Below are 57671 nucleotides of genomic sequence, written 5' to 3' on the forward strand. Positions count from 1 at the left end.
CGTAGAGCTGGCAGACTGTCATTTTACCGCCGACTGTGTCGATACCGTCGTTAAGGTCTTTTTTTATCTGTGCTTCTTTTTCCCTCAATGAAATATCATCACGCTTTCCAGCAGGTGTCTTGTCTGTCGGTACAAGTTTCCAAGAATAGATAAATTGTGGCTTTCCGTATATATCGGTATATTTATAAACGTATCTTCCGTCTTTTCGCTGGCTCTCTCCATTACGCAAATTGCGATTTTTACTGTCTTTTCGTTTTACATTAGACATAGTGTAAAGCTCCTTTCCGTCATGGAACGAGCCGTGATACGCTATATTTATTATACCATATCTACGGCTCAATGACATTAGATTTCGTCCAATGTATCTATGATTTTTTCAAATTGTTTTCGCTTAATCTGAATACGATTACCGTTCACGATAACCCAGCCAGCGTCAATATTTTCTTCGGCTAATTTACGCAATTTCTTTTCGCCAATGCGGAAGTATTTAGACGCTTCTTCAATCGTCAGAGTATATTTTTCCCAGATAGGCACATCAGTATTGTTCATAATCTATGCACCCCCTTTACTGTGTGTCATTTTTTACAAGCAGGCAGACGGCTTTGGAAAGCTCCGTTGGTATCTCAACCATTCCCATTCCTGTGGGCAGAACCGCACCATGCGGACGTATCATTATTCTGTGAGGATAGGTCGTGGCAAAGCGACTTTTCCAACGGTCGCTCTCGGATCACTGCATGGGTCGCTCGCTTTCTTTTGGAAAGGTCATGGCGTACAGTCCCCGTGGCTTGCTATCTCACAAACGTATCTGTCTGCTTTATTCAGTTGTCAAAGACCAGACGGGCATAATCAATCCCGATATGAATTAGAAGCGTTTAATATCAAAGTTTAAGATTTTACGAATAATCGCTTCTTTGATAAAACCTTTCATTTCCAAATCTACCGCAAGACGCAAGTTGTTGTTATCATCGTAAAACGGACGCATACAGCACTGATTGATAAATGGGTCGTAAAACTCCAAGATTTTTGAAATAGCTGTTTCGTCGCCGTCGCATGCTTTGGAAATAACCGTGAAAGTCGGTGTCAGCTCTTTTGGCATTTCTCTTTTTCCTCCTCAATCAGTTGCTTTAGCTTGTCGAGTGCTTGTATTCTGCATTTTGTTACATTAGCTCTGGAACAGTCAAGCATTTTTCCAATATAAGTGTCCGTGTCCCCAATGAAAAAATACTGTAAAACGATATTACGCTTTCGTTCTTCAATAGCTTTCAATGCACGAGCCAGTTGTTCATCTTCGATTGACACTTTTTCGCCACAGACTTCAAATACTGCAACATAATCCGTAGAATATGTATCTTCTGTGCCTATGGAATTTAAGAGGTCGTCCATAATTTCGGCGAATGGCATTTCTTTTTTCTCTGAACGACGTATCGCTCGATAGAAGTCAATCGCTCTATGACGTATAACTGTTTTAATAGCACAATCGAATTGATGACAGGTTTTTTCTTGTAGTTCTGACGGTTTTATTTTCCTCACCTCCTTTCGCTAGTCGAAAAGAGGTGTCTGCCCCTTTTCATATATACCGCGTTGAAAGTGGGGTACAGCGTAACCAAAATCAAAAAAAACTTAAAAAATTTTTTTCTGGCATGAAAAAAGCCCGCACAAAACATATAGTCTGTACGAGCCTTTGAAACTGTATTGTATTTAGTTCTTATAACAATGCCGTTAGGGTCAAATTGATTGTGTCGAGGTATATCTAAAATATTCCATAATGACAGCTCCTTTACGGCACTATTCTTGTTTATTCAGACAGAAAAGAAATTGCACCGTTTTTAATTTCTAAGATTTCGTCGGCTTCTTCTGCCAAATGCTTACTGTGTGTAACCACAACAACACATTTTCCTAATTCATGTGCAGTCTTTTTCAGCAAAGCAATGATTTCATCAGCGGTAGTTTCATCAAGATTTCCCGTCGGTTCATCTGCCAAAAGTACATGAGCGTCGCTGGCTAATGCTCTTGCAATCGCTACACGCTGTTGCTGTCCGCCAGATAGTTGCAATACATTTCTCTGCCAGTATTCTTTTCCAATACCGACTTCTTCCAATAATTTTTCAGCATTTCCACTACCACCTAATTTGACATTTTCAACCGTTGTCAAATAATCAATCAGATTATAATTTTGAAATACCAATGAGATATTATGCTTTCTGTGGTAATTCAGCCCTTTTTTTGTAATATCCTCGCCATTGCAAAGGACAGTCCCTTTTACTGCTGTATCTAAGCCTGCTAACAACGATAAGAGTGTTGTTTTTCCTGCACCACTCGGACCGATAATGGTATAAAAGATACCCTCCTCGAAAGTAGCAGATACATTATTCAAAATGGTTTTATCTTTTTTTGTTTTGTAAGCATAGCTTACATTCTTTACTTCTAACATTTTCGTCGTCCTCCTAACTCATTTCCGATAAAATATCTTTCGGGTTTCTCTTTAGTATTACAATTCCAGATACCAGAACAGAAGCCGTTATCAACACAAGAACACTTACACCGTCCAACAGATACATTTCTGGTGTAACCTCTACGCTGATACTCTGCACGTCCTGCTTTGGTGCAACGTATTCTGTGGATACTTTTCCCTCATTATTCTTTTCTTCCTCTTGCATTTGCTGAACCTGCTGTGATACCAGATAATTTGCCGTTACTTTGGAAACAGCAGGAGCGACAGCAAAGGATAACATAAGGGAAAGAACAGTAATCATAATCGCTTCGCTCCAAATTTGTCCGATAATTCTAAATTTCGGAACACCGAGAGATAAGAAAATACCGACTTCCTGCACTCGATTTTTCAGCCAGAACAGAAATACTAAAACAAGGATAACAAAACTTGCAACAGAGATTACCAATATCATCATTTCGCTTACTTTTGCTAAATCATTGAAGTTTGAGGACATGGTTTCGGAATTTCCGTTATTGTCAATCAAATCATATTGCTCCCAATTGATGTCTACTTTTTGCAGATTTTCTTTTACTTCGTCGTAAGCTTCCACATCTTCCACTTTGAAATAGGCTCTTTCATATAATGGACTTGTTTCACCCTCTGCCTTTTCTGGAAATCTCAAATCTGTAAATATTACATTTTCCGAACGGTAAGTATCTCCCTGCATAAGTGGGGACATCTTTTGATCCACTTGATAAATTCCAACAATCTCAGCTTCTGATACCTTTGAATTTTCAGTATCGTGGTAATCATTAAAAGAAATCTTATCGCCGATTTTCAGATTATTTTGCTTTGCCAGTTCCTCTGAAATGACACACATATCTTTATCCTCTGGGGTTATCATTCGTCCCTCTTTGATATGCAGGTTTCCAGATAAAACATTTCTGTCTAGTTTCATATCTTTGTTTCCAATTAAACTTACACCGCCAACATCTGCATTCTGGTCTACATCTTTATCTTCAATCCTTTTGAAATTTACAGGGTTTACGGGAGTTGTTACTGTTGTAATATTGTAATCAGCAATTCCTTTTGCTTTTGCCAATTTCTCAATGTCTTTTATATCTAAGCTTTCAAATTCATTTGTTGTCCAGCCTGTCCAAGTCTCCACACCATTGATAATCTCTTTTTCCTGATGGTAGCCACCAAAACTACCTTCCTTATCATTACCAATCTTTTCTGAGTATTCACGAACTCGCTTTGTTCGGTACTCTGCATTTCTTTCTAAAAGAAAGCCTGCACCTATGGCTTGTCTGGTTTTGTCCTGCACCTCAATACTGGCATTTTTGCTCGCCACACCTGCAAGAAGCAAGGTACTGATTGCAAAAACAATCAACAATAAGAGAATACTTTTTACGGGCTTTCTGAACACAGAACGCCTTGCCAATCCAAAAAAATTCATGTACTATCCCTCCATTTTTGCTAATATATCTTTTGGGTTTGCTCGTAATATCGGAAGAATGGAACAGCACAATGCCACCAAAATAACTGCACCGCCTAAAAGGAACAACATTCCAATATCTTGTATCTGCAAAACCACTTTCAGATTTTCTGTTACTGTTTCTGAACCGGTAATGACGTTTTGCAAAACGCCCGAGAACAATTTACCAATGGCTGTTGCTCCTAAAACCGAAAGTGTAAATACACTGCCTGCTTCTAATAAAGTTTGCAGGAAAATTTCACTTTTTGTCTTGCCGAGGCTCATAAAGATTGCCACCTCTTTTTGCCTTGTCCGCATCCACATACATAACAGCAGGGAAACAACAACAGTACCAGTTACCAATGTAAGTACCAGCATAAGATTTGCCACCTTACTGATTTGCTCTAATGGAGCAGACATCTGTTGATAAAGGGTATCAGACGTGCTAAGTGCTACATCATTTCCGAATATTTTTTGCAGGCTGGTTTCCAGCACATCTAATTTTTCTGGTCTTTTTGAGTAAATGCAGATTTTTTCAAATTCAGCTTCTTTGAACAATTCTTTATAAGTACTGTTGTCAATAAAGATTTGATTTTCTATTCGATTGACTGCGGTAGTTTCTGACGGCTGGTCTTTTTCCGCATTTCCTGCGGACATGAAAATTCCAATAATCTGAACAGATACTTTTGTTCCGTTTTCTGTACTTAATTCAATCGTATCTCCAACTTTTAGCTCATTTTGATTTGCAAGGTTCGCATTGATAACAGCACCCTTTTTCTCACGCTTGATATAATCGCCAGAAGCTAAGCGGTACTGCATTTCTGAAAAAGGGCTGTCCTTTTCCAAATCATCATAGGAAAGCAGTGCTATTTTCAAATTTTCCTCATTCGTAGAAGTATTGAGCGTAACGGGAGCAAAATTATTCGGAAATACCTCTTGTCTACCAATGCGGTTGATAGACGAAACATCTTCTAGCGTTTCAATCTTGTTTACTTCATTCTCTGTTATCTTGCTGTCCTTACTTGTAATTTCAACCACAATCTTAGAGTTTGTCTTTTCCTGCATGGCTTGTTTGGACTCATTTGTAGTCCTTAAAATCATGCTTGTACCTAAAATCATACTGTTTACAAGTATCAAAACAATCAACAGAAGAATGGTTTTCCCTTTTTTTCGCTGTAAATAGCGAAAACCAAGTTGATAAAACTTCATACTTCACACCTCTATTCCCAATGGGCTATGACAACCTTTGTTGCATTGAAATGATTTGTGTCTGCAAACTCTCCATAGAGATATACATTTGATTGTTTCTTTACATCGGAGATAGAACCCGTCGTTACATTCGTAACACCAGAGTTGGCACTTACTGTGGCAATGACAAATTCACAATCTGGGTTATAGGTTACAGAAACAGCATTGTCTTTATTTTCCAGTCCCGGTGCTTCTGATTTTATCCCTGCTCCCCCCTCAATTTCTTTTGCTTGACTTACGGAACAACCATTGTCTGTAAATTCCAAAACACTTCCTATCAAATTAGCAGACTCTAATATGTCGTTTTCTTTATTTTCTGAAGAGCCATTTGCATTTTCTTCATTCGTATTAGAATTGACAATAGGATTAGACATATCTGGCTTCTCATCTGGACTTGCACCACACCCCGTCAATGCACAGATACATAATCCAACTGCTACAAATTTACTGATGTTTGTTTTTTTCATTTTGTATTCCACCTTTCTTATTCGATATGCCACTATTGTAAAAGCAAACCATTCTAAAAATCCTGTAAAAAAGCAAGAAAATCATCATCATTTTTTAGAGGATTTTTACAGACTTTTCTGTTATACTGTCTATAATTAAAGCTTCTTGGACTGCTAATGTCCAAGATGATATATAGAAAAGGATTGATACATTATGAAAATACTTCTTCTGGAAGATGATTTAGAGTTATGTAAAAATATAAAAATTTCGCTGGAAAAAGAAAACTATATGGTTGATTGTTGCAATGACGGGGAAACTGCTATGCTGTATGCCTTAAATACAGACTATGCTTATGACCTTGCCATTGTAGACCGTATGTTACCGATTATTGACGGTTTAACAATCATAAAATCTATGCGTAAAAAAGGAATATCTATCCCTATCCTTATCATTACTGCCATGAGTACCCTTGATAATCGGGTTGAGGGTTTAGACGGTGGTGCTGATGATTACTTAGTAAAACCATTTCATATCAAAGAATTGCTTGCAAGGGTTCGGGCGTTGACAAGGCGACCTGCCAATATCCAATTATCTCCCAAATTACAATATGGAGATTTAACTTTCGATAAAGACAGCAGAACCTTATCCACACCAAATAACTCTCTTTTATTAACTTCAAAAGAAACCGAGTTGACTTTTGTATTTATGCAGAACCCAGAAACACTATTTTCCCGTGAACAGCTAATCCTTAAAATCTGGGGTAGTTCTTCCGAAGTAGAAACTGGCAATGTAGACAGCTACATTTCTTTTCTGCGAAAACGTCTAAAGGAGTTAAAAAGTTCCTGTAAAATAACAACGGTCTACGGTGCAGGGTACAAACTGGAGAAAGAAACATGTTAAATAACTTATACCGAAAACTTCATATTCTGTTTGCAAGTTCTGTTATGCTGATTATTACCCTTGTGATTTTCTTTGTTGTTGCGAATACGGTTTATACGGAGAAAATCAACGAAAGTACCTTGTTTCAAAGATTAACAACCTTGCTGATTTATCAAGTGGAAAGTGCTTCTTCGGATATGGATAAAGCACTCAAAGCCTACGAAGAAAGTTATCATATTTTTTCCTTGATTAGCGATACAAAAGGGAATACCATTTATCAAAGTGATTTTCCATTTCCAACTTCTGCGGACAAGCTGTTGCATGATGTAGAAAAACAGATTTCTACACAGCTATTATCACAAACAGAAAGCACCACAACTTCACAAGGCGGTTTTCTGGAAATAAAAGGAAAACATCACGATACTTATTTTGTTATTCCTGCTACAATTATGACAGCAAATGATACCGTATATCATGGGACTTTTTTTTATCAGACAGCCAACTTAACGGATATTTTACAAAAGACATTACCGATATATCTTCTTATCTGGCTTTTGGCTTGTATCGTTGTTATCATACTAACCCGTTATCTGCTGAAAAAGTCTTTTGCCCCAACAGAACGAATATTGCAAAGCCAAAAAGATTTTGTTGCAACAGCTTCCCATGAATTAAAATCTCCACTAGCTGTTATGATTTCCAACACGGATATGCTTCTTGATGATGTTTCCTTAAACGAGCAGGCAAAGCAAGCCTTACAGACCATAGATTTTGAATGTATGCGGTTATCCCGTTTAGTCAAAGATATGTTGCTTCTGGCTTCTTCCGACGCTAAAACATGGACATTGCATAAAAGTACAATCAATGTAGATACCTTGCTCATTACGTTATATGAAACATACGAACCCGTCTGCATGAAGCAGAATTTAGAACTAAAACTGCATTTATCCGAGGAAAGTTATCCTGCCATGCTTACCGACAAAGACCGATTATTTCAAATCTTGTGTATCTTTATGGATAATGCCATTCAACATTCCAAGAATAATTCTTTGATAGAGATAGAAGTAATCGCCACCGAAAAGAATATTGCTTTTTCTGTGGTAGACCACGGGCAAGGCATTTCTGATGAAGATAAGCAGTATATCTTTGACCGATTTTATAGTGGCGACAAGTCCCATGCTAACAAAGCGAATTTTGGACTGGGACTAAGTATCGCCAAAGAATTAACCCAAATGCTGAACGGTACTATCACTATTAATGATACTGTTGGTGGCGGTGCTACCTTTACTGTTAAATTTCCTCTGAAATAGATTAAGGCTTGCAGATCATACAAAATGTATGGAGCAAGCCTTTTTTCAAATCTTTGTCTTTTTGGTAATCTTGTAAATATATTCTTCTGGGGTAGGGCGTTTATTACCAAAATATTTTTTGAAATTTGCCTGCACCTCTGGGTCTGGGCTGTTCATGGCTTCATCAATCGTTGCTTCAATATTTGCCCGAACATCAGCCAATGACATACCACCCGCCCTTGCACCAGCTTTCAATGCTTTTTTTATATCTCGTTTTTTAAGTCCTATCATAATAACCTTTCTGTATTTTTTTCATAGCTGTTATTCTGATTATTCCACGAAAGCCAAAGACGAAAATTCAAATATAATGAAATACATAGTGTTAATATTTCGGCAATGGGAACAGCCAACCATACACCTGTTATTCCAATAAACTGTGGCATTATTAACAAGCCTATCATTATAAAGCCAAATGTTCTTAAAAAAGAAATCAAAGCAGATAGCTTACCATTAGATAATGCAGTAAAAATTGCTGATGAAAATATATTGAAACCCGAAAAAAGAAAACTAAATACAAATATCATAAACCCGTTTATTGCAATTTTATATACCGCTTCATTTGTCCCAGTAAATAAACGTACCAAAGTATTTCCATTTATAAAGGATAACGCAAAAATAAATAATGAACCTACAAAAATGAAAGAAATACAGATTTTATATATTTTCTTTAATCCATAATAATTGTTTGCTCCAAAATTATAGCTAATGACTGGGGCAACCCCCATTGAAAAACCAATAAATAATGTTGTAAGCAAAAATTGTGTATATATAATTATAGTAATAGAAGCCACACCATTTACACCTAATAAATTCATCATTGTGCGATTGAAAAAGAATGTAGTAATTGCCGTTGAAAGCTGACTAACCATTTCTGATGAACCATTTATACAACTTTCTCCAAGTACTTTAATGTCTATAATAGGTTTTACAAAAGACAATGTTCCCGATTTTTTACAAAAGACAATTAGCCCCGTAATTGCGGGTATCAAATAACCAATTCCAGTTCCAAATCCTGCACCAGCAATCCCCATGTCAAATATAACCATAAAAAGATAATCAAATACGATATTCATTACACCAGCACTTACAGAAAGAACAAGTCCTAAAGTTGGTTTTCCTGCTGTTACAAATAAATTTTGAAATAGTACCTGCAACATACTTGCAGGTGTAAACAGTAAAATAATAGTTAAATAGTCTTTACAATATGGAAATAAAACCTTATCAGCTCCAAGAGCATATATAATTTCATCAATAAAGATAATTCCTAGAATGAAAATTACTACTCCCAAAATAAAACCAAATAAAATAAGTAGTGTAAAATCTTGTTTTGCTCGTTTGGGTTCTCCTGCCCCCATTTTTCTTGCAACTATGGCACTACCACCCGTAGCTATCATTGTTCCCAATCCTACTATTAAATTGATAACAGGACAAACAATATTGATTGCTGATAAAGCATTTGTATTGACAAATCGTGATACAAATATGGTATCTACAATTGTGTAAAGCCCCATAAATAACATCATGGATATGGTCGGGAAAGCAAATTTTAATAAAGACCCAGTATTAAAATCTTTTGCGAGAGGATTACTATTCATTTGTACTACCCCCATTTTTTGAAAATAATACTAATTTTTGTGTAGGATAACCAAATTCAACTAATAATTCTGCTTCTGCAAAGCCTAATTCTTTGTAAGTCTTACGATACCCCGTATCAGCTTTGTCGCCCTCACGAAATGTTGTTACAGAAATGTCTTTATCAACTAAAAGTTCATTCATAACCTTATCTAAAAATAATTTTGCAATACCACATTTACGATATAACGGGTGTACTCCAAAGAAATCAATACTTCCCGTATGATAGTTAATAGACATCAAAGCAATAGCAATAGTATTATCAGTTAAAATCAACACTCTTTGCTCTAAAATACCTCTTTCTAATTCTGTTAAGTATTCATTCTCGTTCAAATTTGGAAAACCGTCTATTACTAAATAAGCTAGTTCTAGGCAGGCAGGTATATCTGTTGTTGTAGCAAATCTGATATTTTCTTCCATTTCTTGTTGTGATAATTTTTGTTTAACTGTCTGTATCAAATCAAATCTAAGCTGTAACGGATAAAATTCTTCGTTCATTCGATATTCGTTAGGCGTTTTCTTATACATCTGCTTAAAAATATTTGTAAATGCCTGCTGACTTTCATAACCAGCAATAAGCGAAATTTCAAGAATAGATTTATCAGAAAACACTAAAAGTTTTGCAGACTCTGTTAATTGTCTGCGTTGTACATAGTCATGTATAGACAATCCAACAGTTTCGACAAACATTCTATGCAAATGATATTTTGAATAACCAACACCCATCGCAATAGAGGATAAGTTCAGTTTTTCTGTGAGATTGTTTTCTATGTAATTGATAACCGTTATAATGTTTTCAACCTTATTGACCATTACAGCACCCTCCTTTCAGCTTAGATTATAATAAATAGTTTTCTTCAAGTTTTAATATATATTGCGGTTTTTGCGTGAATTACTATTTTAGCGTATTCAGAACTATTTGTGAACATAATTCGATGAAAATGTAGTTTGCAAATCATATTTCTATGACATGCAAACTACTTCTTGTGATTTATCCTACAATTTTCCAGTTACTATCCTTATGTAGTACAAGCTCATACTGTGATACCTGCGTAGCCTTTGTCTGATTATCAAGGAATTTCACAGCTACTTTAACTTTTACATTGTCCCCGTCCTTTGTAAAGATAGAGTTTACCAGTTCAGAATAAAGATAGTCCCTGCCGATAGGTTCAAGCACATTTCCCGATACATAGTAGGCAAGTTCTTTTTCTGTGGCTGTTGGATAGAGCTTAAAGAATGTTTCCAGAAAAGCGGTAGCGTCATTGACAGTATCAGCGTCTACGCTTGTGTCTGCTTCTGGTGTCTTAGGCTCATAGTCTGATTTTTCGATTGCTGGTGCAAGGGTAGGGTTCTGAACAATTACCATATCCCCGTCAGCGTCCACATGGACTTTTACCGTATAGGTTGCCTTGACCGCTGTTGTCTGTTCTCCCTCTTTTATCTGCTGATCTACTTCGTAGGTAGCAGAAAAAGTGTCCGTTCCCGACTGTTCAATACTCCATACAATCACATCTGTAACTGTGGAGCTGGTCGGTATATCGGTTCTAATGGTATCTATATTCAAGTCCTGCAATTCCTTTGTCAGATAACCGCTGATTGCCTGCGTCCTTGCTTCAATCGCTTCTTTGCTGTTATTCCATGTGTAATAGGACTTTGCAAAATTCTTCACGAAATTTTCAATCCCGTTGGTGTCATGCAAGCGAAGCTCTATGATTTCTTTTTCATGGGTCGTGTGCTGGTCGATAGCGGTAAAATTCTTATACACCCCAAAGCTCACGCTTGCGATAAGCACCACCCACAACGCAATCACGGTTTTCTTATGTGTGCCTACCTTGACAGTACGCACCTTTTTTTCTTTTGGTTCTTTGATAGTTTCTGTCTGTTTCTTATTCTTCTTAAACATATTTTTCAAGTCCTTTCTATTGTTTTACTCGTCCTGCACCGATTAAGTGCTGTTGCCAATAACTACTATTTAAGTCTGCATATCCTATCGGATTGCCTGCATGGTACATCTGGTTATTTCCCACATAGATACCGACGTGGGTTACATACGAACCAGCGTTATAGGTAGAATGGAAAAAGACCAAGTCCCCAGCTTTTGCCTGCGAAAGTGGCAAATGTTGGGTTGCGTCATACTGGGCTTGTGCCGTTCTCGGTAAGGAGATACCCGCTTTTCCATAGCACCATTGCGTCAGTCCCGAACAGTCAAAGGAAGTGTTGGGATTGCTACCGCCATACACATATTTCCAGCCTTGATATTTCAACGCTTCATTCATTACCTTTTGTGCCAGTTCTCCCGACACCTGCGGAACAGTTAAATACTGATTGACTAATTCCACATAGAACATATTTCCATAGCCATACCGCCAGCCCCCATTCTTCGCAACGGCTATCGGGTTCGTATAGGTTACTTTCTTTCCACCCGATTTCTCACGAGCGAAGCTCTCTGCAAGATTGTATGTATGTTTCTTTCCTTTTCCTGCCACATATCCCACATAGCCACCGCCATAGTTATAGGACTGTATCGCTACATTCAAATCGTCGATACCTTGATTTTTGCAGGAAGAAAGCAGGGACGCAAAATACTTACACCCCTGCTTGATTGAGCTTTCCGTATCTAAGGAATTAGGCGGTAAACCAAGACTTTCCGAACTCTGCATAACATCTTCTGCCGTACCGCCACTTTCTACTTGAATGATAGCCAGCAACACATTGACATACTCAGAAATGCCGTATTCTCTGGCGTACTTTTCCACCATAGGCTGATGTTTCAAGACTTCTGCGGATAAGTTCATACCCGTAATGCCAGAAGAAAAATTGCTGTTTTCGTCGTCGCTGTCTGCACTAATGAGGACACCAAAGAAAAGCACCAGAGAAAAGAGGATAGGAAACAGACTGCTAATGAAAGCAATATGTTTCAGTTTCATTTTTTCTTTTGTCCTTTCTTCGTTACAAGGTTACGTTTTTTCTCTGTGGTCTGCTGGTTCTTTTGGACGGTCTGCGTCTGCTGAACCTTTATCCTGCGGTCTTTGGTGTAATTCTGTCGTGTTTCCTGCGATACCACTTTTTCTACATTCTGCCTATGTACTGGCTGTGCAGACTGGGTCGCTTTCCTATCAGAAGCACCAGAAGATAACGGACGCTCTTTGATAACATTTGTCTTGACTGGTTCACTTGCTTTTGAAGTGGTCGCTGTGGCAGGGCGTTTGACTTCCTGCATTTTTTCCGCACTCGGCTTTGAAGCTGTGGCTGGTCGCTCATGGGGACGGGTAGCTCCCGTTGTCGCTGATCCGTCAGACTTTCGCTGTGCCTGCCTTGCTTCTTGTGCCTTTTGAAGCTTCATACGCTTGTCAGCGATATTCTGTCTATGCTGTTCCTGCTTTTCCAAACGCCCCGTCTGTCTGGACTGCTGTTCCTGCACCATGCCACGCTTGAAGTCGGACACGCTGGACTTTGCCTTTTCCTTTGCGGAATACACCGCATAAGCGGTCTGTGTCGGCATATCCTTGATGTTTTCTTTGACAGCATTTGCCTTGTCTTTCACTTTATTTTTCGTATCTAAGACAGCCCCCACCTTTGAACCTGCACGCTGTCCCATGCTGGAAGTGGTATTGCCCCGATTTTCTTTAGAAGCCGTATTTTTTCTTTCGGCTCTCTTGCCAGCAACGGCACTTCCAGCCACCGCACCAGCAACACCGCCAGCAGTAACCGCACCAGCAAGCCGTCTTTCCATACGCCTAGCCCTATGTGCCAAGTATAGATACGGTCTGCGGAAAATTCTTCGTCCCATACTTTGACTATCATTAGCGTTCAAAGAGAACATACTCATTAAATCGCCCAGCTTCATGTAGATACCAGCGAAACATACTATCTGCAAGAACGCTACCATAAAGAACGGATAGTCCGTGGATATGTTATAAAACATACTGGAAATGCTGAACGCCACCGTTACAATAAGCGTTATTCCTGCCCGTGTCATTATGGTATTAAACACCCTTACGATTGCCTGCTTTGCCATGCTTTCATAGCTCGGTATCATGGAAAGTAAAAAGCTGATAGGTAGAAACATTGCAAAGATAATAAAAAGTATCTGGCTAAACAACATCATGCCCGTAAGCAAGAATACAAATATCGTGATACCTAAGTTAAAGAACAAGAGGAAAAACACCATACCTAAACGGTTTACCACCTGCGGTATCGTCAGATTGTTGTTGTCGTTGTCCTCGATTTCTGTTTTCACGACTTCCTCTCTGGTTTTCCCGTCCTCGTCCTCTGGACTTGCCGATACAAGAGCTTCTACACGGTCTGTTCCGATTTCCTCTGCGTTGCTGTTCCCGAATTGTAAGAGTAACCACGGCTGTTCCACTTGAATAGAAAATAAGCTGTCCCGTATCAAGTCCACGCTGTCCTTGCCCTCGCTGTCAGAGTTGGGGAGCATGATTTTTGTTCCCAAGTCAAGTGAAGCGGTACTGATGTCTGATGAAAACTCATTTATCTTTTTGATGTAATCGGGAGCGTAGGCAATAAATGAAGCAGACAACACGAATACCACCACAAAGTTGATAACGGCGTGAAGTGCCTTGCTGGTTTCTCTTTTTATCAGTCCCGTATAGGCAACATAAAGTCCCACCACTAAGATAATGAGAAGCAGAAAACCGATATAGAAGCCCGTAGAAGAAAAGCCGTTCTGTGTTACGCCTGCAAGAGTCTGTATGCTTTTTCCGATACTGTCTGCCATATCGTTAATGAAATCAAGTTTATAGGCTTCCTGCACCACATAGCCCGTGGCATTGCTTAAATAAAGGCTTATCGTCCAGACAAAGTTGGTAATACAGTAAAGCCCGTACTGTACCGATTTTCCAATCCCGTCCAGCCAGTTCCACGGAAGCCACGACCAGCTATTATCTACATAAAAATCAAGCTGGTAATTCGACAACGGATATTTTGAATACAGATTTTCTGCGTTTATGGTATCGTCCACAAGCCCCGTTGCATGAGCTACCGTCCCCAGAAGTGAAAGCAGGATAAGGGAGAGTGCCACCACGAACAGAGGCATTTTGAGAAAGTGGAAAATCTTCTTTTTTGTGAACGCACCTTTTACCCTTTCTTTCATCACTCCACCTCATTTCTCTGTACGGGCGGTCTGGTATCAAAGGCGTGTAGCAGTTCTTCAAAGACTGGGTGTATCTGCACCACACCGACACGCCCGTATAAGTCCTGCAATAAGCATTGTCCGTTCTCCAAATCACGCAAGCGTTTCTGGTTGTTTTCGTCGTCCTTGTCGATACCGAAAAATTCTAAGGTCTGTTTTATCTCGTTGATGTCAGTAGAACGGAAAGCAAATTTTAAGCCGATATTATTTTTCAGACTTTCCTTTGACACGTCGCCAGAAGATTGTGTAACGAAATAAACGCCTGCCTGCATAGCTCGTCCAGCACGAACCAGCTTGTTAGAGAGCGTTTCTCCTTGTGCCACATTTAAGAACGCCCACGCTTCGTCCAAATCGACAATCTTAAAAATACTTCTGTCCGAATGGATAAAATCAAGGGCAAAGGTACTAATCACAATCAGCATAGACACCGACAATAATTCAATGGTCGTGTATTCCTCAAAAGTGGTATCTTTATCTGGCAACACAAGGTCGGCTACTTGAATGATATTGAGCTGATTATCTAAACTGATTGCATTTTCCACCGTACCGTCTGAAAACAGCAGGTGTGCAAAGTCGTAGTCCGTGAAGCTGTCGATATGGTCTGCGATATTTCTTGATATGGGTGTATCTTCACGGCGTAGCTCGTCTATCACATGGAGCAAACCTCGACTGTCGCTCTGGGTAACGGAACGTACCGCTTTTCGTAACACGGGGAATTTTTCGCCGTCCCTAGAGGAAATACCCGTAAGGAATGTCAAGATGTCGATTGCCAGACTTTCAGCGTCTTTTACATTCTTCATAATCACGAATGGGTCAAGAAGTCCTGCATTGTCCTTGTCGCTGGTAAGATTTACGATATTGATTTCATGGGCGATTTCTGGAAGTGTTTCTTTCCAGTTGCCACGCTCTGATTTTGGGTCTAAGATAACCGCTTGTCCCCCAAAGAGAACCGAATAATACACCAGAAGATTGTTGCAGAACGATTTACCACCGCCAAGCGAACCGACAAAAGCAGAAGCAAGGGCGTTGGTAACTGTTCCTTTTACACCCTGCGAAGCTAAAGACGGTTGCAGGTACACATTTCTTCCCGTATCAACGGAATAGCCCATATAGATACCCATAGTTTCCCCTAACTGCTGGGTAGCACCAAACCCAAGCCCTGCCAGGAAGTCTGATTTTACATACTGCACATAATCATTGATATATCGCTTGCTGGCTGGAAGAAATTCAGAATGAAGCCCCAGCATATCCCCAGCAGGACGCACCAGCTTTACATTGAGGTCGTCGTAAAAGTCCTTGACTTCATCACAACGGCGTTTCAGCTCGTCAAGATCGGGTGCAGACACCCGAATAACGTAGCTTAACTTATACATACTTTCTTTACTCTGGTCTAAGTCTGTTTCCAGCTCGTCCACGCTGTCTAAAGCGTCCACCACATTTGAACTGGTTTCACTTCCAGCTTGATAGGCGTGATTGTCAAGGTCTTTCAATTCCTTTTTCTTATTGCGGACGGTTGTTAATGCTTTTCGATTTTCTACGATTTCTACATTCATAGAAGTATCAACGGGAAAGGTAAATTGCTGTTGCTGGAAATAGAAGATTTCACTTGACGGAAAATCAAGCTCGCCGACAATCGCATTGACGGTAAAATAAGACACATAGCTTTCCTTGTCCTCATGTTCCAAGCGTAAATATCGCTGGCTTTCTTCAATCACACACCTTGTCGGACGGATAAGGTCGTAGTATTTTATCAGCGTTTCTTTGTTCAATTTCCTCTTTGGTAGCTGATACTCATAATCTTCATAGGCGATACCGTCCCTGCCGTAAAGATGTTCCATGAGATACCCAAAATCATTGATTTCCAAGCGACGCACCTTAAAGCGACGGGAGATTTTATTTTCCAGTAGCTTTTCCATTTTCATGTAACGGTTGATTTCATCATTCGGCATGGAAACAAAGTCATTCATCAGCGTGTGGTTTACTTCATGGAGAAATTCCTTGAACGTCAGCCACGCCGATTTTTTGATGTTCTTCAGATTGAGCTGTTCTTCCGTAACCATGAGCTTAAAGCCAAGAAAAAAGCGGTAGTCCACTTGATTGTCCCCAATCATTGATACTAACGCTTCGGTCTGTTCGTCTATCTTCTGGCAAGCGATTTCCTTTAATTTTCCCGTAACCAGCTTTTTTGACTGCTCCTGCATACTTCGGATTGAGCTTTCCGTAGCAATCTGCAAGGCATGAATTTTACCCTCACGGGACTGTGCGATTAGCTGGCGAAAGCTGTCATGCACGATATACTTTTCTTCTGCGGATAGGAAAGAATAGTTGTACGGTATCAGCTCATAGTAAGCGAACACCTCATTGTCCTTGTTCCAGACAAGGTTATTGTCAATATATTTTATCGGGAACATACTTCACACTCCTTACTGCCGTGATTGTTTCATTCAAGGTCTGCTTATGCAGTTTTACGGCTTTTCCTGCATAAGTGATTTTCGGTCGCAGGGCATAGGTTATCTGTGATTTCAAAAAGCTGTACGGCTTCTTTCCGTCAAAGGTTTTCTGCGACATGAACCAAGTGAGAGCAACGGGAATACCAAAGTATTTGAGAAATGCTCCCTCAATCATGGAAAGTGGGGGCATATCCCCAAACAGAATGATGATAAATTCTGTAATCACAAACCATGTAATCTGTGTAAAGGTAACGGGAAAAGGCAGGTTAAAGTCATTGATTGCATACAAGACTTTTTCCACGTTCCAGATACCCGTATAAGATTTAATCTTTTTCAAGTTCTTTCAGCTCCTTTCGTAAGTTCTTCAAAGAGAAAAGGACAGCCATGTTTCAGACTGTCCCTTAAAGAGAAATACGCTGTCAGTAGCAACAATGCTTGTTGCTGATCTTCCAGCGTTAATATGGTATCTCGCACATACCTCGGCTTGTTTCAATAAAGCAACCGCCCATATCCAAATCTCGCCCGTAGGCTTCATAGTCAATGTAGTTCTGCAAGCTGGGTGGAATATCCCCCAGTGCCTGCAATTCGTCTATGTAGTAGTAGGCAACGTCTGTCATGGTTTCACAGTCGGGATAATAATAAATATCGTCCTTATGTTCCACGACTTCTTCCAGCGTCCCGTAGTGGCTGATAAATTCGTCCAGACATTCTACGATATAGTCGGGAAGTTCCTCTATCATTTCATACATCTCATTGAGTTCTTCAATGGAAACATACTCGCCAATCGCAATGGGGAAGTTGTCAGTATCATGGATAGCGTATTCCTCATACTGTTCATTCAAGCCGATTTTTTCTTTTACATCTTCCTCGTCAATGGGAAATGTAAACCAAGCACCGACTAAATAGCCCTCATTGTATTTGCCAAGATTAGCGATATAAACCGCCATATCATCAATCATAAGCACCACCTCATTTCCTACTCTGGCAGTTCAAAGATACCGTGTTCCGTTACTAAAAATTTCCCGTGTTCCTGCAAGTGAGAAGCGTAGGCTTCAAAGTCAAAGTAATATTCTTGACAGTCCTCGGATAAATGCTTAAATGTCGGGTCGTTCATCAGCTTTTGCCTTGCAACATCTATCATGCTTTTGCAGTCTGGATAAACGGTAATCACGTTCCTGCAAATATAAAGTGCTTCTAAATTCTCAAACACCGTAAGTAGTGATACATATTCTTCCTGCATATCACTTGAAAGCTGGCGGTACATAAAATCTAATTCGTTGAGCTGATACACGCTTGTATGTTCGTGAACTTCATCAGCAAAAGGCAACACCTTTTCGATAATACAGTAATCCCCACTTTCTGCACCGACACCTAACTTTTCTTCAAACTCGGCAACATCTATCGGCAGGTCGAACCAGTATGATATTGTTTCTTCGTCAGTTGTTCCTCTCGTTTCCACCAGTACCCTTGTTTCCTGCATTGTTCCTCACGTCCTTTCTGTTGGTTCATCACATCTTTTAAGTTCTGGTATGAGATACCAAACACATATTTAGAAAAATCTTCTAACTGTCTTTCTTCATAGTCGGCAGGGTTCAGCCGTTTCATTTCATGCCACACCTTACGCTTGTAAGAGGGCAGGTCGGAAATGTATTCACAGCCGACTTTTGCCTGCATATCCTTAAAAATATCGTTCATTTCATCACTCCAATCTGAAATTTTAGGTAAGAAAAAAGCAGTCAATCCTAAGACTAACTGCTTTGTGTGTATGGATATGAAATTGTAAACTAGATTATCTGTTATAGAGTTGCGGTCATAATATATTCTTCGCTATTTTCATCAACAACAAGAAAACCTGCTTTCTTATACATTTTTACTGCATAATTATTTTTTTGAACAGATAAGGAAATTTTTGAATATCCAAAAGATTTTTCCATTGACAATAACTGTTGCAATAATGAAGTTCCAATCCCTTGTCCTCTATACTTTTGAAAAACAGACATAGCAAGGGACGGTGTATCATTGTCAATGTGTCCGTAATCGTTCATTATTCGTACCCAAATAGCACCCACGACATTTCCTTGAACTTCCGCAACTAAAGCCCTATCATCTTTTCGCTTTCCAAATTCAAAAACATATTCTTGTAATTCTGGACAGTTAATTATTGATTTAGGTGGTGGCTCAACACCGTCTGGAATATAAATTGCTTCATACAAAAAGTCATTGAGTAAAACATATTCTTCTTTTTTTATTTCCCGTATGACATAATCCATAGCTTAACTCCAAATCTATTTTATCTTTTTTCATACCCCAATTATACCATTCACATATAAGCATTACAACAAAATTTTAAGCACCGATAATTTTATTGAACAGCTCTAACAGTACATCTTTCACACCGCCAGCATTGAATACCAAGCCGACAGCAATTAAGGCAACTACCAAGAAGCCGATAAGTTTGGAAAACTCACGCTTGAAACCTAAGTAGATACCGATAACCACGATCGACATAAGCACCAAGCTCTGTGCGTTTGATAAAAACCATTGATATAAATTTTGACCGAAATTCATTTAATTGTCCTCGCTTTCTTTTAATTTCATCATTTCACAGTCAGCTTCCTTGCCGACTGATACAATACACATCATGACTACTCCGATACCCATTCCCACAGATACCAGCAATAAGTCTTTCAACAATTCCCACATTCTTTATCACTCCTAACTTTCCACCAAATCTTTTGCAGGGGTCGTCTGCTGTTTGATTATCATTTCATGCTTTTCTGTGAGTTTTGCCTGCTGTTCGATTGTTTCCATGTAGTCTGTACCGTTTCCCTTATCAATCTTTTTCAGCATTTTCAAGGTTGGTGCTACCTGCCTTTGTACCCAACGCAATGTACGGTCTAAGGTATAAGGCTCTGGCTTTGTCGTCAGCTTCAAACTCTGTCTGTTATCGCCGATAAACCAAGCCCAGCGGTCATTGAGTTTCCAGTCATTTTTTCGCTTGTCTGGTTCTTCATCAACAAACCGCACATACTGGTTGATGATAGAAAAGGCGGTCTGCTCTGCGTCATAATAGGTCAGCAAATCTCGTACTGCATAATAGGCACGTTCATTTCTAAGCCGTATCTCAAAACGGTTGATAATGTCGGCTTCTTCAAGCGGTGTCCCTAACTTGACGTACTGCTCATAGTCCTTTTCATAGATACAAAAATACACATCTGATTTCAGCGAACCAAGATAAAGGGTACGTCCCATATATTCTCTGTCGTCCTCTCTGTGCTTGATAAGCTCGCCCGACTGATAAAACTTATAGCTTCTGGACTTTCCGATATATTCCCGTTTCCTGCATTTTTCCGCAAGCTCTGGAATATCTAAAATGCCCGTATGGTCGTTGATAGCAAGGTCGATACGTTTCATCACGCCCCCGTCTATGAGTGCGTCCATGAGGAAGTCATACCAGCTTCTTTGCTGTGCCAGCAGGTAACTTTCAAACTGCCTGCAACCTCGCCCCTTTAACTCTAAAAGGACACCTTTTTCTTCGTCAGCCGACGTATAGATAAAGATGTCCCCTAAAGAATAATGCTCCGTATAACTGTAATGTCCGTAATCTTCATGGAGCATATAATTGATATTCAGTTTTAATATATCTTTGATGATGTGCTGTATATCCAGCGTGGGAAAACGAATTTTCACATAATCAAACAGCATGGTAAGCGGTACTTCTGGATTGAACCTTGCCAGTTCCTTATGCAGAGTTTCCAGAAGTTCCTTTGACGGCTTCATTTTTCCGCTTTCTATCTTGTTGAGATATTCTCTTGTGATACCAGAAGCCACCGCCAGTCTGCCTTGCGAGATACCGTAAGCAACCCGTTTCTCCCGTAATTCTTTTATCCATTGTTCTTCATTCAGAACCATACCCCCAATCTGTAAAGTGTGAAGTTTTTTTAAGCGACTTCACAACTGAATTTTGCTAGGAAATCATACCAGAAGCCTTATGTTTCCTATGTTTTTTGTCTATTGTCTATTTGCAAACGTACCCCTCTGTTAGATACCGAGGGGTTTTACCTGCTGGCGTGGCTGACGCCACACCAGCAACGGCTAGTCCGTGCCGTCGCCTTTCGCTTCGCACGTCGCCGTCCCGTCCTGCCTTGCTTGTGCAAGGGAGCCGATAGTCTGCAAAAAATCATGTCCTTTCGGGACTAAAGGTGTGTAAAATTCACTGATGACGCTTGTTCCCACATCACAGTAACCACGACCTTTGATACGCTTCTGGAAAAACTGTTTCTTCACGTCAGAACCAAACAGCATACCGTAACCAAGCTCACTGATACGCCCCAGTCCTACACGAAAGTTGAAGTTATCCCTTATCCCGTCCGAGAAATACTTTGCGTCTGGTCTTTGACAAGCGACGATAAGGAAATATCCAGCCTGCCGTCCCAGCATGACGATTCTCTTTAATTGGCTAAGTAGGCTCGTGCTTTCCTTTACCCCCAACATTTCAAAGAACGCCACATATTCGTCAAAGATTAAAAAGCAGGGCGGTAAACCAAGATAGGCGTAGTTTTCGCCCGTCTTATAATTCGGGTGTCGCTTCATTTCCTCACTTCGCTGTACCATGCCCTCATAAAAGGAATTGACACAATCTATCATTTCTTCTTTGGTATGGTAGACATTCGGCATGACTGTTCCTAAATCCGCAAGGTCGGCGTTCTTTGGGTCTAAAATGTAAAGAATAGCGTCTGTATGCAGTAAGGCTTCAATGAGCGTCAGCAGAAAATAAGTTTTACCGCCACCAGTCCCACCAGCGATAAGGGCGTGAGGGAGTGCGTCATATTCCCAAACAAGATTTTTCATCAATCTAAGACAGCCGTTTTCTGCCCGTACTTCATCAATGGTAATGCGGTTTGCTATCATATCATAAAGCAGGGTATATTCGATATAGCCGTCATGCAGGGTCTTGTCGGTCAGCTCGCAATACAAGCCACTTTCCAGCTTATCTTCTAACCGTAAAAGCTGGTCTTGATATTTCCCCAGCGTGATTTCACAGCGGATATGAAGCAGTCCTTTTTCCATTTGATAATAAATCTTTGGAAACCAGACGATTTTTTCCCTTGATCTGCTTTGCAGGTCAGTAAAAAAACCGCTGTCTTGTACCGTATCGGCTTCATACCACTTATTTTCCAGTATCATTCTTGCCAATTTTTGACGGTGCAGGAGCTTCTTGAAACTGTCGTAACAGAAGCGGTAATACAGAAAAGCGACCAATGCACAAACACCAGTCGCTATCAGTATGGTTATGAAGTTGTAAGGGGAGAGCGTCAAGCCGTTTTCTAACAAGCTGAAATGCTCCCAATCGGTACGCATGAGCTGTTTGATATTCAGTAGTAAAAAAACCGCCACAAATACAAACAGAAGCGTCCCTATGGAAAAATGATAGACAAGGTGCTTGTCGCTGGCTCTGATACGGTGTCCTTTGTTCCAAATCTTACGCATAAAGCAATCACTCCTTTCCGAATACGAAAAAAGCTCACACAAAATATATAGTTTGTATGAGCTAAGACATAAGATATTTATAAAAGTAACACGTATTTTATTATTAAATAATTCTTTGATTTAATTAAATTATTCTACATCCAATATCCCTTAAAAGTATTCTCCTCAATCAAAAGAAAGTCTATTCAAAATTCTTTTGAAGAAAAAATAAATGCCGATAATAAATAGGAGCATACATACGAAATGCTGGTAATAATCGCAATTACAATTAAACTTATATAATATGTTGTATCAGACACATTTCCAGCAATAAATGTATTTATTAAAAGACTTATTCCAACAATAACAGCAACAGAAACAACCAAACTTATGATTGCAGTAATTTCAATTTTTTCCACGCCCAAAAAATAATGGAGTGGATAAAAAAATGAACCAATAAAAATCGCCAAGATACCACCGCCTAAAATAAGTGTAACCGCATCTCGAAAGCCATAATAAAAATACTGATTGCCGTGTATGATGACTGTAAGAAACATGAAGAATGTAACGATTGCCATTCCACCTATACACCAACACAAGTGAATGATATAGTAACTTTTAACAATATCGTTTCTCCTAACTGGCAATGAAATCTTGTATTTATCCCATTTGGATAAAGTTTCTTTTCTCATACATAAAACAACCAATAACAAAAGTATCGGTGTAATAGATAGAGAATAAATACTTAATAAGGAAGCACTACCCGTGATTGAAACAATAATTCCCAATATAATAGCAAGAGGGAATAAAAGTTTTAGATTTTCAATTACCCCTATAAAATTGTTTTTCAAAAGTCCTTTCATCAATTTTCCCCCTTTACTAACAACAACATAATTTCATCAATCGTTGTATGGTCAATAATAATTTTTGGATATTTTCTTCTAGCTTTTTCAATATCAGAAACCAAAACATCTATCTGATAATCTCTTTTACGATAAACCAGTATATCTTCTGTATCCAAAGATAAAAAATTCTTATCAGAACATCTCAAAATTGCATAATTGTAAATGAGCTTATCTTTTGTTTCAGTAAGAATAATCTTGCCTTTATGGATAAAAGTAATATAATCAGCAATTCTCTCTAAGTCGCTAGTAATATGAGAAGATAAAAGTATTGAATGATTTTCATTTTCTACAAACTCTAAAAAAATGTCTAATATTTCCTCACGCATTACAGGGTCTAATCCGCTGGTTGCTTCGTCAAGAATAAGCAAGTTCGGGTGGTGAGATAATGCAACAGCGATTGCTAGTTTCATTGTCATACCTTTAGAGTATTTTGAAATTTTTTGATTACTATTTAAGGAAAATTTTTCTAAATATTTATTAAACAAAGTAATATCCCATTGTTTATAAATTCCTGCCATAATATTTGATAGTTGTTTTGCCGACAGATAATTCGGAAAATTATCGCCGTCATATACTACACCTATATTTTCTCGGATATGTATATCATTGTCATTCATTTCTTTTCCAAAAATCTCTATCGACCCTTTGTCTTTTTTGAGAGTATTTAAAATACATCCGATTGTTGTTGTTTTCCCTGCACCATTTTCTCCCACAAAGCCCATAACTGTACCAGTTGGCAAATCAAATGTAACATTATCTAAAGCAAACTCTGAACTGTCATATTCTTTACAGACATTTGATAATTTTAAAGCATACTCCATATTATTCATCCTCCATGTAAAAAAGTGTTAGTAATTCTTGTAGTTTAGAAAGTGAAATATTGTTTGTACGTCCGATTTCTGCGGCAATTTGCAAATGTTCTTCTGCTATGCGTTGTTGTTCTTCTTGATAAAATTCTTTGTTTTGAGCAGATACAAAACTGCCTCTGCCTATTGTAGTTTCAATAAAACCATCACGCTGTAAATCTTCATAAGCCTTTTGAACTGTGATTACACTTACATGAAGCGACTTTGCCAAAGCTCTCATTGAGGGAAGACTATCTCCGGCTGTCAATTCTTCGCTCATTATCATTGCCTTAATTTGAGAAGTTATCTGTTCATATATAGGCTTATTAGCATTATTGCTAATAATAATTTCCATATCTCACCTCATTTTAAAATGTACTTTTTGTATAAGTACATTTTAAACACTTTTACAGATTTGTCAAGAAGAATTTATACTTCTCAAATTTGTGCTAACATTCTTATTTGATATTTTAGCGTGTAAATCTTAATTGAAATACACGCTTTATCATCATTTATCTAACAATTTTCCAATTACCACCCTAATATATTACAAACTCATACTAGAAGAAATATATTGCTTACATATTAGACTCCATAAAGTAAAATTCAATTTTCCTTACAAAAACATAAAAAAATGGTGTTACTTTTTCGGTTGTCCCTGCGGTGTATGGTTCTGTGGACTGCCTGCGTTCTGGTTGCCTTTATTCTTCAACACAATATCCTCTGCCTTTACATACCAGTCCACATCTGCACCCGTATAGGTCTTTTTTGATACCGTATCGGCTACGGGATTGACAAGTTCCACGACTGCATTGTAAGGAAATTCCCTTAACGGTACTTCTGGCGGTACAGACACGGGGATAATTCCACCGTGCAGACTGCATTTCAAATCATAGATACGCTTTTTAAGCTGGGTACTCGGTGTTCCGTCCTCATTCTGCAAGAACACATCACGCACCGCTGTAAATTTTAATTCTCCAAATGTTTTCTCTTTGTCAATAACAAAACCGTTTGATAATCTCATAAATTCTTCACTCCTTTACTTTTCTTCAACTGCTACAATATCATCAGCAACTAACACATAATCGGTATGTCCCATATCCCCGATTGCGTAACCTCTGCCGTATAACTTCGGATTGACAAGTTTTACTTTCTGCTCATACTTGAAATGCTTTTCGCCAGCCTGCACGGGAATTTCTACCACAACATTTTCGCCTTTCTGTACGTCAGAATAAAGGTTATAGCTTCGTCTGGCTAAGACCCTGCGGTTATTTTTATCTCTTTCAAAGACTGGCTCGCTTTCGCCTGCAAATTCAAGAGTTCCAAAAGACTGTGCCATATCTGGCACGACATATTTCATTTCCATAGTGTTTTACCTCGTTTCTTTCTATACTTGATAAGTTCTTTGATTGTGATTGCTTATTCTGGCGGTTCGGGAAGTACCAGCAATCCCACCGATAGTAAAGGGTAAAATCAATGCTTACGCACCCTTGACTATCCGTGTTCTTGCAGGTTGTTAGCAGACAAGCCAGAATAAGCGGAAGTCTGCCGTTTGACAGCTTCGGCGGAGAGCGTGATTTTTCTTTCATCATACCGTTACCGCCTTATGATTTCTTCATTTTACGGCGTTTGTAGAAGAAGATACCTGCCAGCCCAGCACCAGAAGTCATAAGAAGTGCAAGCAGTCCGTAAAGGCTGGTATTATCGCCCGTTTTGGGACTGTCGCTAGGTCTGTTTGGCTTTTCTGGTGTCTGTGGTGTTTCGGGTTTCTCTGGTTCTTCTGGGACTTCTGGTTTTTCCTTAAAGGTAATCGTCTGTCCCTCGTCGTCAATGTCCTTATGCTCGGTAACTTTCTTCGGTTCGTCTGGATTGCTCAAATCGTACAATTCTTCAAAAGTTACAATCTGTTTGCCGTCAAGAGAAGTAGCGTCAAACGTAAAAGCAACTTCCACTTTCATAGTTTCGCTGTCAGCAGTAAACGTATAATCACTTTCCACACGCTTTCCATTGATAAGAAGTTCTGCATTTTCTTCTTTCAACATCTGCCAGCCCACAAGTTTGTACTGTGTACCGACTTCTAAGCCCTCTAAGGTTACGGTATCAATGATTGTAACGTCTTTTCCTGCTTCAATCTCTTTGTTGCCGTCCTTATCGGTAGCAGTCGTATGAATTTTGATGATACGCTCTGTGATAAGTACCGTCTGCCCGTCGTCCTCAATGTCCTTGTGTTCCGCAACTTTTACGGGTTCGTCTGGATTGCTTAAATCATACAATTCTTCAAAGGTAACAAGGTTTTTGCCACCTAAAGCAGACGCATTGAACGTATAGGAAATTTCCACTTTCATTTCCTCATCATCAGCGACAAAGGTATAATCGTTTTCTACACGTTTCCCGTCAATAAGAAGTTCGGCGTTTTCTTCCTTTAACATCTGCCAGCCTTTTAACTGGTATTTTGTGCCTTTTGTAAGTCCGTCCAATTTGACCGTATCAACGATTGTTACCTCTTTTCCTGCAAGGATAGTCTTTTCGCCGTCCTTGCTGGTCGCTGTGGTATGGATAGAGATTTCTTTTTCGTATTCATCAGTCAGCGTTCCTAAATCAACCACAAGGTTATTTCTTGATACCATGATTTCAAACGGTGGGATAAGTTCAAAGCCTTTGTTGCTGTCAGAGCGTAATTCCTCAATGATGTAAGTATCATAAGGCAATGCCCCTTTGCTGTCATCTGGTTCAGAAGTTCCAAACCACACGCCGTCCTCGCTTGTTTTGCCTGCGTTGGTATTGTGCTTATGAGAAGCCCAGTCAGCAGAAGTAGAGAACTGCCCGTTATCATCAGTTACCACCACATGACTTTCTCCCGTCGTCTTGCTTGTGATCCTAAAGGGAACATTAGCAAGACGCTTGTGTGTGCTTGCACCGATTTTTACTCCCTCAATATCTCCACGCTTAATCTGATTGTAGATAGAGTGGGCTTCGTCGGTTAAATCTACGATTTTTCCATTTTCTGTGATTGTAAAATCAATCGGTTTTGCACCGTCAGTTAAGTAACCGTCGGGAGCTTCACTTTCAACGATACGGAATTTTCCATAAGGTAAAAGGTCAGAAGAAGTAGAAGCGACACCCTCAATATCTGTACGAATTGTCTTTACCACTTCATTTTTCTTGTATAGCTTGCCCTCAACCAAAACAGAATTATCATTTAAGGAAATGATGTCAAAGGCAGTATCTTTCAAAGTGGCACTTCCTTGTGGTTTGGTATCGCCCGTTTCTAAATCTCGTTTCTGAATTTTGACACCGCCACGGATAACCTTGTCTGATACGGAAAACTGGTTACTTCCAGATAATACGGCAAGGTCGCCGTCCTCGCTAATCTGTGTAAGGTATAAGCCCTTTATCTGTTCGGACTTATCGCCAGCCTGCATATATGCACCCTCTAACAAGTAGCCGTTTGGAGCTTTTGTTTCTTCTATGGTTAGTGTCCCAAGTGGAAGAACGGCTTTTCCGTCTTGTATATAGAAGCTGTCGCCAGACACCTTGTATGCGTCCGCTAATTTTGTGATGTAATGAGTTGTCCCGTAGCTGTCTGTTTCAGCGATTGTCTTTGTAACCCATGTTCGAGTAGCTTCGGCAGGGAGATTGTCTTTGTTATAGAAGCCAGCATAATACTTCCATGTAAATTCCGCACCTGCTAAAGAAGCGTTCCCTTGCGGATTGTCTTTCTTTGTTTCCATATCTATCTTGAAAAGCTCAATCAAAGTGTCCGTTACTTTTGGCGTATCAGATACGTTCAAAGTCGCTGTCTTTCCAGCTTCAATCTTTAAGGAATATACAGTTTTATCTACTTTATATCCTGCTGGTGCGGATAATTCCTTGATATAGACTGTGCCTGCTTTTACCTCTACAACATCTGTATTTCCGTTTTCATCAGTCGTAAGGGTGGCAAGCTGTTTTGTGCAGTCCTTATTAGCAAAGACACCATAGGTTGTACCAGAAATAGAGTAATTCCCGTTACCGTCTGTAATGCTGGTATTACTGGAAGTCTTTTGAAGTTTCGCATTTCCGACATTCAGTTTCGCCCAGAATTGTCCCAATTCCTGCCCCTCGCCAGAGTAGATATAACCGCCACATTCATAGCGTCCTTTATTTTCTTTGACAAAGGCTCTTGCACCAGAGAAAACTTCGTCCTGCGTAGCCTTTGGAATTTCATCATAAGAAGCTCGCACGTTATCACATTGCCAGCCAAGATGTACGCTCAATCTCTGCCAGACTACAAGCTGTCTTAAAAGGTAAGCGTGATTTTTGCTTATTCCGCTGTGACTGTCTGTGTACTGTTTTACACATTCGATAGATAAGGCAACGTCGCTTATCTGGTCGATACTCATGCGTGAGCTTGCGTCAGCTCTGGTCTTGTAACCATTCTTAAAGTCTGTGTTAATGTCAATACAGTAAGCGTCCTCGCTCTCAACGGTTAAATGTCCCTCATTAAAGGTAGAACCAATCGAACCGTCATTCATTACTTTTTCAACGATACCGACACGCTCTTTTGACTCCGTCCAGTATTGCTTGCTTTCTGCATGAACGGGTGTAGTCGGTAAAGCAGTAACGACAGTTGCAAGAGCTAAGAAGCCCGTACACAATCGTTTCAATGTCTTTTTCATAAATCTAATGCTCCTTTCATTCGGGTAATAAAATAGCCGTCCAATAAGAACGGCTGAAAATAGAAAAGGAACGTCATGTTAGGCGTTCCATAGTCTATAAGTTATTCAATTTTTTCTTGTTTCAATACTGATGTGCTGTACCATATCTTTGCATATCTAGGAAAACTTGCGTATCAAGGCTCATTCGTTAGTAGTAAATAAGTAGTAAATTGATGTGTTTATTTCCTTGAAAATGCTGATAGATACTGTGTTTTAGCGGATAATCAGATTTTTATTGTGTTTTTGCGTGAAAAATATGGTTTGAATCGATCAGATATAACTCATGAAGCCTTTTCCGATAATTTCGCTGCTCTTTGTGATCGCAATAAACGCGGTCGGCTCGGTATCATGAATAAACCGCTGAAGATAGACGGCCTGCTTGACATCCACAACCGTGAGAATGACTGTCCGCTGCTGGTCGGAGTAAGCGCCGACGGCGTCGTAAAGGGTTGCGCTGTGATTGAGATCCTTTGTGATGAAATCGCAGATCGGCTGCGGATTGTTGGAGATAATCGTAAAAAATTTATTCAGCTTCATCCGCTCAATCGTTTTGTCAATCAGCAGTGTTTTCGCTATCAGACCGAGAACCGAACAAAGTCCGGTTAAGGTATCGAAAATCAGGAAAGCAAGGATGACAACGATGAGGTCGGTCACCAGCAGGGCAGTGGAAATATTCATTGTAGAATATTTTTTAATAATCATGGCGATGATGTCTGTGCCGCCGCCGGAGGCATTCTCAAAAAACAGCAGTGCTGCCGCCAGTGCCGGAAGAATAATGGCAAAGCAGAGCTCCAGCATGATCTCATCGGTAAGCGGATGTGCCATCGGAAACAGCTTTTCAAAAATGTTCAGAAGAACCGAGGAAAGCACGGTCACGTAGGCTGTCTTGACGCCGAAGTTCCGCCCCAGCACAGCAAAACCAACCAGCAGAAGCAGCAGGTTGATAAAAAGGTTGATCTGTGAGGCAGTGAACGGAAGAAACCGGCAGATGACAACGGCCATACCGGATACACCGCCGAAAGAAAAATTATTGGGGAATTTAAAAACATAAATTCCAATGTCCATGATCAGAACAGCTGCGGTAATGACAGCATATTCTTTTAACGTTTGTAATGCAGGCTGCGATGCCTGTTCTTTTGTGTCCATTTTTTTGCTCCTTTATTTGAATTTGAGGCGACCTTTATTTTATTATAGAAGAAACTTTTTTGAATAACAGCTAATAATGTATCCCCCTCTTCAAACATAGCATGGCATATGGTAGTTTGTCCAGTTACATTTTCCTTATTTCCATTTTTCCGTTTTCCGATGGTTGTATCCAATTTATTTCTGTGGTATGATGAAGGGCAGGATCTTTTTTCGGAAAGAAAAAAATCTGCAGTTTCTGTTTCAAAATGTTTCGAAAAAAGAAGAAAAAACAGAAACAAAAATGGAGGAAGAAACATGAAAAATACAAAGGTTTATGTTGATTTTATAACAGAGAAACTGAAAAAACTGCTCTCCATCGACAGCCCGACCGGCTACACGAAAGATGCCATTGCATGGCTGAAAGCAGAGTACGAAGCGATGGGCTATGCGCCGGTGATCACCACAAAGGGCGGCCTTCTGGTGCAGCTTGCCAAAGGCTGTGAAGGAAACGGCGGTGTCCTTGTGGAGACACATACCGATACGCTCGGCGGCATGGTAGCGGAAGTGAAAGGAAACGGCCGTCTTCGTCTCACCGCGCTCGGCGGTATGAATCCGAACAATGCGGAGACGGAAAACTGCGTTGTCATCACAAGAGACGGAAAACGGTACGAGGGCTGCTTCCAGATGAACAACCCGTCGATCCATGTCAACGGTTCCTACGACCAGCAGGACCGCACCTACGACAATATGGAGGTCGTTCTGGATGAGATGGTCTTCTCCAAAGAGGAGACAAAAGCGCTCGGCATCGAGACCGGTGATATCGTCTGCTTTGAGACGAGAACCCGCATCACCGAGAAGGGATACATCAAGAGCCGTTTTCTCGATGATAAACTGAGCGTTGCAATCCTGCTCGGCTATGCGAAGTATTTAAAAGAAGAAAATATCACACCGTCCCGTCCGGTTTATCAGCACATCACCGTGTACGAAGAAGTCGGCCACGGCGGATCTGCTTCCGTGCCGGAGGGTGTGACGGATATCCTTTCTGTTGATATGGGCTGTGTCGGCGACGGACTGGAGTGTAAAGAGCATCAGGTATCCATCTGCGTCAAAGACAGCGGCGGCCCTTACAGCTACGATTTTACCGGTGAGCTGATTGCGGCAGCAAAAGCAAACGGAATCGACTATGCGGCGGATGTTTACCCGCACTACGGCTCTGACGTGGAGGCAACGCTCCGCGGCGGCGCAGACGCACGCCATGCCCTGATCGGCGCCGGTGTGTACGCATCCCATGGATATGAGAGAAGCCATGTGGACGGCGTGAAGAATACGCTGGAACTGCTTGCGGCGTATCTGGACAAATAAAAATAAGAACAAGTGAGAGAATTGCATGAGAAAATTAGCATTGCCAGAAGAAGTGCTGCTCCAGATTGAGCAGCCTGCGCGATACATTGGAAATGAATTCAACAGTGTCGTAAAAGACAAAGAGAAAGTAGCCCTGCGCGGCGCATTCCTGTTCCCGGATGTGTATGAGATCGGTATGTCCCACCTTGGCATCCAGATCCTGTACGATATGTTCAACAAACGCGAGGACATGTGGTGCGAGCGAGTTTATTCCCCATGGCCGGATCTGGACCGCGTGATGCGTGAACAGAACATTCCGCTGTTCGGCCTGGAATCCCAGGAGTCGGTGAAAAACGAGGATTTCCTGTTCATCACCCTGCAGTATGAGATGTGTTATACAAACGTTCTGCAGGCGCTCGACCTTGCCGGAATCCCGCTGCATGCGGTGGAGCGTACCGGCGAGGACCCGATCGTCATCGGCGGCGGCCCGTGTACGTACAACCCGGAGCCGATCGCTCCGTTCTTCGACCTGTTTTACATCGGAGAGGGTGAGGTTGTGTACGACCAGCTTTTCGACACGTATCTGGAAAATAAAAAGAACGGCGGAACCCGTCTGGATTTTCTGAAAAAGGCATGCCAGATCCCGGGCATTTACGTACCGCAGTTTTATGAAGTAACGTACCACGAGGACGGAACCGTTGCAGCCTTTACGCCGTCCATCCCGGAAGCGCCGGAAAAGATCAAAAAACAGCTCGTCATGGATATGACCGAGGCAACGTATCCGGAGAAACCGGTCGTGCCGTTTATCAAGGCAACACAGGACCGTGTCGTTCTGGAGATCCAGCGCGGCTGTATCCGCGGCTGCCGTTTCTGCCAGGCGGGTATGGTGTACCGTCCGACAAGAGAGCGCGATGTGGAGAAGTTAAAAGAACTTGCGACCCATATGCTGCGCAATACCGGCCACGATGAGATTTCGTTGAGTTCTTTGAGCTCGAGTGATTACAGCCATCTTCCGGAGCTTGTCAACTATCTGATCGACAGCTGCCCGGAAAAAGGTGTCAATATTTCCCTTCCGTCTCTTCGAATCGACGCATTTTCCCTCGATGTCATGAGCAAGGTACAGGATATCAAAAAGAGCAGCCTGACCTTCGCACCGGAGGCGGGAAGCCAGCGGATGCGGAATGTTATTAATAAAGGTCTGACCGAGGAAGTCATTCTCGACGGAGCCGGAAAAGCGTTTGAGGGCGGCTGGAATAAAGTAAAACTGTATTTCATGCTGGGCCTTCCGACCGAGACCGAGGATGATATCAAAGGAATTGCGCATCTGGCGGAAAAGATCGCAGAGCGTTACTATGAGATTCCGAAAGACCAGAGAAACGGAAAATGCCAGATTACGGCAAGCTCCTCGTTCTTTATTCCGAAGCCGTTCACTCCGTTCCAGTGGGCACCGATGAACACGGAGAGGGAGTTTCTTGACAAAGCGGCGATTGTAAAGGCAGAGGTCCGCGCACAGCTGAATCAGAAGAGCATCCGTTACATTTATCATGAGGCAGATATTTCCCTTCTGGAGGGATTCCTTGCACGCGGTGACCGGAAATGTGCCGAAGTTATTGAAAAAGCGTACAGAAAAGGTGCTATTTTCGATGCCTGGTCCGAGTATTTCCGGAAAGATGCCTGGGAAGAAGCGTTTGCAGAGACCGGCATTGACGTTTCGTTCTATGCCTGCCGTAAGCGCAGCACCGATGAGATCCTTCCGTGGGATTTCCTTGATATCGGCGTGACGAAAAAATTCCTGATCCGCGAATGGGAGCGGGCACAGCAGGAAACCGTTACCCCGAACTGTAAGATGCAGTGTTCCGGCTGCGGAGCAAAATCATTCGGAGGAGGTGTCTGCTATGAAAATCAGAATTAAGTTTGCCAAAACAGGTGTGATGAAATTTGTGGGTCATCTGGATGTGATGCGTTACTTCCAGAAAGCAATCCGCCGTGCGGAACTTCCGATCGCTTATTCCGAGGGCTTCAGCCCGCACATGCTGCTGTCGTTTGCTTCTCCGCTCGGTGTCGGCATCAGCAGCACCGGTGAATATTTCGATATGGTGCTCGCGGAAGATATGAAAACCGACGAGATTGTAAAACGTCTGAATGCGACGATGGTTGAGGGAATGGAAGTGCTTTCCGCCCGCCATGTGCCGGATGGAAAAGCAAGCAAGGCAATGTCTCTCGTAGCAGGAGCCGATTATCTCGTGCAGTTCCGCGAGGGAAAAATGCCGGAGATTGATCTGGAAACGAAAGTACCGGTGTTTTTTGCACTTCCGCAGATTGAGATCATGCGAAAGACAAAACGAAGCGAAAAGCTGACCGATATCCGCCCATGGATTTACGATATGAAAGCAAAGAAAAGCGGTGTCTGGATGCAGCTCTCCACCGGAAGTGTTTCGAACCTGAAACCGGAGCTCGTGATGGAAGCGTTCTGCAAATGGTGCGGGGTTGAACTGCCGCCGTTTGCATACACGATTCTGCGCGAGGAAGTTTACGCAGACATCGGAACGGAAGAAGAGCGAAAGCTGGTTCCGCTGGAAGCATTAGGAGAAGAAGTTGAGTAAACGAGTTGTCATTGCCCATCTGCCGTGGGAGGGAAAAGATTACCTGGTACACACGCTGGTGGAAGGAGAAAGACCGGTCGAACTGACGGCCCTCTGCAGGGAGAAGGAAACGCTGCTTGGCAATATCTATGTCGGCCGGGTGGAAAAACTGGCGCCCGGGATCCGCGGGGCATTTGTCTCGTTTGCGGAGCAGCAGAGCTGTTTTCTTGATCTGTCCCGTGTAAAAGAAGGGTATCTTCTGAAAAAAGCACCGGGAACGGAACTGCATGTCGGAGATGAAATTGTCGTGCAGATCCAGCGGGAAGCGCAGAAAACGAAGCTTCCGTCGGCGACAGCAGAACTTTCTCTTTCGGGAAGTGCCCTGGCGCTCTATTATGGAAAGCCGGAAATCTCATGCTCAGGACGCCTTCTGCCAGAGCAGAAAAAACGGTTAAAAGAACTGGGAAGCCGGATCTTTCCAGAACTTTCCGGCGGAAGCCTTCCGTTTGGTGTGATCTTCCGCACCGCATCCGCTGATGCTTCGGAAGAAGAGATCCGGCAGGAATATCTCGAGCTGTCCGAAAAACTCGCGCGGATTGTCCAGTATGGAACGATGCGGAGCCTGTACTCATGCCTGTATCGGGCATCGGATGCCGTGCCGGAGCTCGTCAAACGGTATGCACCGTCAGTTTCAGAACTTGTGACAGATGACAGAGAAACGTATGAGATCTGCAGAGAATATCTGGAGCGTCATGATTTTCACGACTGCCGCCTGACCTGGTATGAGGATCAGCTTACCACGCTGGCAAAGAAAGAAAATCTCGAATATCACGTAAAACAGGCACTCGACAAACGTGTGGAACTGCTCTCCGGCGGATTCCTCGTGATCGAACCGACCGAAGCGCTGACCGCGATCGATGTGAACAGCGGAAAGCAGCTCGGCGGACGGAAAAATACGTTTCTGTACAGCGTAAACCAGGAGGCAGCCCGCGAAATCGCCCGCCAGATCCGCCTGCGCGGGATTTCCGGTCTGATCCTGGTTGACTTTATCAACATGCCGGAAAAAGAGCAGGAGGAGCGCCTTCTCGGCTTCCTGCAGGGTCTTGTGCGGGAAGATCCCGTTCCGACCAAAGTTGTGGATATGACGGCGCTTCATCTCGTGGAACTGACGAGAAAGAAAATCCGCCGGCCGCTGGCAGAACAGATGAAATGACGGTAACCTTACAAAGGAGGAATGAATATGGAACCACAAAAGAAACCGATTCACCTCAATGAAAATGATACCCCATATCTTTACGAACCCTTTCGAAACCAGATGCCGGCAAAACGGCCGCATCCGGCGGAAAAAGAAAAGATACTGAAACCATGGCAGGGCCTGCTGGTGTTTGCCTTTCTGATGGTTCTTTTTAATCTCGCCGGAATTCCGCTGGTTCTTGCAGGCGGGATGTATGGAAATGCGCTGGACGAGATCATTGTATTCCTGATCGGATCCATTCTCGTCGTACGGGCACTTCATATTCCGTTAAAAGAAGTGTTCCCATTAAAAAAGCCGGATGGAGCCGGAATCCTCGGAACCATTCTGATGTGGTATGTGACGTACCGCGGTGTGCTTGCCCTTTTCCTTCTGATGGAATGGATTTTCCCGCAGGAATACGCAAGCCTCTCGGAATCCATGGACAGCAGTATGGCGGGCCTTTCCTATTTCGGCGAGCTGCTTGTCGTTGCGCTGACACCGGCCATCTGTGAAGAAGCACTGCACCGCGGTCTTCTGCAGTACAGCCTGCGCGGAATCAAAAAGAAATGGGTGATGCTGCTTCTGATGGGCGTTTATTTTGGCGCTTTCCACATGAGCATCGTCCGTTTTCTTCCGATGATGATGATGGGAATCGTTCTCTCGTATGTGCGGATGAAGACCGACAACATGTTTTACAGCTCGCTGTTTCATTTCGTCCATAACGCATCGACGATTGTGGCGAGCATTGCGGCAAGCTTCCTCTATATGTTCTCGCAGGGGAACGCAGCAGCAGGCAGCGGATACGCAACGGAAACGTACATCGGCATGTATCTGATCGAAGCGGCGCTGATGCCGATCGGTCTTTATATGGGAAGCCGTCTTCTGATGTACCAGCAGACAAAAAGCGAAGGATTTTTCCCGAAGGAGAGAAGAAAAAAGACCATTGCAAAAATCGTAATTCCGACCATTCTGCTGATCCTTGGCGGACTGTTTTTCCTTGGTATTGGTATGATGTAAAAAGAATCAAAAGCAGTTTGGGCAATTTTGCAGAAATGTCCAAGCCGGGTAGAAAACAGGTACGATTTATGATAGAATAACAGCAAATCAAGCGTTACACGATATTACAGAAAGGAAAAGCTGTTTCTTTAACAAGAGACAGCAGGAATAAGAACTATGGCAAGAACAGCTATTGCTACCGACAGCAACAGCGGTATTACACAGAGTCAGGCGAAAGAGCTGGGCGTTTTTGTCCTTCCGATGCCTTTCTTCATGCGCGGAAAAATCCAGTTTGAGGATATCGACCTGACACAGGAACAGTTTTACGAGATTCTGGCAGAGGATGCGGCTGTTTCCACATCTCAGCCGTCTCCGGGAGATCTGATGGATTTCTGGAACAAAATTCTCGAAGAGTACGATGACATTGTTTACATTCCGATGTCAAGCGGCCTTTCCACCTCCTGTGATACAGCGACCGTGCTGTCCGAGGACTACGAAGGAAAAGTGCAGGTTGTCAACAACCAGAGAATCTCCGTTACGCAGCAGCAGTCCGTTCTGGATGCAAAGAAAATGGCAAACCGCGGCGTGGCAGCAAAAGACATCAAAGCAATTCTGGAAGAGGATGCGCTGGATGCAAGTATCTATATTATGGTAGATACGTTAAAATACCTGAAAAAAGGCGGCCGCGTTACGCCGGCAGCAGCCATGATCGGAACCGTTTTAAATATCAAACCGGTGCTGACGATCCAGGGAGAGAAGCTTGACGCGTTTGAAAAAGCGCGCGGTGTGAAACAGGCAAAGAAAGCCATGATCAAGGCTATGAAAAAAGATATGGACAAACGCTTCGCAAAAGAGCGTGCAGCCGGCATCATGGGACTTCACATTGCCTATACCGCAAACGACAAAGAAGTAATCGATGGATGGATTGTCGAAGTAAAAGAAGCCTTCCCGGATTTTGAAGTCGATGCGCATCCGCTGTCCTTAAGCGTTGCCTGCCACATCGGACCTGGCGCACTGGCAATTGCATGTGAAAAAAAATCTGCAATTTCCTGAAAAATACTATTGACAAACAGCAGACGTGATGATATATTGTAGAAGTATGCCGCACAGAGAGGTAAAAGAGTCGAAAGACCACCGAATCTGGCGAGTAATTGATAGGGAGGTGCCATATGTACGCAATTATTGCAACAGGTGGTAAACAGTACAAGGTAGCTGAAGGCGATGTTATCCGAGTAGAGAAACTTGGCGTTGAAGCTGGAGAAACCGTAACTTTTGATCAGGTACTTGCAGTAAGCAATGACGGACTGAAAGTTGGCGAGGACGTTAAAAATGCATCCGTAACCGCATCTGTAGTTGAAAACGGTAAAGGCAAAAAAGTTATCGTTTACAAGTATAAGAGAAAAACTGGTTATCATAAGAAAAACGGTCACAGACAGCAGTACACTGAAGTGAAGATTGAAAAAATCAACGCTTAAGTCTTATGATTTGTATAACCGTAACAGAGTCTGACGGCGAGTACATCTCCGTGGAGTCGGACGGTCATGCAGGCTATGCAGAGGAAGGGCAGGATATCATCTGTGCCGCTGTCTCCGCATTGATTGTAAACACCGTAAATTCCGTGGAAACATTGACAGAGGATCTGATTATAAGTGAGGCTGGAGATGGATACGTGTATTTTTCATTCCCGAATGGGTATTCTGAAAGTACCGCACTTCTTGTAAAATCACTTTTGCTGGGCCTCGAAAGTATCCGCCGCGATTATGGAGCACAATACTTAGAGATCGCATTCAAGGAGGTGTAATACCATGTTAAATATGAACCTTCAGATTTTCGCTCATAAAAAAGGAGTTGGTTCTACCAAGAACGGTAGAGATTCCGAGTCCAAGAGATTAGGAGCAAAAAGAGCTGACGGACAGGTTGTAAAGGCTGGAAACATTCTTTACAGACAGCGTGGAACCAAGATTCATCCAGGCGTGAACGTAGGAATCGGAAAAGACGATACCTTATTCGCTATGGTTGACGGACGCGTAGCTTTCGAAAGAAAAGGACGTGACAAAAAACAGGTTTCCGTATATCCGGTAGCAACAGAAGAGTAAGACAAAGGTGCGGCTTCAAATCTTCAGAGGTTTGAAGCCGTTTTTGTTAATAATAATTAAAGGTCCAACAGACCGATTTGGATTTAGATAAAACAAGACAGGAGAATACCATGTTTGCAGACAGAGCAAAAATTCTGATCCGCTCCGGTAAGGGCGGAGACGGACATGTCAGTTTCCGCAGAGAGCTTTTTGTGCCGAACGGCGGGCCGGACGGCGGCGATGGCGGCAAAGGCGGAGACGTTATTTTTGAAGTTGACGAAGGACTGAATACACTGGTTGATTACCGCCACAGAAGAAAGTTTTCTGCTACCGACGGCGAGCCGGGAGGAAAACGCAGATGCCATGGCGGAAACGGCGCAGATATTGTCCTGAAAGTACCGGAAGGAACCGTCATTATGGACGCTGCGAGCGGAAAAGTCATCGCAGATATGTCCGGTGAAAACCGCCGTCAGGTTGTATTAAAAGGCGGAAAAGGCGGAAACGGAAATATGCATTACGCAACCGCTACCATGCAGGTTCCGAAATACGCCCAGCCAGGCCAGCCGGCACAGGAGCTGGAAGTAAGAATGGAACTGAAAGTCATCGCGGACGTCGGACTCGTCGGCTTCCCGAACGTTGGAAAATCGACCCTGCTTTCCCGCGTGACAAATGCAGAACCGAAAATTGCAAATTATCACTTTACCACGCTTTCCCCGAACCTCGGTGTCGTAGACCTTGAGGGCTGCAGCGGATTTGTTATCGCAGATATCCCGGGACTGATCGAGGGTGCATCGGAAGGAGTCGGCCTCGGCCATGAATTCCTGCGCCACATCGAGAGAACCCGCGTGATGATCCATGTAGTAGACGTTGCATCGACCGAGGGAAGAGATCCGGTGGATGATATCAACAAGATCAACAAAGAGCTCGAAGCCTATAACCCGGAGATCGCAAAACGCCCGCAGATTATCGCGGCCAATAAGACCGATGCGATCTATGTAGAAGAGGGCGAAGAGGATCCGGTGGAACGTCTGAAAAAAGAGTTCGAGCCGAAAGGCATCCCGGTTTATCCGATTTCTGCCGTCAGCGGAAAAGGCTTAAAAGAGCTTTTATATGCCGTACAGAAAAAACTCGATGAGCTTCCGAAAGAGCGTATGGTCTTCGAGCAGGAATTCTTCCCGGAGGATATGCTTCTTGCCGAGAACCTGCCGTACACCGTCGAGCAGGACCCGGAGGACGAGCACCGCTTCATCATCGAGGGACCGAAGATCGAGAAAATGCTCGGCTACACCAATCTGGATTCCGAGAAAGGTTTTGCTTTCTTCCAGCGGTTCTTAAAAGATACCGGTATCTTAGACGAACTCGAACAGGCCGGCATCCAGGAAGGCGATACCGTCAAGATGTATGGATTTGAATTTGATTATTATAAATAGAACGAATAAATAACGAAGGAGGAGACGTATGACCAGCAAGCAGAGAGCATACCTGAAAGGCCTTGCCATGACCATGGAACCGATCCTGCAGGTAGGAAAAAGCAGCATCACGCCGGAGCATACCGCTGCTGTAGCAGAGGCACTTGAGGCGAGAGAACTGATTAAAATCAATGTACTGCAGAACTGCCTCGATGATCCAAGAGAGATCGCAGAAGTTCTGGCAGAACGCACCAATTCCCAGGTCGTACAGGTGATCGGCAAAAAGATCGTGCTGTACAAAGAGGGCAAAAAAGAGAAAAAGAAAATTCAGCTTCCGAAATAATCCGCAGGAAAGAACCGCCGGGACCGGAGCATACCGCTGCAGTTCCGGCGCTTTTTGAGGAAAACGTATGGAAAAGAAAAACAGAAAAATTGGCATTATGGGAGGCACATTCGATCCCATTCATATCGGTCATCTGATCCTTGGCGAGGCGGCGTACGAGCAGTTCGGGCTTGATGAAGTCTGGTTCCTTCCGGCCGGAAATCCGCCACATAAGCGGAACCGGGCGGGACGGGCAAAGAATGCACAGCGTGTCGAGATGGTGCGCCGTGCCATCGCATCCAATCCGCATTTTGTGCTCTGCACCAAAGAGATGAAAGATGAGGGCTATACCTACAGTTATCGGACGCTTGAGGCGATGCGGAAGGAACATCCGTGCACGGAGTTTTACTTTATCATTGGAGCGGATTCCCTGTTCTATTTTGATGAGTGGAAAAATCCAGAGCGGATCTGCGCCGCGGCAAAGATCCTTGTGGCGACCAGGGATCGGGCAAAAGAGAAAGAGCTTCTGGCCTGTATGGAACGAAATGCAAAAAAACTTCACGGTACCTTTCTGAAACTCGACACACCGAATCTGGATGTTTCTTCCCACGAACTGCGGGAATGGATCCGGGAAGGAAAATCCGTGAAATACTATCTGCCGGATTCTGTGATTTCCTACATTCAGGAGCAGAAAATCTATCAGGATTAGAGGAAGAGCAGGATGGAACAGTACGATTTATGGAAACTGGACAAAAAACTCCAGAAGGAAGTCGATGAAGACCGCTATCATCACACGCTCGGTGTGATGTTTACCGCAGCATCCATGGCGATGGTATGGGGCGAGGATCTCGAAAAAGCCCGTGTCGCGGGACTGCTTCACGACTGTGCAAAATGCATTCCGAATAAGAAAAAAATCACCATGTGTGAGAAAAATAAGATTGAAATCACTGAGTTTGAGCGGAACAATCCGTTTTTGATCCATGCCAAGCTCGGTGCATTTCTGGCGAAGGACAAGTATAAGGTGGAAGATCCGGAGATCTTAAGTGCCATCACCTGGCATACGACAGGAAAAGAAGATATGACATTGCTGGAGAAGATCATCTATATCGCAGATTATATCGAGCCGGCACGAAACAAGGCACCACACCTTACCCGCCTTCGGAAGCTGGCATTCACCGATATCGACGAATGCATGTATGAAATTTTAAAAGACAGTATGGCGTATCTGTCGGAAAACCCGAAGACGATGGACCCGATGACGGAGCAGGCGTATCAGTTCTATGAGGCACTGCACCGGGAACGGACGGCAAAGGAGGAAGCATAAATGAGCGAAGCAAAACAGACTGCAAAACTTGCACTGGAAGCACTGGAAGATAAAAAAGCAATGGATGTCCGCATTCTGGACATTACCCATGTTTCGACTCTGGCAGATTATTTCATGATCGCCAGCGGAAGCAACCGCAACCAGGTACAGGCGATGGCAGACAACGTAGAGGAGGTACTCGGAAAAGCCGGCGTACATCCAAAACAGATCGAAGGCTATCAGACCGCAAACTGGATTCTGATGGACTACGGCGATGTTGTCATCCACATCTTTGATGAGGAGAACCGCCTGTTCTACGATCTGGAGAGAATCTGGAGAGACGGTAGAGTCGTAGAAAAAGAAGAGATTATGTAAGTTAGGTGGAAAAAGGCGCAGAAAATCCGGAACCGTGCAGAGAAAGGCGGACGGGTTCTCTGCGCCTTTCTGGTGTTTGGAACGCATATGATAAAGAAAAAGGGGAATATCACACGATGAAAAAAATAGAAAGCGGATCGCTTGCTGTGATGCTCGATGAAGAGACGCTGGGACTTAGGATCGAAAAAGACGGCGTTGTCTGGAATACGGATCCGAAAAAGACACCGGAACTGATTTTTGCAGAGGGAACATACCGTTTCCTGGATGCAGAGGAGATTTCCCATGAGGTCTATTCCTTCGGCGTCGGATGCGGCATCCGGAGCCGTTATGCGGGATTTGCGGGAACACCGTATGCCTTCGAGACGATTATCTGGATCGAAGCTGTGGATGAAACATTTTGGATGGAGTGGATTCCGCTCTGCGAGGAGGGACTGCATCCGGTAAAGGTGCTGTGGCCGACGGCAATGGAGTTTACAAACGGGCGCGATGACTGGTATACACTCCTTACCGAGGGACAGGGACTTCTGATTCCGAATACCTGGAAGACGGAACTTGGAAAGCTTTCGTTTGACGGCAGATTTGAGACCTCCGGCGGCTATATGCCGTGGTTTGGCCAGGTGAAGGAAAGATGCGGCTATACAGCGATCTGTACAACACCGTGGAACGTCGGTTATCAGGCAGAGCACCCGGCAGGCGGCCCGTATACCAGTGTTGGCGCATGGCTGGAGCCGAGCCTGGGGAAAATGGAGTACCGCCGCATATTCCGGTATACTTTCCGAAACGACTGCGATTATAACGATCTCTGTAAAATATACCGCCGGTATGTGCGGGAGAAGGGGCATCTTCGTACGTTAAAAGAAAAGGCGGTACAGAACCCATCCATTCGCGACCTTGCGGGAACGTGTTTTATACATACAGGAATCAAGACGTTTGTGCAGCCGGAGTCCGGCTTTTTCGATCCGCAGAATCCGGAAAAAAACAACCGTGTCGTGCCGTTTTCTGTGCGCGAGCAGGAAATGAAAGCAATTCATGATCTTGGTATGAAAAAGGTGTATCTTCATCTGGACGGCTGGGCTGAGCCGGGTTATGACAATCAGCATCCGGACTATACCCCGGCATGTAAAGAGGCCGGCGGCTGGAAAGGCATGAAATCTCTTGTGGATACGATGCATGATTTTGGCTATCAGTTTGGCATTCACGATCAGTACCGCGACTATTACCATGCAGCGCCAAGCTACGATGAAAATTATGCGTGCCGTCTTGTGGATGGAACCGTGCCGGGGCACAGTCACTGGGCAGGCGGCCCGCAGAGCTATCTTTGTGCAACGCAGGCGCCGTTTTATGTGAAACGAAATTTCGCGGAGCTGAAGAAAAATGGAATCCGGCTTGACGGTGCATACCTCGATGTCTTTACCTGCAATGAAGGCGATGAATGTGCAAATCCAGAACATGTCATGACGCGAAAAGACTGCTATACGTACCGCGGAAACTGCTTCTCCTGGCTGCTCTCGCAGGGGATTCTCTCAAGTTCCGAGGAGGTCAGCGACTGGGCAGTTCCATATCTGGTATTTTGCCATTATGCGCCGTATGATTTTATGCTGCGGCCGGCAGAATCGCCGAAAAAAGGAATCCCTGTGCCCCTCTTTAATCTGGTATACCACGACTGTGTCATCGAGCCGTGGATGATGGACCGTGTGTCAAAAGACGAAGACTATATGCTGTACGCTCTTCTCGCTGGCGGCGCGCCGTATCTGGTAAGGGACGGGGCATATCCGAACACAGACGGAGCTTTCGACGGAGAAAAAATCAGCCTTCCAGAGATGGCGAAACGATGCCGTGTCGTGACAGAACTCCATGAAAAAACAGCGTTCTGTGAGCTCATACGCCATACGTGCCTGCATGCAGATGGAAGTCTTCAGAAAAGTGAATTTTCCGATGGAACGTATGTTATTTGTGACTTTACAAAACAGACATACGAGATCGGATACGGAGTATAAAAGAAAAGCGCCACATGTAGCGTCTGTTCTTGTCAAAATACAAGATTTTGTGCTTTTTCCTTGTATTTTTTCAAGTGCATATCTTGCGCGGAAAGCAGAGATTTGTTATATTATCCATGCGGAGGTGTTCATGCCCGGTGCAAAGAAGATGCCGGTGCGTGACGAAACAAAATAACACCAGAAAGGAACAAATCAAATGAGAGAATTTGAACAGTGGGATGGCTTTACCGGAAGACTCTGGAAAGAAGGCATCGACGTACGTGACTTTATTCAGAACAACTATACTCCATATGACGGAGATGAGAAATTCCTGGAAGGACCGACAGAGGCTACAGACCGTCTGTGGGGCAAACTGCAGGAACTCCAGAAAGAAGAGCGTGCAAAAGGCGGCGTTCTGGATATGGAGACAGAAGTTGTAAGCGGAATCACAGCTTACGGCGCAGCATATATCGATGACAGCATGAAAGATCTGGAGCAGGTTGTTGGTCTGCAGACAGATAAACCGCTGAAACGTGCATTTATGCCGTATGGTGGAATTAAAATGGCTGAGCAGTCCTGCGAGACTTACGGCTACAAACCAAGCGAGAAGCTTCATGAAATTTTCACTAAATATCACAAAACACATAACCAGGGTGTATTCGACATCTACACACCAGAGATGATGAAAGCCCGTCATAATAAAATCCTGACCGGTCTGCCGGATACCTATGGCCGTGGCCGTATCGTAGGCGACTATCGTCGTGTCGCTCTGTACGGTATTGATTACCTGATCGAGCGCAAAAAAGCAGACTTCGCTGCAACAAATCGTCAGGGAATGCGTCGTGGTGACTTCCAGTTAAGAGAAGAGATCGCTGACCAGGTCAGAGCACTGCAGGATATGAAAGTTATGGCACAGTCCTATGGCTATGACATTTCCGAGCCGGCTAAGAACGCAAGAGAAGCTGTTCAGTGGCTGTACTTCGGATACCTTGCAGCTATCAAAACTCAGAACGGTGCTGCAATGAGCGTTGGCCGTGTATCTACTTTCCTTGACATCTACATCGAAAGAGATATTGAAAAAGGAATCCTGACTGAGAAAGAAGCTCAGGAGCTGATCGACCATCTGGTAATGAAATTCCGTATGGTTAAATTCGCAAGAATTCCGTCTTACAATCAGCTGTTCTCCGGTGACCCGGTATGGGCTACTCTGGAAGTTGCCGGTATGGGAATCGACGGACGTTCTATCGTTACAAAGAACGATTTCCGTTTCCTGCATACACTGGAAAACATGGGACCGTCCCCAGAGCCGAACCTTACTGTTCTGTACTCTGAGAATCTTCCGGAAGCTTTCAAGAAATATGCAGCTCATATTTCTGTACAGACAAGCTCCATCCAGTATGAGAACGATGATGTAATGCGTCCGGTATGGGGCGATGATTACTCCATCTGCTGCTGTGTATCTGCTACCGAGACCGGCAAGGAGATCCAGTTCTTCGGCGCTCGTGCAAACCTTGCAAAATGCCTTCTGTACGCTATCAACGGCGGTAAAGACGAGAAGACAAAACAGCAGGTTGCTCCGGAATATCAGCCGATCACCGGCGAATACCTGGACTATGATGAGGTTATGAAGAAATACGACGTTATGATGGACTGGCTGGCTCATCTGTACGTTGGAACTCTGAACATGATCCATTACATGCATGACAAATACTACTATGAGGCAGCAGAGATGGCTCTGATTGACACCGATGTAAGACGTACCTTCGCAACCGGTATCGCAGGATTCTCTCACGTAGTAGACTCCTTAAGCGCAATCAAATACGCTAAAGTTAAAGTTATCCGTGACGAAGAAGGAATGGCTGTTGACTTCGAGACAACCGGCGACTTCCCAAGATACGGCAACGACGATGACAGAGCAGACGAGATCGCTGTATGGCTGCTTCGTACCTTCATGGACAAACTGAAATACTGCCATACCTATCGTGATTCCGAGCCGACAACCTCTATCCTTACCATTACTTCCAACGTTGTATATGGTAAAGCAACAGGTTCTCTGCCGGATGGAAGAAAAGCTGGTGAGCCTCTGTCTCCAGGAGCTAACCCGTCTTACGGCGCAGAGAAGAGCGGACTTCTTGCTTCCCTGAACTCTGTAGCAAAACTGCCGTATGAGGACGCTCTGGACGGAATCTCCAACACCCAGACCATCAACCCAGGCGCACTTGGCCACAACGACGAAGAGCGTACCGAGAACCTGGTACACGTTCTGGACGGATACTTCGAGCAGGGTGCACATCACCTGAACGTAAACGTATTCGGAACCGAAAAACTGATCGACGCAATGGAGCACCCGGAGAAACCGGAGTACGCAAACTTCACGATCCGTGTATCCGGCTATGCAGTTAAATTCATCGACCTGACAAAAGAGCAGCAGATGGACGTTATCTCCAGAACCTGCCACGAGCATATGTAATTTTTGAGAGTGACTGGGATACCGGTGTACAACTCATAAATTTCAAAAATAAAAAGACCTTGTAGCCATGAAAAGTGGTTGCAAGGTCTTTTTTATAATAGAGATATTTTTGCAGTCGAAAAAAAATTCAAAGTTCCTTTTGGAACAGGAAATAGAAAAATTGGCAAAAATAACTAAATTTGTTAATTATCAAGAATATTCATGCAAGTTCTCTTCTTTTGTTGTATGATAAAATTATCAACAAAAAGGTTTATCATTCTACGATCAACTGCCCGTCACTGGGACGATCAAAAACGATTTATCATGGCACAATTGCGGAAAGCGGAAAACCACGCGGATGTAAAAACTGTTATTAAAATTTCAAAACACCAGCACTGCCGGATTTTTTCGATGGTGCTGGCGTTTTTAGGTTTTAACAGATTTCCAGTAAAAACCACTTGATTCCTGCTATATAAAATGAGAAAATTTATCAGATCTGATACGCTAATTGAAAAATTTTTATCAAATAATTCATAGCGCAAGTTACAAGTTAATGTTATAATACCAAAGTTAGAATTTCCTAACACAAGAGAAAATGGAGTTTTATTTATGAAAAAGAAAATTGTTGCAGCATTTTGTCTTACCATTGTACTGACCGCAGGCGGTTGTTCCGGAGGAGGAACATCATCGCAGGCAGCAAGCAGTAAAAATCAGGCGCAGACGGTGTCGGGATCGGAAACTTCGAGTGTTTCGGAAGCTTCTGGCGCTTCGGAGAATTCCAGTATAAGTTCCTCGGAAGGGGCCGCGTCCGCATCTTCTTCGGATGCCGCAGATGCATCAAGCAGTCGAGATATTTTTGCAATGGATACGTATATGACGGTCACCGCCTACGGTCCGAACGCCGAGATAGCAGTCGATCAGGCACAGCAGGAGATTGAACGGCTGGATGCGCTGCTGTCAACAGGCGAGGAGACGAGCGAAGTAGCACAGATTAACGCGAACGGCGGCGGAACGCTGTCGGAAGATACGGTCTGTCTGCTGGAACGCTCCCTGGATCTGTATGACAGTACAAACGGTGTTTTCGACATCGCAATCTATCCGATCATGGATGCCTGGGGATTTACGACCGGCAATTATACGGTTCCTTCGGATGAGACGATTGAAAGTCTCCTTCCACTCACCGATGCCAACGATATCATCTACGATAAAGACAACGCATCCATCCGTTTTGCCAAAGAAGGTATGAAAATCGATTTCGGCGGAATTGCCAAGGGCTATACGTCCGGCAGAATTGCCGACATTTACCGGGAATGCGGTGTGACGAGCGGTCTTATCAATCTCGGAGGAAATGTTCAGGTTGTCGGAACCAAAACAGACGGCAGCAAGTGGCGTGTTGCAGTGCAGAGTCCGGAAGCGGAGGATGATTACCTCGGCGTTCTGTCGACCGCTGATCGGGCGGTTATCACTTCCGGCGGCTATGAGCGGTATTTCGAGCAGGGTGGCGTGAGATACCACCACATTATCGATCCGTCGACCGGACATCCGGCAAACAACGGACTGGTGTCTGTGACGATCGTAAGTGCGGATGGAACACTGGCGGACGGCCTTTCCACCTCTCTTTTCATCATGGGAAAAGACAAGGCGGCCGAATACTGGCGTGCGCACAGCGACGAGTTTGATACGATTCTGGAAGATGAAGATGGCGTTCTGTACGTAACTGAGGGAATCGCCGACGATTTTACTTCCGAACATGAGACAAAAATTATCAGGAAAGACGGTGATACATAACCATGGGAAAATGGAAAAAACTGACGACATTTGCACCGGCGCTGGCAGCGGTTATTGTAGCGGCCTGTGCAGGTATTTCGCTGAACGGCTATACCGCACCGGTTTATGCTGTAGAGCAGCCGGAATCACTGGCAACACCGGAGCCGGAACAGGACACAGCGGAGAAGAAAGACGATACGAAAAAGAAAGAGGACAGCAAGAAGAAAACGGCCGATACAGAAGCAGAACTTGTTGCGGCAGTTGGATCCGGCAGCTTTGAACTGGCAGACGGAACGTATGAGGGCAGCGGCACCGGTTATGGCGGTACGATTACGGTGTCTGTCGTATTAAAGGACAAAACGATTCAGTCCATTTCGATCGTAAGTGCTCCTGGTGAGGATGCATCGTTTCTGAACCGTGCGAAGGGAGTCATCGACCGCATTATCGCAGCCCAGAGTGTGGAGGTAGATACCGTTTCCGGTGCGACTTTCAGTTCCAAAGGTATTCTTGCCGCTGTGAAAAACGCATTGACCGGTCAGGAGGACACCTCCAAGCCGGCAGCATCAGGAGCATCCGGCGGCGGAGCCTCATCGGGCGGAACCGTTACGGTATCGAAAATTGAAGAACCGGCCGCATACCGGGATGGAACGTATTACGGAACAGGAACTGGATTTGGCGGTACTATGAAAGTCTGCGTTGTTGTCAGCGGCGGAAAGATTGCATCGATTGATATTGTGGAAGACAATGACACGCCGAGTTATTTTTCCAGTGCTTCCTCATTGATTTCTACGATCCTTTCGACCCAGAGTACCAACGTGGATACGGTATCCGGAGCCACCTACAGTTCCCGCGGTATCATCGAAGCCGTTCGAAGTGCCTTAAGCCAGGCTGCAGTGAACGGATCTTCCAATACCGCCGGAAACGGCCAGAGCAATACCAGTAATGGAAACAGCAGCCAGAATAACGGCGGCAATAGCAATGGTCAGAATAACAATTCGTCAACAGCAAAGGGAAGTTTTCCGTATCAAGACGGTATTTATTACGGCACAGCGGCCGGCTTCCAGGGAGATATCAAAGTGGCAGTAGCTCTGCAGGATCAGACGATCAAAGCTGTTCTGATTCTGGAAAATGAAGATGATGAAACCTTCTTCAACCGTGCCAAAGTCGTTGCCGACCGCATCGTAGATGGGCAGAAAACAGATGTGGATCTTGTCTCCGGCGCAACGTACAGCTCCCGTGGAATACAGAATGCTGTAAAACAGGCGCTGGAAAATGCGAAGAAAGTGACAAACGGCGAGACCATTCCGGATAACGGAACAAACAGCGGTGACACCACAACGATTCCGGAAGGAAAGTTCCCGTATGCGGAAGGCATTTATTACGGAACTGGCGAAGGCTATCTGGGAGATATCACAATGGCAGTCGTCATTCAGGATGAAACGATCAAAGCGATTCTTGTAACGGAAAGCGAAGATGATGAGGCATTTCTGAAACGGGCAAAACAGGTAGCAAAGGATGTTGTGAAAAAACAGACACTGGAAGTCGATACCGTCTCCGGCGCCACCTACAGCTCGAAGGGAATTCTTGCGGCAATCGAAGAAGCATTAAAAGAGGCAGAACGTATAACGGAAGAAAAGAAAAATCCAACTCCGACACCGACGGAAACGCCATCTCCAACCGAGACACCTGCTCCGACTCCAACGGAAGCACCAAAGCCAACGGAGACGCCGACACCGGCCCCAACGGAAACACCGGAGCAGAGGATCTATCAGGATGGTGAATATACAGCCATTGCCGTCTGCGAGCCGGATGAGGATGAAGACTTTGCAGCATATCAGCTTTCTGTAACGGTAACGATCGAAAACGATAAAATCGTGGCGTTAAGTAATATCAATGGGGACGGTGGAAGTGAGAATGCATCTTATATCCGCCGCGCGGCTGAGGGAACCTCGAAAATAAAAGGTATTTCTACTCAGATTCTGGAAACAGGAACACTTGAAAACATCGATACGGTCTCCCGTGCAACCTGCTCATCCAAAGCGATCCTCGCAGCATGCCAGAATGCGCTGAATGCCGCAAAAGTAACACCATAAAAGGGGAAAATAATGAAACAATTACTCGTTCGTTCTTTAAATCTTGCAGTCATCGCGGCTGTCCTTCTGGGCTACAATACGGTACTGGACCGCCGCGAAAAAGAAGATCAGATTGCACAGCTTTCGGCAGAGCTTGAAACAACGAAGCTGCAAAAAGAAAGTCTGGAAGCGGCTGCCAAGACCACGCAAAATGCAGCAGCGTCAGAGGAAGCCGCATCCGATGCTTCGGCTGCCGATACAGATGATACCACCGCAAGCCCATATCTTGACGGTACCTATGAAGGAGAAGCAGAAGGGTTTGGTGGAATGATCACGGTTCAGGTAACGGTAAAAAACGGTCAGATGACAGATCTGTCTATTTTATCAGCGGATGGAGAAGACAGCGCTTATCTGTCCAATGCAAAAGATATCATTCCGAAAATTCTGGAGGCACAGTCTGCCGATGTAGACACAATAAGTGGTGCAACATTCAGCTCTACCGGTATCAAAAATGCCACAGCAGAGGCATTAGAAAAGGCGGAAAAATAACATGAAAAATTTAGACCTTACAAGATTACCTGCAAAAAAGAGAAAGCAAATCGTTTCTTATCTCCGGGCAGGAATCCAGCTTCTCTATTTTCTTTTTCTTCCATCCGTATTTACAGCTGCTTTTAACGGTGTCAAATACATTTTTACCCAGTTGGGGCATGGTGAGAAAATTGAAATGACCGCATTTGTAGCGGCACTTCTTCTTGTTTGCGCATTCACGATTGTTTTCGGAAGATTTTTTTGTGGATTTGCGTGTGCTTTTGGAAGTCTTGGGGATGCAATGCACGCAATTTATGGTATAATCTGTAAGAAACGAAAAAAGAAACCAAAACGCGTCAAACCAGAACTTGCAAAAAAACTATCCCTGCTTAAATATGGGATTCTGCTGCTGATTGCCATTTGCTGCTTTGCCGGTGTTTACCAGAAAGCCAGAGGCACCAGCCCGTGGGATGTCTTTTCCATGCTGCATGCCGGAAATTTTCGTCTGGCATCGTACCTTCCGGGTATCCTTCTTCTTATTTTAATTCTGATTGGTATGTTTTTTGAAGAACGCTTTTTCTGCCGTTTTCTGTGCCCGATGGGAGCTGTTTTTTCGCTGCTCCCGATCCTGCCGCTTTTTACCCTGCACAGGAAACGGGAAAACTGTATTCGCGGCTGCAGTGCCTGCACCAGACAGTGCCCGTCTGCCGTTGAACTGCCATCGGATGGATCCATGGATATTTCCGGAGATTGTTTTCAGTGTCAAAAATGTATCGATACGTGCCCGAAAGGAAATATCCACTGTGGGATAAAAAAACTCCATGGAAATGAGATTCTTTTCACTTTATTCCGCGCGGTTCTACTTCTGACCCTGCTTTTATGGGTCGGAATTTGACCAAAGCAGGGAAGTCTCCTGCTTCCGCTATGAAAAGCAATAAGAGTGGATGTGGACTTCGTATTCTTTTTGATAAGCATAAACATAGAAACAGGAGATCATCTTCATGAAGAAAAAAGATCTTATTCTGGCCGGCGGAATTTTACTGCTTGCCGGATTGCTGGCACTCGGACTGTATCTGCGGAAACCGGAAAACGGAAATCTTTTAAAAATCACGGTGGACGGCGAAGTCTATGGAACCTATGAGCTCAGCAAAAATCAGACAATACCAATTGAAACCAGCCACGGAACTAACCAGCTGGTCATTAAAAACGGAAAAGCGCACATGGAAGAAGCCGACTGCCCGGACGGTTACTGTAAAAAACAGGGCTCCATACAGAAAGTAAATGAAACGATCGTATGTCTTCCCCACAAGCTGGTAGCTGAAGTGGAAAGTGACAGTACCTTGCCGGATTCTGAGGAAGACGCACCGGATGTAATTGTAAAATAAAAAGCAAAAACATGGAAAGGGAAGGAATGAAGAAGAATGAAAAACAGCCATGTTGCAAGCAGAAAAATTGCATTATGTGCCATGTTAATGGCACTTGCCATGATCTTCAGTTATGTGGAGGCGCTGATTCCCATCAATTTTGGTGTACCGGGAATTAAGCTTGGCATTGCAAACCTGATTGTGGTCATCGGACTGTTTTTCCTTCCGCCGGCAGAGGTTCTGATGATTTCCATTGCCCGGATTCTTCTGATGGGCTATCTTTTCGGAAATGGAATGTCGATTCTGTACAGTTTAGCCGGTGGTCTTTTGAGCTTCTTCGTGATGCTTCTCTTGAAAAAAATCAAAGGTTTCAGTATGACCGGTGTCAGTATTGCCGGTGCTGTAGCCCACAATGTCGCGCAGATCTGCGTTGCCGCATACGTTGTACAGAACACAAAATTGTTTTATTATCTTCCGGTTCTGCTGATCGCAGGTGTCATAACCGGAACGCTGATTGGAATTCTTTCCGGCCGGATTTTTTTGGCAATCCATTTAGAAGAAAAGAAGAATATGTGGTAGGGTTCACGGAAAAGGAAGAAAATAGAGTGCCTGTAGAAAAACACTACATGGAACAAGAATGAAAAATACTTGTTCCATGTAGTGTTTTTTTGTTCTTTTATTTCCGACAAACCTTTTAGATGAATCAGGGGATCAAAAGGAAATGCGAATATCCACCTGATTCCGGCCTGCTTTTTCAAAAGTTACGGTAAGAGTTTTATTTTTAAGGCGTCGTAAATAGCAAAAATAATTCAATAAGACACTTTTTTGATGTAAATGAGAAAAAAACAACAGTTATAGGTTAGACAAAACTATCTAAAATTAGTAAAATATCCATTGGTTAGTTAACTGGATTATTAATTAGGTAAAACTAATTCAATAATACAGAATGGTTTGCCCAATCTTTCCTGCAAACCATTCAAGAAGGAAAAGGAGGAAGTTATGATCAAAAGAAAAGAACTTCAGAAAAAATCATTAGCCGCCGTGATGGCAGCTTCTATGACCATGAGTCTGCTCCCTGGAACTGTACTTGCAGATACCGAAAACGGGGTCATGAAAGACGGTGTTTATGAATCTACCGCTCATGTAACCCGCATGGAAGAGGAAGACAGAGAGGATGAATGGACCGAATATGATGTCAATGTAAAGCTTACTGTCGCTAACGGAAAATTTTCCGATATTACGGTAACTCCTGGAAATGGCTATGATTCGGAAAGCAGCAGTTATTTTTCAAAAGCAGTATCCAAGTCCAAAGGTATCAAAACAAAACTCGAGGGACAGGATGCCACAGTTGCCAATCTTCAGAACTGGGACAGCGTCTCCGGTGCAACCAGAACATCAGCTGCTGTAAAACAGGCAGCACTTGCCGCAGCAGAAAAAGCTGATATCGTAACACCAGCTCCTTCTGTTGATACAACAGAGCTTTCAGATGCGATTGCAAAAGCAGAAGCTTTGGAAGAAGCCGATTATACTTCTACTTCCTGGAAATCCATGCAGAGTGCACTTGCTGCTGCGAAAACAGCATTGAATGCCAAAGAATCGCAGACTGCTGTCGATGCTGCGAAAGATGCACTTACTGCTGCGGTTAAAGGACTGGAAAAAGCACCGGCGGCAACACCTGCGCCATCCGAACCAGCGACACCGACGCCTGATGCAACACCGACTGTCACACCGACTGTCACACCGTCCGAACAGGTTTCCTATGTTCTGATGAATATTCCATACGATAAATTTTATGCCGCAGAGTTAAATAACAGTGTTTCCGTTGATGTTTTCTCTTCTGCAACGAAGTCAAAGACAAAAACAGGATCCATTGCCGGCGGTTCCTATCATTCCAATGCAGACGGAAGTTCCATTGATGGAATCACATTCCCTGTTAAAGTTTCCGGAATTGATCTTTCCAAATATAAAAAAGTAACGGATGAGGATTCGGTAAGTATTACGGTTACGAAGCGTGGACAGACATCTACTACAACGTATACCGGAAAAGATGCACTGTTTGAAAATGCTGATTACGCTTATTATGTACTGAGTGATGCGCCATCTTATTACAAGGAAGCAACCGTGAATGCAGATGGAAGTCTTTCTTTTGGGAAAACAGTGGGAACTGCTACCGAACTGAGCGACGTTACACCAAAATTTCGGACAGAATCCAGGTATGGTGATTATCAGTTGAATCTGGATGGTCTTGAAAATACAATCGCTGTGGATCAGGACCAGGTGTACGGTGTAATTGTGAGCACCAAAGAAGGTAACGACTATGGCATGCGTCATGTGGAAAATATCTGGCGAGGAACCAAACTGGCATGGTCTACCGGATTTACAACCTCCGTCCATGAATGCCCGACTTCTTCAGAGCATTATAAATCTATGATGGGTCAGCATATCAGCAAAGTAACTTATTACACCAGTAAGGGAATCTATACCATTCCTGTTTCGGATATTTATGTTCCGATAAAATTTGAAGCAAGTGTTTCTGTTGCGGATGCCTCTGTGACAGCGGGAAAGACAACACTCAATCTTACAGGTCTCCCGTCAGATTATGAAGCAGAATATTCTGTAGATGGTCTGGATGGATGCACGGTAAATGGAAATACCCTTTCTTATTCCATGGATGCGAAAAAAGGTATTTATACACTTACCATTCATGATAAAAACGGAAAATACGCAGATCTGACACAGAAATTTACACTTTTTACCGATGCAATGCCAGCCTCCTACAATGAAAAAGGAAATGCTCCGGCGCTTGTAAAGGCAGATTCCGCATCGGAAGAGGATTTTGCAGACTATATCAAAAATATCACTTCTGTAAAAGTGAACGGAAAAGATTATCCGGCAAGCGGAAAAAAAGCTACCGTCCTGGTGAAAGAGGATGGCAGCCTTGATACAACGGCAGCTGCTTTTGCGGATGGAACTCATTTTGAAATTGAAATTACAGCAACCGGTTACAAAACACTTTCCTTTACCTATGAGAAAAAGGAAACTGCTTACAAATACGTTTATGCTGGGCTTACGTGGGCAGAATACTGGGCTGCTGAAAATGTACAGGCAGCGGGAAACGATGCAGCCTCAGAAACCACAGATAGTCGCGGTGAAAGCGATAAGGGTGCATTTGATACAGTAACTCGTGCAACAACAATTCATGGACTGCACAGAGGAAGTTTCCAGTGCACAGCAACGATCTATATGAAAGATGGTACAACCTATGATGTTGCATATTATACCGGCGTAACAACAGCAGTTCTGACGAATGGTGAAACAGTTACTTATGACAAAAAAGAGATTGATCATTATGAAGTAAAAGGACTGAAGTATGTTCCTGTAAAAGTTTCAGAAGACGATTATGAAGAATTCTGCAAGAAATATGTTGTAGTGGAGAATGGAGGAAAACTCTCTGGTGGTTTCACAGAAAATAAGCTGCAGAATTATACAGATCTGGTAGCAGATGTAACACAGGATACAAACGGACTGAAAACAGCAATGAAAAATGCGGACGGCACGTTTAGCTTTTCTGCACGTACAACCGGAACTGCATCCGGCATTTCTGGTACTGCTCTGAAGACTGCTCCGGATGCTGCAACAGTTGGTCTTACTGTAAAAGAAGCTAATGGTTCTTATGGCGAATTTCTCCGTGTAGATCTGAATGGGGATTATGGCGACCTGGCAGCCAATATGCAGACGGTAACTTGGACATACTATGGCGATGATGCGACCTATACCAATGCAAAGGCAGTATACGGAACGAAATTTGCTTCCGATAACTGGATGCATAAAGCAATGGGAATCCAGCTTGGACTTACCGATTCTCTCCGCTGCCAGCTTCCGGAAGGAACCGATGGAACCGGCTACTGGAAGATTACGATTCATGCCCTTGGTTACGCAGATGCTTCTTATACCTTCGAGGCAACCAAAGAGAATATCGTAGGCGCCGATCCGGTTCAGAGCACAGCAGCTCTGGAAGAGGCAATTGCAAAAGCAGAAGGTCTGAACAAAGATCTTTACACAGAAAAGTCCTGGAATGACATGCAGACCGAACTTTCGGAAGCAAAAGATGAACTGGATAAAAAACACAGCCAGGCATCTGTCGATGAGGCAACCAGCCATTTAACAGCCGCAATCGAAGCTCTGCAGTCCCAGTATGTTCTGATGAACATTCCATACGCAGCATTCTATCAGGCTGAAGTAAAGAATGATGTCCCTGTAGATGCCTTCACTTCCGCAACCTTAAATAAAACAAGAACACCTTCTCTCTCCGGCGGTTCCTACCATGTGAACGCAGATGGAAGCGATATCACTGGTATCACCTTCCCGGTAAAAGTAACAGAAGGAATGGATCTGAGCAAATATACGAAAGTAACCGATGACGATTCCATTGAAATTACCGTTACCAACCGTGGAAAGACATCTACGACAACGTATACGGGAAAAGATGCTCTGTATGAGAAAGCAAGCTACGCTTACTATACCTTAAATGAAGTTCCGGCTTACTATAAAGAAGCATCTGTCGATGCCGATGGAAATGTGACCTTTGGTGCTGTGAAAGGCGCGGAAGCAACAAAACTGGAAAATGTAACCGCAGAGCTTTCCACCAATAGCAGATATGGCGATTATCAGTTAGACCTGGATGGACTGACCGATACGATTGAAGCCGGAAAAGATACGGTATATGGCGTTGTTGTCAGCACCAAAGAAGGTAATGATTACGGTATGCGTCATCTGGAAAATATCTGGAGAGTATCCGAACTGGCATGGAGCACCGGATTTACCGAAAAAGTTCACAACTGCCCGACCTCTTCTGCACATTATGTAGGAATGATGGGACAGACCATTAACAAGATTACTTACTACACCAGCAAAGGAATCTTTGAAATCCCGGCAGATGTTTATGTACCGGTAAAATTTGCAAATGAACTGTCCGTAGAAAACGCTTCCGTAACAGCCGGAAACACTTCTGTTAAACTGGAAGGACTGCCGGAAGATTATGCCGCTGTTTATTCGGTAGAAGGCCTGACCGGAACCGTATCTGGAGATACCCTGTACTTTAAGAACGCGAAAAAAGGCGCTTATACACTGACCGTACACGATCAGAATGGAAAGTATGCAGATCTTACCGCAGACTTTGTTCTGTACACAGAAGAAATGCCGGCTGCATTCCATGCAGATGCAAAGGCACCTGCCCTTGTCAAAGCAGATGATGCTACTGCGGAAGAGTTTGCAGATTACCTGAAGAGCATTACATCTGTCAGTGTAAACGGAACAGCATATGCCGCAAGCGGAAGAAGAGCCGTTGTCCTCTTTAACGAAGACGGAACCTTAAAAACAGACGCCGCACCATTTGCAGAGGGCGATTCCTTTGAAATCACTGTTTCCGCTCTTGGATATCAGGATCTTACCTTTACCTGGAAGAAAGGAAACCCAGGCGAAGAGCCGACACCGGCTCCAACAGAAACACCGAGTGTAACACCAACGGAAACACCAACAGTAACACCGACAGAGACTCCGACCGTAACACCAACCAAAACCCCGACAGCTGCACCAACAGAAACGCCTACAACGCAGCCGACGAAAACACCATCCACAACTCCGACCACTACGCCAAAGACAACAACTGCTCCACTTGCAAGCAGCGGTGTATCCAATACATCCACGGCCAAGAAGAGCAGCAATGCAAAGACCGGCGATGTGACGAACATCTGGGGATGGGTCAGCATGGCAGTC

The 57671-nt window shown here is 43.5% G+C and carries 56 protein-coding genes (1 of these 56 cut by a window edge); 25 read left to right on the plus strand and 31 right to left on the minus strand.

Translation table 11 applies throughout. The annotated features are described in order from the left end of the window. The 8 genes from DWX26_RS17070 to DWX26_RS04515 form a co-directional block, all read right to left on the minus strand. Window positions 1–268 (minus strand): integrase DNA-binding domain-containing protein (locus DWX26_RS17070; RefSeq protein WP_032509630.1); only part of this gene is annotated, 268 nt, incomplete at its 3' end. A 77-nt stretch (window positions 269–345) separates the two neighbouring features. After that, complete coding sequence (locus DWX26_RS04480; protein ID WP_004613735.1) at window positions 346–549, minus strand: excisionase; 204 nt, start codon at window positions 547–549, stop codon at window positions 346–348. A 313-nt stretch (window positions 550–862) separates the two neighbouring features. Continuing rightward, a complete protein-coding gene (locus DWX26_RS04490; RefSeq protein WP_032509628.1) occupies window positions 863–1096 on the minus strand; it encodes a helix-turn-helix domain-containing protein in 234 nt (77 codons plus the stop codon). After that, window positions 1081–1530 carry an RNA polymerase sigma factor gene (locus tag DWX26_RS04495; protein ID WP_021423055.1) on the minus strand — a complete coding sequence of 150 codons (450 nt, stop codon included), beginning with the start codon at window positions 1528–1530 and terminating at the stop codon, window positions 1081–1083. The genes DWX26_RS04490 and DWX26_RS04495 overlap by 16 nt, the downstream gene beginning before the upstream one ends. Window positions 1531–1795: 265 nt before the next feature. Then, complete coding sequence (locus DWX26_RS04500) at window positions 1796–2431, minus strand: ABC transporter ATP-binding protein (RefSeq protein ID WP_021423054.1); 636 nt, start codon at window positions 2429–2431, stop codon at window positions 1796–1798. Between the two features lie 13 nt (window positions 2432–2444). After that, window positions 2445–3890 carry an ABC transporter permease gene (locus tag DWX26_RS04505; RefSeq protein WP_021423053.1) on the minus strand — a complete coding sequence of 482 codons (1446 nt, stop codon included), beginning with the start codon at window positions 3888–3890 and terminating at the stop codon, window positions 2445–2447. Between the two features lie 3 nt (window positions 3891–3893). Beyond that, on the minus strand, window positions 3894–5117 hold the full coding sequence (locus DWX26_RS04510) for an ABC transporter permease (protein ID WP_021423052.1): 1224 nt from the start codon (window positions 5115–5117) through the stop codon (window positions 3894–3896). Window positions 5118–5128: 11 nt separating this feature from the next. Beyond that, window positions 5129–5623, minus strand: a complete 495-nt coding sequence (locus DWX26_RS04515; RefSeq protein WP_117580020.1) for a chitinase — start codon at window positions 5621–5623, stop codon at window positions 5129–5131. A gap of 193 nt (window positions 5624–5816) precedes the next feature. On the opposite strand from DWX26_RS04515, the gene DWX26_RS04520 reads away from it, so the two are divergent. Further along, window positions 5817–6503 carry a response regulator transcription factor gene (locus DWX26_RS04520; RefSeq protein WP_117580019.1) on the plus strand — a complete coding sequence of 229 codons (687 nt, stop codon included), beginning with the start codon at window positions 5817–5819 and terminating at the stop codon, window positions 6501–6503. Beyond that, on the plus strand, window positions 6497–7789 hold the full coding sequence (locus DWX26_RS04525) for a sensor histidine kinase (RefSeq protein WP_074034324.1): 1293 nt from the start codon (window positions 6497–6499) through the stop codon (window positions 7787–7789). Before DWX26_RS04520 ends, DWX26_RS04525 begins: the two co-directional genes overlap by 7 nt. A 45-nt stretch (window positions 7790–7834) precedes the next feature. Here the strand turns inward: DWX26_RS04525 and DWX26_RS04530 are convergent, their stop codons facing one another. From DWX26_RS04530 to DWX26_RS04650, 23 genes are all read right to left on the minus strand, one after another. After that, the gene (locus tag DWX26_RS04530) at window positions 7835–8059 is read right to left on the minus strand and encodes a hypothetical protein (protein WP_117636799.1); all 225 of its coding nucleotides are present in this window, start codon (window positions 8057–8059) and stop codon (window positions 7835–7837) included. Continuing rightward, complete coding sequence (locus DWX26_RS04535) at window positions 8056–9423, minus strand: MATE family efflux transporter (RefSeq protein WP_117636798.1); 1368 nt, start codon at window positions 9421–9423, stop codon at window positions 8056–8058. The genes DWX26_RS04530 and DWX26_RS04535 overlap by 4 nt, the downstream gene beginning before the upstream one ends. Then, window positions 9416–10273 carry a GNAT family N-acetyltransferase gene (locus DWX26_RS04540; protein ID WP_009264279.1) on the minus strand — a complete coding sequence of 286 codons (858 nt, stop codon included), beginning with the start codon at window positions 10271–10273 and terminating at the stop codon, window positions 9416–9418. Before DWX26_RS04540 ends, DWX26_RS04535 begins: the two co-directional genes overlap by 8 nt. Window positions 10274–10451: 178 nt before the next feature. After that, window positions 10452–11363, minus strand: a complete 912-nt coding sequence (locus DWX26_RS04545; protein ID WP_118600933.1) for a conjugal transfer protein — start codon at window positions 11361–11363, stop codon at window positions 10452–10454. Between the two features lie 16 nt (window positions 11364–11379). Beyond that, entirely contained in the window at window positions 11380–12387 is a 1008-nt protein-coding gene (locus DWX26_RS04550; protein WP_118437791.1) for a C40 family peptidase, read from the minus strand. After that, window positions 12384–14573, minus strand: coding sequence for a CD3337/EF1877 family mobilome membrane protein (locus tag DWX26_RS04555; protein ID WP_118600934.1), 2190 nt, complete (start codon window positions 14571–14573; stop codon window positions 12384–12386). Before DWX26_RS04555 ends, DWX26_RS04550 begins: the two co-directional genes overlap by 4 nt. Beyond that, on the minus strand, window positions 14573–17023 hold the full coding sequence (locus tag DWX26_RS04560) for an ATP-binding protein (protein ID WP_118600935.1): 2451 nt from the start codon (window positions 17021–17023) through the stop codon (window positions 14573–14575). Before DWX26_RS04560 ends, DWX26_RS04555 begins: the two co-directional genes overlap by 1 nt. Beyond that, entirely contained in the window at window positions 17001–17399 is a 399-nt protein-coding gene (locus DWX26_RS04565; protein ID WP_117570699.1) for a conjugal transfer protein, read from the minus strand. Before DWX26_RS04565 ends, DWX26_RS04560 begins: the two co-directional genes overlap by 23 nt. A gap of 118 nt (window positions 17400–17517) precedes the next feature. Then, a complete protein-coding gene (locus tag DWX26_RS04570) occupies window positions 17518–18021 on the minus strand; it encodes an antirestriction protein ArdA (RefSeq protein ID WP_002323345.1) in 504 nt (167 codons plus the stop codon). Window positions 18022–18038: 17 nt separating this feature from the next. Further along, window positions 18039–18542, minus strand: coding sequence for an antirestriction protein ArdA (locus tag DWX26_RS04575; RefSeq protein ID WP_118437794.1), 504 nt, complete (start codon window positions 18540–18542; stop codon window positions 18039–18041). Beyond that, entirely contained in the window at window positions 18461–18757 is a 297-nt protein-coding gene (locus DWX26_RS04580) for a conjugal transfer protein (protein WP_074038079.1), read from the minus strand. Before DWX26_RS04580 ends, DWX26_RS04575 begins: the two co-directional genes overlap by 82 nt. Before the next feature lie 101 nt (window positions 18758–18858). Continuing rightward, window positions 18859–19332 carry a GNAT family N-acetyltransferase gene (locus DWX26_RS04585; RefSeq protein ID WP_117613851.1) on the minus strand — a complete coding sequence of 158 codons (474 nt, stop codon included), beginning with the start codon at window positions 19330–19332 and terminating at the stop codon, window positions 18859–18861. A gap of 76 nt (window positions 19333–19408) precedes the next feature. Further along, window positions 19409–19630: a hypothetical protein gene (locus tag DWX26_RS04590; protein ID WP_003060793.1), complete on the minus strand. Its 222-nt coding sequence runs from the start codon at window positions 19628–19630 to the stop codon at window positions 19409–19411. After that, a complete protein-coding gene (locus DWX26_RS04595) occupies window positions 19631–19765 on the minus strand; it encodes a DUF3789 domain-containing protein (RefSeq protein ID WP_117613852.1) in 135 nt (44 codons plus the stop codon). A 12-nt stretch (window positions 19766–19777) separates the two neighbouring features. Next, complete coding sequence (gene mobT / locus DWX26_RS04600) at window positions 19778–20974, minus strand: MobT family relaxase (RefSeq protein ID WP_118600936.1); 1197 nt, start codon at window positions 20972–20974, stop codon at window positions 19778–19780. A 183-nt stretch (window positions 20975–21157) separates the two neighbouring features. Beyond that, on the minus strand, window positions 21158–22552 hold the full coding sequence (locus DWX26_RS04610; protein WP_117688234.1) for an FtsK/SpoIIIE domain-containing protein: 1395 nt from the start codon (window positions 22550–22552) through the stop codon (window positions 21158–21160). A 185-nt stretch (window positions 22553–22737) separates the two neighbouring features. Further along, a complete protein-coding gene (locus tag DWX26_RS04615; RefSeq protein WP_117636864.1) occupies window positions 22738–23394 on the minus strand; it encodes an ABC-2 transporter permease in 657 nt (218 codons plus the stop codon). Further along, window positions 23394–24257, minus strand: coding sequence for an ABC transporter ATP-binding protein (locus DWX26_RS04620; protein ID WP_117636865.1), 864 nt, complete (start codon window positions 24255–24257; stop codon window positions 23394–23396). Before DWX26_RS04620 ends, DWX26_RS04615 begins: the two co-directional genes overlap by 1 nt. Window position 24258: 1 nt before the next feature. Beyond that, window positions 24259–24636: a GntR family transcriptional regulator gene (locus DWX26_RS04625; RefSeq protein ID WP_117636866.1), complete on the minus strand. Its 378-nt coding sequence runs from the start codon at window positions 24634–24636 to the stop codon at window positions 24259–24261. Between the two features lie 285 nt (window positions 24637–24921). After that, complete coding sequence (locus DWX26_RS04630) at window positions 24922–25305, minus strand: YdcP family protein (RefSeq protein WP_117688233.1); 384 nt, start codon at window positions 25303–25305, stop codon at window positions 24922–24924. 15 nt (window positions 25306–25320) lie between these two features. Then, complete coding sequence (locus DWX26_RS04635; RefSeq protein ID WP_002606075.1) at window positions 25321–25647, minus strand: YdcP family protein; 327 nt, start codon at window positions 25645–25647, stop codon at window positions 25321–25323. Window positions 25648–25885: 238 nt separating this feature from the next. Continuing rightward, complete coding sequence (locus tag DWX26_RS04645) at window positions 25886–28939, minus strand: SrtB-anchored collagen-binding adhesin (RefSeq protein WP_118600937.1); 3054 nt, start codon at window positions 28937–28939, stop codon at window positions 25886–25888. A 309-nt stretch (window positions 28940–29248) separates the two neighbouring features. Continuing rightward, entirely contained in the window at window positions 29249–30124 is an 876-nt protein-coding gene (locus DWX26_RS04650; RefSeq protein WP_055267889.1) for a YitT family protein, read from the minus strand. 294 nt (window positions 30125–30418) lie between these two features. Here DWX26_RS04650 and DWX26_RS04655 point away from each other — a divergent pair, with 294 nt between their 5' ends. The 23 genes from DWX26_RS04655 to DWX26_RS04765 all read left to right on the plus strand — a co-directional run. Continuing rightward, entirely contained in the window at window positions 30419–31465 is a 1047-nt protein-coding gene (locus DWX26_RS04655; protein WP_117509152.1) for a M42 family metallopeptidase, read from the plus strand. A gap of 25 nt (window positions 31466–31490) precedes the next feature. Then, on the plus strand, window positions 31491–33356 hold the full coding sequence (locus DWX26_RS04660; RefSeq protein ID WP_118594425.1) for a TIGR03960 family B12-binding radical SAM protein: 1866 nt from the start codon (window positions 31491–31493) through the stop codon (window positions 33354–33356). Next, window positions 33340–34047 (plus strand): TIGR03936 family radical SAM-associated protein, encoded by a 708-nt coding sequence (locus DWX26_RS04665; protein WP_117508951.1) that lies wholly within the window; start codon window positions 33340–33342, stop codon window positions 34045–34047. Before DWX26_RS04660 ends, DWX26_RS04665 begins: the two co-directional genes overlap by 17 nt. Beyond that, entirely contained in the window at window positions 34040–35239 is a 1200-nt protein-coding gene (locus DWX26_RS04670) for a ribonuclease E/G (RefSeq protein WP_118600938.1), read from the plus strand. The genes DWX26_RS04665 and DWX26_RS04670 overlap by 8 nt, the downstream gene beginning before the upstream one ends. Window positions 35240–35266: 27 nt before the next feature. After that, entirely contained in the window at window positions 35267–36277 is a 1011-nt protein-coding gene (locus DWX26_RS04675) for a type II CAAX endopeptidase family protein (RefSeq protein ID WP_055267901.1), read from the plus strand. Window positions 36278–36433: 156 nt separating this feature from the next. Further along, window positions 36434–37309: a DegV family protein gene (locus tag DWX26_RS04680; protein ID WP_055267903.1), complete on the plus strand. Its 876-nt coding sequence runs from the start codon at window positions 36434–36436 to the stop codon at window positions 37307–37309. Window positions 37310–37425: 116 nt separating this feature from the next. After that, entirely contained in the window at window positions 37426–37731 is a 306-nt protein-coding gene (rplU, locus tag DWX26_RS04685) for a 50S ribosomal protein L21 (protein ID WP_118600939.1), read from the plus strand. A 5-nt stretch (window positions 37732–37736) separates the two neighbouring features. Next, window positions 37737–38057, plus strand: coding sequence for a ribosomal-processing cysteine protease Prp (locus tag DWX26_RS04690; protein WP_118600940.1), 321 nt, complete (start codon window positions 37737–37739; stop codon window positions 38055–38057). A gap of 4 nt (window positions 38058–38061) precedes the next feature. Then, window positions 38062–38352: a 50S ribosomal protein L27 gene (rpmA, locus tag DWX26_RS04695; RefSeq protein WP_022462904.1), complete on the plus strand. Its 291-nt coding sequence runs from the start codon at window positions 38062–38064 to the stop codon at window positions 38350–38352. Window positions 38353–38462: 110 nt separating this feature from the next. Continuing rightward, entirely contained in the window at window positions 38463–39761 is a 1299-nt protein-coding gene (gene obgE, locus DWX26_RS04700; RefSeq protein ID WP_022462903.1) for a GTPase ObgE, read from the plus strand. 28 nt (window positions 39762–39789) lie between these two features. Continuing rightward, window positions 39790–40083 carry a ribosome assembly RNA-binding protein YhbY gene (gene yhbY, locus DWX26_RS04705; RefSeq protein ID WP_022462902.1) on the plus strand — a complete coding sequence of 98 codons (294 nt, stop codon included), beginning with the start codon at window positions 39790–39792 and terminating at the stop codon, window positions 40081–40083. A 67-nt stretch (window positions 40084–40150) separates the two neighbouring features. Beyond that, entirely contained in the window at window positions 40151–40771 is a 621-nt protein-coding gene (nadD, locus tag DWX26_RS04710; protein ID WP_055267905.1) for a nicotinate-nucleotide adenylyltransferase, read from the plus strand. A 12-nt stretch (window positions 40772–40783) separates the two neighbouring features. Continuing rightward, entirely contained in the window at window positions 40784–41386 is a 603-nt protein-coding gene (gene yqeK / locus DWX26_RS04715; protein ID WP_055217892.1) for a bis(5'-nucleosyl)-tetraphosphatase (symmetrical) YqeK, read from the plus strand. Then, window positions 41387–41740 (plus strand): ribosome silencing factor, encoded by a 354-nt coding sequence (rsfS, locus tag DWX26_RS04720; RefSeq protein ID WP_055267907.1) that lies wholly within the window; start codon window positions 41387–41389, stop codon window positions 41738–41740. It abuts the gene before it with no gap. Between the two features lie 116 nt (window positions 41741–41856). Next, entirely contained in the window at window positions 41857–43737 is a 1881-nt protein-coding gene (locus tag DWX26_RS04725) for a DUF5696 domain-containing protein (RefSeq protein ID WP_118600989.1), read from the plus strand. Window positions 43738–43933: 196 nt separating this feature from the next. Then, complete coding sequence (gene pflB / locus DWX26_RS04730) at window positions 43934–46186, plus strand: formate C-acetyltransferase (protein ID WP_118600941.1); 2253 nt, start codon at window positions 43934–43936, stop codon at window positions 46184–46186. A gap of 588 nt (window positions 46187–46774) precedes the next feature. Continuing rightward, window positions 46775–47953, plus strand: coding sequence for an FAD:protein FMN transferase (locus tag DWX26_RS04735; protein ID WP_118600942.1), 1179 nt, complete (start codon window positions 46775–46777; stop codon window positions 47951–47953). A gap of 2 nt (window positions 47954–47955) precedes the next feature. Next, window positions 47956–50025, plus strand: coding sequence for an FMN-binding protein (locus DWX26_RS04740; RefSeq protein ID WP_118600943.1), 2070 nt, complete (start codon window positions 47956–47958; stop codon window positions 50023–50025). Window positions 50026–50037: 12 nt separating this feature from the next. Next, complete coding sequence (locus DWX26_RS04745; protein ID WP_118600944.1) at window positions 50038–50553, plus strand: FMN-binding protein; 516 nt, start codon at window positions 50038–50040, stop codon at window positions 50551–50553. A 1-nt stretch (window position 50554) separates the two neighbouring features. Next, window positions 50555–51427: a 4Fe-4S binding protein gene (locus tag DWX26_RS04750; protein WP_118600945.1), complete on the plus strand. Its 873-nt coding sequence runs from the start codon at window positions 50555–50557 to the stop codon at window positions 51425–51427. Between the two features lie 106 nt (window positions 51428–51533). Further along, on the plus strand, window positions 51534–51917 hold the full coding sequence (locus tag DWX26_RS04755) for a NusG domain II-containing protein (RefSeq protein ID WP_118600946.1): 384 nt from the start codon (window positions 51534–51536) through the stop codon (window positions 51915–51917). 36 nt (window positions 51918–51953) lie between these two features. Further along, window positions 51954–52475: a Gx transporter family protein gene (locus DWX26_RS04760; RefSeq protein ID WP_118600947.1), complete on the plus strand. Its 522-nt coding sequence runs from the start codon at window positions 51954–51956 to the stop codon at window positions 52473–52475. Between the two features lie 420 nt (window positions 52476–52895). After that, window positions 52896–57671: the 5' portion of a penicillin-binding Tp47 domain C-containing protein gene (locus DWX26_RS04765; protein WP_118600948.1), read on the plus strand. Its footprint extends 69 nt past the window's final position; the window shows 4776 of its 4845 coding nt (coding positions 1–4776); it begins with the start codon at window positions 52896–52898; its stop codon lies off the right edge, out of view.

Origin of the sequence: Blautia sp. AF19-1 (genome assembly GCF_003479155.1) — a bacterium.
Classification (GTDB): domain Bacteria; phylum Bacillota; class Clostridia; order Lachnospirales; family Lachnospiraceae; genus Fusicatenibacter; species Fusicatenibacter saccharivorans.

Coding starts and splice junctions, on each gene's coding strand:
- DWX26_RS04505 (WP_021423053.1), bottom strand. CDS start 3,890: ATGAATTTTTTTGGATTGGCAAGGCGTTCTGTGTTCAGAAAGCCCGTA.
- yqeK (WP_055217892.1), top strand. CDS start 40,784: ATGGAACAGTACGATTTATGGAAACTGGACAAAAAACTCCAGAAGGAA.
- DWX26_RS04580 (WP_074038079.1), bottom strand. CDS start 18,757: ATGAACGATATTTTTAAGGATATGCAGGCAAAAGTCGGCTGTGAATAC.
- DWX26_RS04760 (WP_118600947.1), top strand. CDS start 51,954: ATGAAAAACAGCCATGTTGCAAGCAGAAAAATTGCATTATGTGCCATG.
- rplU (WP_118600939.1), top strand. CDS start 37,426: ATGTACGCAATTATTGCAACAGGTGGTAAACAGTACAAGGTAGCTGAA.
- DWX26_RS04610 (WP_117688234.1), bottom strand. CDS start 22,552: ATGCGTAAGATTTGGAACAAAGGACACCGTATCAGAGCCAGCGACAAG.
- DWX26_RS04530 (WP_117636799.1), bottom strand. CDS start 8,059: ATGATAGGACTTAAAAAACGAGATATAAAAAAAGCATTGAAAGCTGGT.
- DWX26_RS04725 (WP_118600989.1), top strand. CDS start 41,857: ATGAAAAAAATAGAAAGCGGATCGCTTGCTGTGATGCTCGATGAAGAG.
- rsfS (WP_055267907.1), top strand. CDS start 41,387: ATGAGCGAAGCAAAACAGACTGCAAAACTTGCACTGGAAGCACTGGAA.
- DWX26_RS04555 (WP_118600934.1), bottom strand. CDS start 14,573: ATGAAAGAAAGGGTAAAAGGTGCGTTCACAAAAAAGAAGATTTTCCAC.
- DWX26_RS04680 (WP_055267903.1), top strand. CDS start 36,434: ATGGCAAGAACAGCTATTGCTACCGACAGCAACAGCGGTATTACACAG.
- DWX26_RS04630 (WP_117688233.1), bottom strand. CDS start 25,305: ATGAGATTATCAAACGGTTTTGTTATTGACAAAGAGAAAACATTTGGA.
- DWX26_RS04480 (WP_004613735.1), bottom strand. CDS start 549: ATGAACAATACTGATGTGCCTATCTGGGAAAAATATACTCTGACGATT.
- DWX26_RS04575 (WP_118437794.1), bottom strand. CDS start 18,542: ATGCAGGAAACAAGGGTACTGGTGGAAACGAGAGGAACAACTGACGAA.
- DWX26_RS04690 (WP_118600940.1), top strand. CDS start 37,737: ATGATTTGTATAACCGTAACAGAGTCTGACGGCGAGTACATCTCCGTG.
- DWX26_RS04655 (WP_117509152.1), top strand. CDS start 30,419: ATGAAAAATACAAAGGTTTATGTTGATTTTATAACAGAGAAACTGAAA.
- DWX26_RS04535 (WP_117636798.1), bottom strand. CDS start 9,423: ATGAATAGTAATCCTCTCGCAAAAGATTTTAATACTGGGTCTTTATTA.
- DWX26_RS04675 (WP_055267901.1), top strand. CDS start 35,267: ATGGAACCACAAAAGAAACCGATTCACCTCAATGAAAATGATACCCCA.
- yhbY (WP_022462902.1), top strand. CDS start 39,790: ATGACCAGCAAGCAGAGAGCATACCTGAAAGGCCTTGCCATGACCATG.
- DWX26_RS04650 (WP_055267889.1), bottom strand. CDS start 30,124: ATGGACACAAAAGAACAGGCATCGCAGCCTGCATTACAAACGTTAAAA.
- rpmA (WP_022462904.1), top strand. CDS start 38,062: ATGTTAAATATGAACCTTCAGATTTTCGCTCATAAAAAAGGAGTTGGT.
- DWX26_RS04510 (WP_021423052.1), bottom strand. CDS start 5,117: ATGAAGTTTTATCAACTTGGTTTTCGCTATTTACAGCGAAAAAAAGGG.
- DWX26_RS04750 (WP_118600945.1), top strand. CDS start 50,555: ATGAAAAATTTAGACCTTACAAGATTACCTGCAAAAAAGAGAAAGCAA.
- DWX26_RS04620 (WP_117636865.1), bottom strand. CDS start 24,257: ATGGAGTATGCTTTAAAATTATCAAATGTCTGTAAAGAATATGACAGT.
- DWX26_RS04560 (WP_118600935.1), bottom strand. CDS start 17,023: ATGTTCCCGATAAAATATATTGACAATAACCTTGTCTGGAACAAGGAC.
- DWX26_RS04665 (WP_117508951.1), top strand. CDS start 33,340: ATGAAAATCAGAATTAAGTTTGCCAAAACAGGTGTGATGAAATTTGTG.
- DWX26_RS04515 (WP_117580020.1), bottom strand. CDS start 5,623: ATGAAAAAAACAAACATCAGTAAATTTGTAGCAGTTGGATTATGTATC.
- DWX26_RS04540 (WP_009264279.1), bottom strand. CDS start 10,273: ATGGTCAATAAGGTTGAAAACATTATAACGGTTATCAATTACATAGAA.
- DWX26_RS04525 (WP_074034324.1), top strand. CDS start 6,497: ATGTTAAATAACTTATACCGAAAACTTCATATTCTGTTTGCAAGTTCT.
- DWX26_RS04595 (WP_117613852.1), bottom strand. CDS start 19,765: ATGTGGGAATTGTTGAAAGACTTATTGCTGGTATCTGTGGGAATGGGT.
- DWX26_RS04645 (WP_118600937.1), bottom strand. CDS start 28,939: ATGAAAAAGACATTGAAACGATTGTGTACGGGCTTCTTAGCTCTTGCA.
- DWX26_RS04520 (WP_117580019.1), top strand. CDS start 5,817: ATGAAAATACTTCTTCTGGAAGATGATTTAGAGTTATGTAAAAATATA.
- DWX26_RS04500 (WP_021423054.1), bottom strand. CDS start 2,431: ATGTTAGAAGTAAAGAATGTAAGCTATGCTTACAAAACAAAAAAAGAT.
- DWX26_RS04550 (WP_118437791.1), bottom strand. CDS start 12,387: ATGAAACTGAAACATATTGCTTTCATTAGCAGTCTGTTTCCTATCCTC.
- DWX26_RS04755 (WP_118600946.1), top strand. CDS start 51,534: ATGAAGAAAAAAGATCTTATTCTGGCCGGCGGAATTTTACTGCTTGCC.
- obgE (WP_022462903.1), top strand. CDS start 38,463: ATGTTTGCAGACAGAGCAAAAATTCTGATCCGCTCCGGTAAGGGCGGA.
- nadD (WP_055267905.1), top strand. CDS start 40,151: ATGGAAAAGAAAAACAGAAAAATTGGCATTATGGGAGGCACATTCGAT.
- pflB (WP_118600941.1), top strand. CDS start 43,934: ATGAGAGAATTTGAACAGTGGGATGGCTTTACCGGAAGACTCTGGAAA.
- DWX26_RS04545 (WP_118600933.1), bottom strand. CDS start 11,363: ATGTTTAAGAAGAATAAGAAACAGACAGAAACTATCAAAGAACCAAAA.
- DWX26_RS04615 (WP_117636864.1), bottom strand. CDS start 23,394: ATGAAAGGACTTTTGAAAAACAATTTTATAGGGGTAATTGAAAATCTA.
- DWX26_RS04735 (WP_118600942.1), top strand. CDS start 46,775: ATGAAAAAGAAAATTGTTGCAGCATTTTGTCTTACCATTGTACTGACC.
- DWX26_RS04570 (WP_002323345.1), bottom strand. CDS start 18,021: ATGATTGATGATATGGCGGTTTATATCGCTAATCTTGGCAAATACAAT.
- DWX26_RS04490 (WP_032509628.1), bottom strand. CDS start 1,096: ATGCCAAAAGAGCTGACACCGACTTTCACGGTTATTTCCAAAGCATGC.
- DWX26_RS04590 (WP_003060793.1), bottom strand. CDS start 19,630: ATGAATTTCGGTCAAAATTTATATCAATGGTTTTTATCAAACGCACAG.
- mobT (WP_118600936.1), bottom strand. CDS start 20,974: ATGGTTCTGAATGAAGAACAATGGATAAAAGAATTACGGGAGAAACGG.
- DWX26_RS04585 (WP_117613851.1), bottom strand. CDS start 19,332: ATGGATTATGTCATACGGGAAATAAAAAAAGAAGAATATGTTTTACTC.
- DWX26_RS04635 (WP_002606075.1), bottom strand. CDS start 25,647: ATGGAAATGAAATATGTCGTGCCAGATATGGCACAGTCTTTTGGAACT.
- DWX26_RS04745 (WP_118600944.1), top strand. CDS start 50,038: ATGAAACAATTACTCGTTCGTTCTTTAAATCTTGCAGTCATCGCGGCT.
- DWX26_RS04740 (WP_118600943.1), top strand. CDS start 47,956: ATGGGAAAATGGAAAAAACTGACGACATTTGCACCGGCGCTGGCAGCG.
- DWX26_RS04660 (WP_118594425.1), top strand. CDS start 31,491: ATGAGAAAATTAGCATTGCCAGAAGAAGTGCTGCTCCAGATTGAGCAG.
- DWX26_RS04625 (WP_117636866.1), bottom strand. CDS start 24,636: ATGGAAATTATTATTAGCAATAATGCTAATAAGCCTATATATGAACAG.